The organism is Corynebacterium pseudodiphtheriticum DSM 44287, from assembly GCF_000688415.1.
GTDB classification, from domain to species: domain Bacteria; phylum Actinomycetota; class Actinomycetes; order Mycobacteriales; family Mycobacteriaceae; genus Corynebacterium; species Corynebacterium pseudodiphtheriticum.
In genome coordinates this window covers 230,687-279,745 of the sequence record NZ_JIAH01000007.1, presented here as the reverse complement: position 1 = coordinate 279,745, position 49,059 = coordinate 230,687, and the positions used below count along the sequence as shown (strand labels likewise).

The 49,059-nt window shown below is 53.1% G+C and carries 44 protein-coding genes, 1 tRNA gene and 2 pseudogenes (1 of these 47 running past the window's edge); 23 read left to right on the top strand and 24 right to left on the bottom strand.

Annotated features, from left to right (window positions below; translation table 11 throughout):
* The 4 genes and pseudogenes from O146_RS13225 to O146_RS0106215 all read right to left on the bottom strand — a co-directional run.
* A pseudogene (locus O146_RS13225) lies at positions 1–125 on the bottom strand (IS481 family transposase); the annotation flags it as partial.
* A gap of 288 nt (positions 126–413) precedes the next feature.
* Positions 414–1,181: an ABC transporter ATP-binding protein gene (locus tag O146_RS0106225; protein WP_027017963.1), complete on the bottom strand. Its 768-nt coding sequence runs from the start codon at positions 1,179–1,181 to the stop codon at positions 414–416.
* A gap of 35 nt (positions 1,182–1,216) precedes the next feature.
* Positions 1,217–2,362, bottom strand: a complete 1,146-nt coding sequence (locus tag O146_RS0106220) for a FecCD family ABC transporter permease (protein WP_244266809.1) — start codon at positions 2,360–2,362, stop codon at positions 1,217–1,219.
* Positions 2,362–3,561: an ABC transporter substrate-binding protein gene (locus O146_RS0106215; RefSeq protein WP_024272918.1), complete on the bottom strand. Its 1,200-nt coding sequence runs from the start codon at positions 3,559–3,561 to the stop codon at positions 2,362–2,364. The genes O146_RS0106220 and O146_RS0106215 overlap by 1 nt, the downstream gene beginning before the upstream one ends.
* Positions 3,562–3,930: 369 nt before the next feature.
* On the opposite strand from O146_RS0106215, the gene O146_RS0106210 reads away from it, so the two are divergent.
* Both O146_RS0106210 and O146_RS0106205 read left to right on the top strand, forming a co-directional pair.
* On the top strand, positions 3,931–4,638 hold the full coding sequence (locus tag O146_RS0106210; protein ID WP_081820597.1) for a TVP38/TMEM64 family protein: 708 nt from the start codon (positions 3,931–3,933) through the stop codon (positions 4,636–4,638).
* Positions 4,639–4,740: 102 nt separating this feature from the next.
* Positions 4,741–5,313: a DNA-binding protein gene (locus O146_RS0106205; protein WP_027017960.1), complete on the top strand. Its 573-nt coding sequence runs from the start codon at positions 4,741–4,743 to the stop codon at positions 5,311–5,313.
* On the opposite strand, the gene O146_RS0106200 is transcribed toward O146_RS0106205, so the two are convergent.
* Positions 5,279–6,127, bottom strand: coding sequence for a DUF3097 domain-containing protein (locus O146_RS0106200; RefSeq protein WP_027017959.1), 849 nt, complete (start codon positions 6,125–6,127; stop codon positions 5,279–5,281). The two genes, O146_RS0106205 and O146_RS0106200, sit on opposite strands and share 35 nt — an antisense overlap.
* 33 nt (positions 6,128–6,160) lie before the next feature.
* Here O146_RS0106200 and O146_RS0106195 point away from each other — a divergent pair, with 33 nt between their 5' ends.
* The gene (locus O146_RS0106195) at positions 6,161–6,931 is read left to right on the top strand and encodes a hypothetical protein (protein WP_027017958.1); all 771 of its coding nucleotides are present in this window, start codon (positions 6,161–6,163) and stop codon (positions 6,929–6,931) included.
* A gap of 62 nt (positions 6,932–6,993) precedes the next feature.
* On the opposite strand, the gene O146_RS0106190 is transcribed toward O146_RS0106195, so the two are convergent.
* From O146_RS0106190 to O146_RS11300, 3 genes are all read right to left on the bottom strand, one after another.
* On the bottom strand, positions 6,994–8,067 hold the full coding sequence (locus tag O146_RS0106190) for a ferrochelatase (RefSeq protein WP_021353926.1): 1,074 nt from the start codon (positions 8,065–8,067) through the stop codon (positions 6,994–6,996).
* Between the two features lie 47 nt (positions 8,068–8,114).
* Positions 8,115–9,941, bottom strand: coding sequence for a DIP1281 family NlpC/P60 protein (locus O146_RS0106185; protein WP_027017957.1), 1,827 nt, complete (start codon positions 9,939–9,941; stop codon positions 8,115–8,117).
* Between the two features lie 440 nt (positions 9,942–10,381).
* Positions 10,382–10,912, bottom strand: a complete 531-nt coding sequence (locus O146_RS11300) for an Rv1476 family membrane protein (protein WP_051619287.1) — start codon at positions 10,910–10,912, stop codon at positions 10,382–10,384.
* A gap of 246 nt (positions 10,913–11,158) precedes the next feature.
* Here O146_RS11300 and can point away from each other — a divergent pair, with 246 nt between their 5' ends.
* The 3 genes from can to O146_RS0106165 all read left to right on the top strand — a co-directional run bounded on the left by can (position 11,159) and on the right by O146_RS0106165 (position 15,470).
* Positions 11,159–13,978: an aconitate hydratase gene (gene can, locus O146_RS0106175; RefSeq protein WP_021353929.1), complete on the top strand. Its 2,820-nt coding sequence runs from the start codon at positions 11,159–11,161 to the stop codon at positions 13,976–13,978.
* Between the two features lie 147 nt (positions 13,979–14,125).
* Complete coding sequence (locus tag O146_RS0106170; protein ID WP_023019467.1) at positions 14,126–14,695, top strand: TetR/AcrR family transcriptional regulator; 570 nt, start codon at positions 14,126–14,128, stop codon at positions 14,693–14,695.
* Between the two features lie 25 nt (positions 14,696–14,720).
* Positions 14,721–15,470 (top strand): glutamine amidotransferase-related protein, encoded by a 750-nt coding sequence (locus tag O146_RS0106165; protein ID WP_027017956.1) that lies wholly within the window; start codon positions 14,721–14,723, stop codon positions 15,468–15,470.
* Here O146_RS0106165 and O146_RS0106160 read toward each other — a convergent pair.
* A complete protein-coding gene (locus O146_RS0106160; RefSeq protein WP_021353932.1) occupies positions 15,467–16,171 on the bottom strand; it encodes an NAD(P)H-binding protein in 705 nt (234 codons plus the stop codon). The two genes, O146_RS0106165 and O146_RS0106160, sit on opposite strands and share 4 nt — an antisense overlap.
* Positions 16,172–16,249: 78 nt before the next feature.
* Between O146_RS0106160 and O146_RS0106155 the strand changes: the two genes are divergently transcribed.
* Both O146_RS0106155 and O146_RS0106150 read left to right on the top strand, forming a co-directional pair.
* Entirely contained in the window at positions 16,250–16,519 is a 270-nt protein-coding gene (locus O146_RS0106155) for an ACT domain-containing protein (RefSeq protein WP_027017955.1), read from the top strand.
* 27 nt (positions 16,520–16,546) lie between these two features.
* Positions 16,547–17,911, top strand: a complete 1,365-nt coding sequence (locus tag O146_RS0106150) for a PFL family protein (protein ID WP_023019463.1) — start codon at positions 16,547–16,549, stop codon at positions 17,909–17,911.
* A gap of 60 nt (positions 17,912–17,971) precedes the next feature.
* Here O146_RS0106150 and O146_RS0106145 read toward each other — a convergent pair whose 3' ends face one another.
* Both O146_RS0106145 and O146_RS0106140 read right to left on the bottom strand, forming a co-directional pair.
* Complete coding sequence (locus O146_RS0106145; RefSeq protein WP_021353935.1) at positions 17,972–18,706, bottom strand: DUF7168 domain-containing protein; 735 nt, start codon at positions 18,704–18,706, stop codon at positions 17,972–17,974.
* A 99-nt stretch (positions 18,707–18,805) separates the two neighbouring features.
* The gene (locus O146_RS0106140) at positions 18,806–20,437 is read right to left on the bottom strand and encodes an ABC-F family ATP-binding cassette domain-containing protein (protein WP_027017954.1); all 1,632 of its coding nucleotides are present in this window, start codon (positions 20,435–20,437) and stop codon (positions 18,806–18,808) included.
* Positions 20,438–20,567: 130 nt separating this feature from the next.
* Between O146_RS0106140 and O146_RS0106135 the strand changes: the two genes are divergently transcribed.
* From O146_RS0106135 to O146_RS0106115, 5 genes are all read left to right on the top strand, one after another.
* Positions 20,568–20,641, top strand: a tRNA-Pro gene (locus tag O146_RS0106135).
* Between the two features lie 293 nt (positions 20,642–20,934).
* Entirely contained in the window at positions 20,935–21,852 is a 918-nt protein-coding gene (locus O146_RS0106130) for an ABC transporter ATP-binding protein (RefSeq protein ID WP_027017953.1), read from the top strand.
* Between the two features lie 4 nt (positions 21,853–21,856).
* Positions 21,857–22,618: a hypothetical protein gene (locus O146_RS0106125; protein ID WP_021353937.1), complete on the top strand. Its 762-nt coding sequence runs from the start codon at positions 21,857–21,859 to the stop codon at positions 22,616–22,618.
* A complete protein-coding gene (locus O146_RS0106120; RefSeq protein ID WP_027017952.1) occupies positions 22,619–23,764 on the top strand; it encodes a sensor histidine kinase in 1,146 nt (381 codons plus the stop codon).
* Positions 23,761–24,369, top strand: coding sequence for a response regulator transcription factor (locus O146_RS0106115; RefSeq protein WP_027017951.1), 609 nt, complete (start codon positions 23,761–23,763; stop codon positions 24,367–24,369). Before O146_RS0106120 ends, O146_RS0106115 begins: the two co-directional genes overlap by 4 nt.
* Positions 24,370–24,489: 120 nt before the next feature.
* Here O146_RS0106115 and O146_RS0106110 read toward each other — a convergent pair whose 3' ends face one another.
* The 7 genes from O146_RS0106110 to O146_RS0106080 form a co-directional block, all read right to left on the bottom strand.
* A complete protein-coding gene (locus O146_RS0106110; RefSeq protein ID WP_021353940.1) occupies positions 24,490–24,924 on the bottom strand; it encodes a metal-sulfur cluster assembly factor in 435 nt (144 codons plus the stop codon).
* Positions 24,924–25,376, bottom strand: a complete 453-nt coding sequence (gene sufU, locus O146_RS0106105; protein WP_027017950.1) for a Fe-S cluster assembly sulfur transfer protein SufU — start codon at positions 25,374–25,376, stop codon at positions 24,924–24,926. The genes O146_RS0106110 and sufU overlap by 1 nt, the downstream gene beginning before the upstream one ends.
* A 5-nt stretch (positions 25,377–25,381) precedes the next feature.
* Positions 25,382–26,623, bottom strand: coding sequence for a cysteine desulfurase (locus O146_RS0106100; RefSeq protein ID WP_027017949.1), 1,242 nt, complete (start codon positions 26,621–26,623; stop codon positions 25,382–25,384).
* Between the two features lie 73 nt (positions 26,624–26,696).
* Complete coding sequence (gene sufC, locus O146_RS0106095; RefSeq protein WP_021353942.1) at positions 26,697–27,452, bottom strand: Fe-S cluster assembly ATPase SufC; 756 nt, start codon at positions 27,450–27,452, stop codon at positions 26,697–26,699.
* 77 nt (positions 27,453–27,529) lie between these two features.
* Complete coding sequence (gene sufD / locus O146_RS0106090) at positions 27,530–28,696, bottom strand: Fe-S cluster assembly protein SufD (RefSeq protein WP_021353943.1); 1,167 nt, start codon at positions 28,694–28,696, stop codon at positions 27,530–27,532.
* A 1-nt stretch (position 28,697) separates the two neighbouring features.
* Positions 28,698–30,140, bottom strand: coding sequence for a Fe-S cluster assembly protein SufB (gene sufB / locus O146_RS0106085; protein WP_023019448.1), 1,443 nt, complete (start codon positions 30,138–30,140; stop codon positions 28,698–28,700).
* Positions 30,121–30,894 carry a helix-turn-helix transcriptional regulator gene (locus O146_RS0106080; RefSeq protein WP_051137471.1) on the bottom strand — a complete coding sequence of 258 codons (774 nt, stop codon included), beginning with the start codon at positions 30,892–30,894 and terminating at the stop codon, positions 30,121–30,123. The genes sufB and O146_RS0106080 overlap by 20 nt, the downstream gene beginning before the upstream one ends.
* Positions 30,895–31,134: 240 nt before the next feature.
* Between O146_RS0106080 and mptB the strand changes: the two genes are divergently transcribed.
* From mptB to O146_RS0106055, 5 genes are all read left to right on the top strand, one after another.
* Positions 31,135–32,796 (top strand): polyprenol phosphomannose-dependent alpha 1,6 mannosyltransferase MptB, encoded by a 1,662-nt coding sequence (mptB, locus tag O146_RS0106075; RefSeq protein ID WP_027017947.1) that lies wholly within the window; start codon positions 31,135–31,137, stop codon positions 32,794–32,796.
* Positions 32,793–33,755 carry an ABC transporter ATP-binding protein gene (locus O146_RS0106070; RefSeq protein WP_027017946.1) on the top strand — a complete coding sequence of 321 codons (963 nt, stop codon included), beginning with the start codon at positions 32,793–32,795 and terminating at the stop codon, positions 33,753–33,755. The genes mptB and O146_RS0106070 overlap by 4 nt, the downstream gene beginning before the upstream one ends.
* Positions 33,742–34,509: an ABC transporter permease gene (locus tag O146_RS0106065; protein ID WP_027017945.1), complete on the top strand. Its 768-nt coding sequence runs from the start codon at positions 33,742–33,744 to the stop codon at positions 34,507–34,509. Before O146_RS0106070 ends, O146_RS0106065 begins: the two co-directional genes overlap by 14 nt.
* A 182-nt stretch (positions 34,510–34,691) precedes the next feature.
* Complete coding sequence (locus O146_RS11295) at positions 34,692–35,699, top strand: COX15/CtaA family protein (RefSeq protein WP_081820596.1); 1,008 nt, start codon at positions 34,692–34,694, stop codon at positions 35,697–35,699.
* A gap of 68 nt (positions 35,700–35,767) precedes the next feature.
* Positions 35,768–36,739 (top strand): quinone oxidoreductase family protein, encoded by a 972-nt coding sequence (locus tag O146_RS0106055; RefSeq protein WP_027017944.1) that lies wholly within the window; start codon positions 35,768–35,770, stop codon positions 36,737–36,739.
* Positions 36,740–36,800: 61 nt separating this feature from the next.
* Here O146_RS0106055 and O146_RS0106050 read toward each other — a convergent pair whose 3' ends face one another.
* Positions 36,801–37,736, bottom strand: coding sequence for a heme o synthase (locus tag O146_RS0106050; protein WP_027017943.1), 936 nt, complete (start codon positions 37,734–37,736; stop codon positions 36,801–36,803).
* Between the two features lie 257 nt (positions 37,737–37,993).
* Here O146_RS0106050 and tkt point away from each other — a divergent pair.
* The 5 genes and pseudogenes from tkt to pgl all read left to right on the top strand — a co-directional run.
* Positions 37,994–40,087 (top strand): annotated as a pseudogene (gene tkt, locus O146_RS13005) (transketolase); the annotation flags it as partial.
* 60 nt (positions 40,088–40,147) lie between these two features.
* The gene (gene tal, locus O146_RS13000; protein WP_242760858.1) at positions 40,148–41,305 is read left to right on the top strand and encodes a transaldolase; all 1,158 of its coding nucleotides are present in this window, start codon (positions 40,148–40,150) and stop codon (positions 41,303–41,305) included.
* A gap of 65 nt (positions 41,306–41,370) precedes the next feature.
* Positions 41,371–42,897, top strand: a complete 1,527-nt coding sequence (zwf, locus tag O146_RS0106040; RefSeq protein ID WP_021353955.1) for a glucose-6-phosphate dehydrogenase — start codon at positions 41,371–41,373, stop codon at positions 42,895–42,897.
* A gap of 42 nt (positions 42,898–42,939) precedes the next feature.
* Positions 42,940–43,887, top strand: coding sequence for a glucose-6-phosphate dehydrogenase assembly protein OpcA (locus tag O146_RS0106035; protein WP_021353956.1), 948 nt, complete (start codon positions 42,940–42,942; stop codon positions 43,885–43,887).
* Between the two features lie 4 nt (positions 43,888–43,891).
* Positions 43,892–44,614, top strand: coding sequence for a 6-phosphogluconolactonase (gene pgl, locus O146_RS0106030; protein ID WP_027017942.1), 723 nt, complete (start codon positions 43,892–43,894; stop codon positions 44,612–44,614).
* A gap of 158 nt (positions 44,615–44,772) precedes the next feature.
* On the opposite strand, the gene secG is transcribed toward pgl, so the two are convergent.
* From secG to whiA, 5 genes are all read right to left on the bottom strand, one after another.
* The gene (secG, locus tag O146_RS0106025; protein WP_021353958.1) at positions 44,773–45,009 is read right to left on the bottom strand and encodes a preprotein translocase subunit SecG; all 237 of its coding nucleotides are present in this window, start codon (positions 45,007–45,009) and stop codon (positions 44,773–44,775) included.
* 199 nt (positions 45,010–45,208) lie between these two features.
* On the bottom strand, positions 45,209–45,988 hold the full coding sequence (gene tpiA, locus O146_RS0106020; protein ID WP_021353959.1) for a triose-phosphate isomerase: 780 nt from the start codon (positions 45,986–45,988) through the stop codon (positions 45,209–45,211).
* A gap of 42 nt (positions 45,989–46,030) precedes the next feature.
* Positions 46,031–47,245 carry a phosphoglycerate kinase gene (locus tag O146_RS0106015; RefSeq protein WP_027017941.1) on the bottom strand — a complete coding sequence of 405 codons (1,215 nt, stop codon included), beginning with the start codon at positions 47,243–47,245 and terminating at the stop codon, positions 46,031–46,033.
* A gap of 64 nt (positions 47,246–47,309) precedes the next feature.
* On the bottom strand, positions 47,310–48,356 hold the full coding sequence (gene gap, locus O146_RS0106010; protein WP_027017940.1) for a type I glyceraldehyde-3-phosphate dehydrogenase: 1,047 nt from the start codon (positions 48,354–48,356) through the stop codon (positions 47,310–47,312).
* 39 nt (positions 48,357–48,395) lie between these two features.
* A protein-coding gene (gene whiA / locus O146_RS11285) for a DNA-binding protein WhiA (protein ID WP_051619286.1) crosses the window boundary here: on the bottom strand, positions 48,396–49,059 show its 3' portion. The gene runs 359 nt beyond the window's last position; only the last 664 of its 1,023 coding nucleotides appear in the window; its start codon lies off the right edge, out of view; the stop codon is at positions 48,396–48,398.

The following is a 49,059-nucleotide window of genomic DNA, read 5'->3' as shown; positions in this document are numbered from 1 at the left end:
CGGTGGAGTAGTTCGCGGATCCAGCGGGTGCTGACGTTAAAGAGTGCGGCGGCATCTTTATGACTCATGCCGGTCGCGAGGATGGTTTCGACGATGACTTTGTTGGAAGTGTGTTTCTTGCCCATGCTCTATTTTGGGCGGAAGTATGTCTCGCTACATCCTAAGGTGGTGCGTGTGTCCTCATTGTCCCTGTTGGGGTGGTTGTGTGGGAACAGCGGAACGATGTTGTGGCACATCAGAGCCTTGAGGGGCGGAAGGATGTCGTGAGACAGAGCGGAACGATGTCATGGAATCAGACACCGCTCCGGGCACACTTTTAATCTCGAGGCATCTTTTTCTAGGATGCCTCGAGATTTTTTATCTACTCCACTTTGCTTTTCGGAGAGCCCATCTTGGGCCCTCCTGTGAGGAAGTTAGTAACGCACAGCCTGCAATGGTGCAATCAGTGGAACGTCTCCGTGGAGTAGAATATCCGCCTCGACGTGATATACGGATTCAACTAACTCCCGGTTCAGCACGTCTTTCGGGACTCCCTGTGCACGGATGCACCCGTCTTTGAGCACCATAAGCGTGTCACACATTCGCGCAGCAAGGTTGATGTCATGGATGGCAATCAGGCCTAGACTCCCCTCTTTCTGTGCTTTTGCGCGTACCTGAGAAAGGACAAATAGTTGATGGTGAAGGTCCAAAGCGGAAGTCGGCTCATCTAAAAGCATTAGCCCCGGCCGCCCCGCCAGCATTTGCGCGAGGGCAACTAGCTGGCGTTGGCCCCCCGACAGCTCATTGAGGTACCGGGTGGCGATGTCGTCGAGACCTAGCTCGTGCATCACCTCTCCAGTTCGGAGTACCGGATCTTCGCATGATTCTCGTCGTGCAGCGATAAGCACGGCTTCGAATGCCCGTAAGGCTGCGGTGGTTGGCAGATCCTGTGGCACGTAGCCAGTCAGCTGTCTCTTGGTCTTTCCACGTGGCGCGATTCCGTCGACTAGAAAATCTATGTCGCCCGCATAACTACGGTGAACGTCGGCAAGTGTTTTAATCAGCGTTGTTTTCCCCGAAGCATTTGGTCCTAGCAGCCCAACAACTTGACCTCCAGTCAATGCTTCAACATTGACATTATGCAGTACTCGGTGTGCCCCGTAGGTAGCACTCAGTCCAGTAATTGCGAGTTTCACTTCCATCGGCGCATGATTCGCAGGCGTTGGTGTTGCATTTTTTAGCTCCACAGCGCCCTCCTCTTAGCCATAACGATCGCGATAAAGAAAGGTACACCTAGCAGCGAAGTTACGATGCCAATTGGAATTGCTAGCCCAGGTTTGACGATCAAGCTCAACGCATGTGCGGTACACATCACTGCTGCACCGGCAGCCATGGAGGCAGGTATAAAATACCGTTGGTCTTCTCCAACCAGCATGCGGGCAATGTGTGGCCCCACGAGCCCGATGAAGCCAATGATCCCTGCAAAGGCCACGGTGGTTGCTGCCACCAAAGAGACCACAACCAACACGATCACCCTTAGCGCGGAAGTATTCACGCCCATCGCTGCTGCTCGGGCATCTCCCAACCGAAGCGCCGTCAATTGCCATGACAAAGCCCAAAGAACGGGAAGCGCAATTACCAACACCCCCGCTAACACCGCATTTCCGGTCCAACTGGCGCGGGTCAGCGATCCCATTGACCAAAATACGATCTGTTGCAGAGCTTCTGCTGATGACCGGTATTGAATTAATGCCAGCATGGCTTGGAAGAAAAATACCAGCCCAATGCCTAACAGCACCATTGTTTCTGCTCGTACGCCTCGCAGCACGGCAGCAACGACAATGATGCCAGTAGCGACTACCGACGATAACCAAGCTACTAACGCCAGGTTGAGCTGCGGCTGCGCGACAATCTGCCAGTGCAGAACAATTGCGCTGGCGCCACCGAATGCTGCAGCAGCTGAAATTCCCAGAGTAAAAGGTTCTGCGAGTGGGTTGTTGAGGATTGTCTGCATCTCTGCGCCCGCGAGAGACAAACTAACCCCAATTAACAACGCCATCACTGCCATCGGCAGGCGTAGCCGCCAGAGAACAGTGTGGGTTTGTTCGTCCAAACTCGATGGGTTAACTATTCCAGTGATGACTTCGCCAGGGCTGATATCAATCGCACCTACGAAATTACTCGTAACGAAGGCAGCGATTGCAACTGCGCAAAGACCAGACACAATACCGATGCGTTGCCAGGTCAGCTTTCTATGCTGCCGACCAAGCTCTAATACTGCCTTGTTTGCTACCTCTATTTTGTCGACAGCAGGTGGTTTAGCTAGGGACTTTGGTGCAGAGATGCCTCTTGTCACAATCCGCTGTGTCTCGTTCATCATCATTAATTAGTGCTAAACAAAGTACCCTCGCCAGAGATTGGCGAGTACTTCTTTTGTGAATCCAGCCACTTCTGCTCGACGTCAATGTCTTCGTAGGCTTCTGGGTTAATCCACTGAGCAATCTGTAGCAGAGCGAGGTAGTTGAAAGGAGAGTTGTAGAACTGGTGCCACAATGCGTGCAGCTGGTTATCTTTGACGGCGCGTAGGCTTTCAAAACCAGGCTGTACTTCCGGCAATTTAGCGATGCTAGCTTTTGCTTCGGATTCGTCGATACCGTAGCCGACAGCGGCATAGCCCACTGGGTTACCTTGGTCGTCTTTCTTTTCAGACCAATCTCCCCCGGTAGCGATGATCATGTCTGGGTCGGATTCCAAGACTTTTTCTGGTGTCAGCGCACCGGATTCACCTTCAATCACGTGATCGCCAACATTGTCTCCGCCTGCGGTATTAACCAGTTGCGAAATATTTGAGTCATTCCATGAGCCACAGCAATCCAAGACACCCGCAGCTCGCCACACAAAGGTCTTAGGCTTCTCAGTAACTTTGGCTGCGCGTTCCTGCACCAGGTCCACGATTTCTTGCCAGTCCTTGTTGAATTCGTCCGCGCGCTGTTCTTGACCAAAAATTTGGCCAAACAGCTCCATCGATTTTGTGGTGTTTTGTAATGGTTTCGCACGGAAGTCCGTGACGACGTATTCCACACCGGCTTCGTCCATCTTTGTGGTCAAGCCAGCTTTTTCCGAAGCTTCGTAGGTATCCATTGACAAAACGACCAAATCTGGCGCCATGCTCAAAAGGTTTTCCACGGTGACGTCCCCTTTGGATAGGCCACCGATTTCAGGAATTTCACTGACTTCTGGAAGCTTTTCTTCCAATCGGTTGTAGTAGTCTGGCACATTCTGTTTCAGGTCAGTGCCGATACCGACGATCTTGTCCAAGGGGTTTTCGGTATTCAAAATACCGGTGGCAAATAGCGAGCGTCCTTCGCCGAGGATGATGCGTTCGGGTTCTTCTTCGAGGGTAACCTCCCGGCCGGCAATGTCGGTCAACGTGATAGCGCCAGAGTTATCGCCGTCGTTGTTACCGGTAGAAGAATCGCCATTTGCTTGTTTGGCTTCTTCTGAACTGCACGCAACAAGAACCGTTGCAGACACGACACCAGCTGCCATCGTCGTCAAGATTTTTCTGGTATTGCGAGACATTTTCCTCCTTGAACAAAAATTCCAGCAAATATCATGATAAGGACAGGCTTATGCTACCCATTTAAGTAAGTCTCAACAATATGTTTTTGAATGTTTCCTATCATATGTTGCACATCACAAATATAGCTGTTCGAGAGCTTGTCTCTGCCCCGTCCCTGCCCCTGTCCCCCGTACGCATAATTAGAGGTTTCCTAAACATTCTGAGCACAGTTAACACTCTTAACACCAGCCCCGCATTGCTCCAGAGTTGACGGACAACCACTAGACTGGATACTCATGGATTCAGAAGGAAGCCACACGCACCAGCTCCAGCAACAGTCAGAAAAAGTCGGACGCGCACGACGACGCACTCCGTGGATCAAGAGCTTCATGCATTTTTGCACCACCATTCGTCGTGATGCATGGGCTTCCATTCGACGCTGGTCCCTGGCACGTTTCTTGACCGTTGGTGCGATTGCTGTCAGCTTGCTCGTGTTATTCATCCTGATCGATTTCCCTACGCTGAGCTCGTTACGCGAATCTGCCGATTCTGCAGGAAGTGGATTTATGCTGCTGTTTTGGTTGGGGTACGTGTTTTTCACGCAATTTCCCTTGCCACGGACGGTGTGGACCGTGGCATCGGGAATCTTGTACGGTCCCTGGACAGGCTTGCTTATAGCATTGACCGCACTTACGGCGTCGGCAGCTATTTCGCTGTTGCTTGTTCGTTGGCTACTGGGCGACTGGATGGCTCCTCGCCTCAAACACCCTGCGGTTGCCGGTATCAATTATCGATTGCGCAAACGTGGATGGCTCGCAGTTGCGTCCTTAAGACTCATCGCAGGCGTACCGTTTTCTCTCGTCAACTACACTGCCGCGCTAACATCGATCCCCTTTATCCCTTTCGTAATCGCGACTCTCATCGGATCTGCACCAGGAACCGTCGTCGGGGTGCTGTTTGGGGATACGTTGATTGCTGGTACCAACCCGCTCGTTGTTGTATTGCTGGCAGCTATTGCAGTTGTTGGTATCGGCGGGCTGATTCTAGATGCTCGCATGCCAGTCCAGACTCGTACGGTAATCAAGTCTGAGGTATAGACTAGCTTCCAGATTGATCTCGGAAAGCACGGCGGTTGTTGCCACCAGTCCGCTTCCCGCTAATTGTTTTGTTGCCCGTCTAGCTGTTATCTAGGAGGCGTTATGCTCGCTGTCCACGCCCGATACCGTGGGAGCGCATCCCGTCGTGCCGATTTGGTTCAGCGATCTGCTGCTGCTTTATCGAGTTTGGATGGCGTTGATGGCTTTGACGTCGTGGGCATAGAAGACATCGTCTCTACCATGACTGACCCATCCACCGTGTGCGATATCACTATGGCTTTGCTTGCCGACGGTGAATGGTCAGTGGGGATTGGGATTGCCCGAGAACACGAGGCCGCACGGTCTGCTGCACAGCGCACGCTGCCGCGGAATGCCCGCGCTGGAACTGTACGTGTGGCAGTGGTTTCGGCACCGCCTGCCACTGCCGAAGACGTCGCGGCATGTTTTGCATTGCTCGGGCAGGTACTCAACAAGCGCACCTATGAAGGTAGAGAAGCTACCGCGCTGGTTCGGCGAGGGTTAAGCCAGAATGAAGCAGCCGAAGAATTGGGGATTTCGAAACAGGCAGTTTCACAGCGCTTGCAAGCCGCTGGCTGGGCTGCGGAGACCGCAGGCTGGCGTTTAGCCGTCAACCTATTGTCTAAAGCAGATCAGATTTCTGCAGCTCAGGATTAGTAACGAAATCCACCAAACGCTCGACTGCGCCGATTAGTGAAATGTCTATATCCCGGAAGGAATGCACTGAGTTATAAATCCGATGCCAGGCTTCTTTCGGGTCAGACCAGCCCACAGCCTCACACACACCGGTTTTCCAGTCTTGCCCCTGTGGAACTTTCGGCCAATTTTCTAGTCCGACACGCTCAGGTTTTACTGCTTCCCAAATATCTACATACGGGTGTCCCGTAACTAAAACATGCGGGCCGACCTCCTCTGTTAAGCGAGCCTCCTTGGTACCAGCAATTAAGTGGTCCGCAAGTACTCCGATACGGCGTTGCTCCGTCGGCTGAAATTCCGCAAGGCGTTCTGCCAGGTTGTCTAGCCCTTCTAAGTACTCCACGACTACGCCTTCGACGCGTAAATCATGGCCCCAAATCTTTTCGACGAGTGCTGCATCGTGGATCCCTTCCACCCAGATGCGCGATGGGGCGGCCACCTTGGCGCTAATATTGTGCACGCGACGAGATCCTGACTTCGAATGGGTCGGCATTTGCGGGGTGGGTTTCTGGAGACTTTTCGACAAACTAACCCGCTGACCTTCAAATAGAAAACCCCCGGGAATAATTGGGAAGACCCGGCGGGTACCATGGCGATCTTCTAATCGTGCTAAGTGCCCGGAAAATGTCTTGTCTATATCGATAAGTGCCCCAACAAAATCTTCTCCAACAACTTCCAAGACCATACCTGGTTGTGCTTTTAGGTCGGGGAAACTTGGCGCTTGTTTACGCTTGTGGCCCTGCAAAATATCGCCACTATACCGCTTACTGTTCATAGCCTGTCAGTGTATCGATTAGGATGGCCAACGATGTCTATCCGCGCCGAAGTTTATTCCCCCGTGCAAAATACCGCAGTCTGGCTTGCCGCTTGGCTTTATGGCTACGAATCAAGCGACGCCACGATCGATGCATTACAAGAATTAGGTGGTACTAATACTCTGGAAGGTACCGCAATTATCGAGCTTCTGTCTGGCCTACGTGCAGCCACTTCGGCAATCCTTACAGAGCCAGAGCCTGTACTTAAACTTGTACTAGCAGGCCCTGGTGAACCACCGGCTCTTCCCGTTACTGGAGAGTCTGCCCAAAATCTAGTGCGCGATCCTGCCCCTGGCGCAATTGTGGTTAAAGACAACGATCCAGAGCTACACCACGTTCTTATCCCACGCTATATTAACGGGACCACTGAATGGACTTGGATTCGTGAAGCCTTGCCACTGCCAGCTACCTCTGGCCTGCTTGCTGGTGATGCGGATTATTATCTAAGCCAAGCAACCAATACTGCGGCTGAGCTAATTGAAAAATCTGGGCATGCCCCAGCAGATCTTCCCAATGCCCGTATGACCATTGGTACGCTGGCTGATTTTTATGATATCCCCGGGCTTCCCGGCTCTGTTCCACCCAGGGTTGCAAAATTGTTTGCACGCGCGGATACTGTTGCCGCAACCATCGAAATGCTGACGGATAAACTAGGCGACCACAGCCTTGATCCTTATCTATTCGGGCTGTTTCGTCATCTGCGGCATGCACGCATGGCTGGGGTTGAACGGGCATGCGCAGAATTCGCGCGCAGTTGGCGCTAATCCGCCAAAATCGAGAACGGACAAACCTAGAACCTGGGTCGCCATACTCAGTTTGTTAAGCGCTACGCTTTTGTCCAAATGTCGCAGCAACCGGGAGCACACGGTTCCCCGTTGTCTGTATTTCCTTGGACCGTCACATTTCCAAGCTTTTCAATAATTTCACCAGCAGCGGACTCTGCAGCAATGTCGACCACCATCTCTGCGAATTCTTGAGTTAGCCCTGCAGTCCGCGCACGCTCAACATGGACGTCTTTTTCTTGCGCAGCTTCTACGAGTTCTGTGTCCAGATCCCACAAAACCTCCATGTGATCGGTGATAAATCCGATTGCACAAACAACGACGGCTTTTGTTCCTTGGCTGTCCGCCAAGTGCTCAGTGTGGTCGACGATGTCTGGTTCTAACCACGGCACTCGAGGGTCACCGGAACGTGATTGCCATACGAGATCATAATCCTGGATGCCAGCCTTGTTCGCAGCCAAGCGGGCGGCTTCTGTAACCTGTCGTGAATACAGGTTTTTATCACCGTCAGCACCACCAACGTCATCGTGCCGGTTCGGCACAGAATGCGCAGTAAACAACATCCGAGTGTGATCACGCCGTTCACTTGGGATTTTTTCATAGGCTGCTTCGATTGCAGCAGCGGTCTCTGCTATGAAAGTTGGGTGCGAAAAGAATTGGCGGATCTTGGTGAAATGAATTTCCGGGAGGTTCTTCGCTGCTAGATGTTCGCGGACTCGCTTGATATCTTCGTTGTACTGGCGGCATGCTGAATATCCACCCCAAGCAGAGGTTGCTAACACGAGTACTTTGCGATGCCCATCGTGAGCGATTTTTTCAGCTGCATCTTCCGCGAATGGATGCCAGTTGCGGTTGCCGAAATACACCGGCAAATCAATCTCTCTCCGAGCAAGTGCTTCCTCTAGATTTGCAATCAGCTCGCGGTTTTGCTGGTTGATGGGGCTAATTCCACCAAAATTGAAATAGTGTTCACCGACTTCTTCTAGGCGTTCGCGTGGAATTCCCCGTCCGCGAGTCACGTTCTCTAGAAATGGCACAACCTCGTCTGTTCCCTCGGGGCCGCCAAAGGAAAGGACGAGGAGCGCGTCGTAGTCAGTCAAGGGATGCAAATCAGTCATGCCCTTAGCCTAGCAAGGGAATTTTCCTGATAAATTATTTTGCTTGGTTATCCCAGGAGGCGAACAGCGTGTTCGGTCATTCCAGTGTGTCGCACTGGGACTTCCCGTACGTGCGAGCCGGAATGTGGGGCCTCGATCATCATTCCATTGCCAGAATAGATAGCAACATGCTGTGATCCACCAGGTCCATAGAAAATCAGGTCACCTGGTTGCAGATCAGTTGTTGATACATGAGTGCCGTGCCGGTATTGACCTCCGCTGTAGTGTGGCAAAGAAATTCCCGCACCGGCGAACGCATATTGGACCAAACCAGAGCAGTCAAAACCAACTTTGCCAAAGTCACCGTTGCTATCTGCGTGGCCGCCGTCACGGATGCCAGCTGTCGGACCTTGCGCGTTGCCACCGCCCCAAGCGTAATCCACACCGAGTTGAGACCGTGCGCGAGATAAGACGGCTTGCGCTTGCTGTGACGGAGCTACGTTAGCAAAACCCGCTGAAGCATCTTCTGTCACAGATTCATTGGTATCGAGTTCTTCCAGTACGCCACCGAGCTCCTCAACAACGTCGCTTTGCGTGCTATCGGTTGCTGAGACACCGTCTGCGTTCGAAGAATCGCTATCAGGAGACACTGAATCTGCGGTGTCTGTCGCGGTCTCTGCCACGGTAGTACTGTTCTGTGGGGCACTATCCTCTGATTCCAATGCTGAAGCAGCTTCCCCTTCCGCTTCAGCATTGGTGCCAGTTATTGACTCCGCTGTGGTTTCTTCTCTAGTTGTATTTCTTTGTAGTGCTGGGATTTGACCAGGTGGATCCTGAGATTCCTGTTCCGATGTGGGAGTGTCCCGCGGCGTAGCTTCTAAGGCTGTGTGGTCAGGTAAGTGTTCAGCAACAGCGTCGGCAGCTTGGTCAATTAACTCACGGAGTTCAGCTGAAATTGCGTCAGGGTCCTGAGAAGCTTCTGTTGAGTTGGAGGCGCGGTTTCCGGTCGTCCCGGATGGTTTTTGTTCGTCTAATTCGACTGCGGAATCCGCAGTTTCTGAACCGCTGTTGTTTTCTGGTGCGTGACTTGCAGTATCTGGAGCAGAATTGTGGTTTGGAACGGACAAGTCGTCTTGCCGTAATTCTGTACTCACGGAGCCCGAGCTAGAGGCGGTTTCCCCGCTTCGTACTGCGGCAAGTTCCTGCTGCGCTTCATCTCGGTCTTGTGCGACTGCGGCACGTTCTTGTTCAACTTGGGCCACTTTAGCAGTGGTTGCTTCCAATAATTTGCGGGCTTGTTCCTCGGCAGTGGCAGCCTGCTCAGCCCGTTGTTCGGCGAGTTCGTGAGTTTTGCGTAACTGTGATTCTTTGTTGGCCTTTTCAGTACGCACCCGGTCGAGCTCGTCAATAGTAGACAGCTTTTCTTCCGCCTGCGTTCGCAGAATCGATTTCCGGAATAGCTCGTCATCACGGTGATCCCCACCGCTTATCTCCCTCAAACCGGAGGACCCAGCAGCACGACGATACTTGGAACGCGAGAGCTCATCTAGTTCGGACTGCGCTGTTGCGATATCCGATTGTGCAACAGCAAGTTCTTCTTTTGCGGTGCTAACGCCACGTTGTGCTTGTGAAGCCTCCGTGCGAGAATCCTGCAGAATAAGCAAAGCTTCGTTAACGGATTCACGGAGTTCACCGATCTTTAAATCCAAGTTGTTGAGCTCTGATTCCGCATCAGTAATCGTCGAAATTAGCTCGGAAACTGCAGGCTGTAGTGAGCCATTCGGCGACGCTTGCGCGATGGATGAGGACCCAAATAACGATAGCGATGCGGTACAGGCAATCGCTGCGCTAAAACTGCGTACGCGAAAGGTACGCCGGTGAGACGATGAAGGCACGACACACTCCTGACAGGCGCAGTCAAGCCGAATGGCTTGACTGCATATTAGAATCTACGACAGTGGGTACCGACACGCAGGACACACAGAAAATCAACGGCCGCAATACGTGCAGCGCCCAAAATGACCCATTCTCCGTACCTGCAAATCTCATGGCGTGCTTCCCCACATGCCCGTGTTTGCAGTTGTCCAAAGATTAAAAGTCATAGTTTTCGACTCTCGGCGATGTTCCACCACCATGTCTGGATTTTCTGTTATGACCCGCGGGCCAATAGCCAAACCATATGCCACTAAGGGCAACATGAACACACCGATTCACAATATTCCCGACTGTAACGTCAAGTGTTTAGCGTGGACTAACGCCATGGCCTGGGGAAAGGTGGAAGTAAATCCTTAGTGTGCTTTTTGTCACAGTTTGTAACGACACGCCGGAAATAGACTCAATTATGTAACGATTTAGCTACTGCGTTCCAGGTTAAAATCAAGGCTGTACCAATGACTGCGGCGATCACCACTGCAAACACAAGCCACGAGGGGTTGGGTGACGAAAGCGCCTCTATGTAATTACGCAAACCAACATCGGTCGATACTCCTGCAAACGCCGATTCTGCTGCCTCTAGATCTGCCCTCGAATAACTATCGCTGACGGCAGCTCCACCTTGTGGAGTCCGCACAATGACTGTCTCAACTCCCGTGCGCAACTGTAATTCCTGGGCCACATCACGCAAGTCTGCAGCCTTGTCATAAGGCGTATCTATGAGCGCTATCCCAAATTTTCCATCGCCCGTAAGAGTATCTGTGTTTTCAGTGTCTTGGTTCGCCAGTTCCGCGCTGTTGCTATTAATTTCTGCGATGGCTTGCCGCAATTGTGACTGTTGCGCACGTGCGAATTCAGCATGTTCCCCTATAGCCACATTGCCTTGCGATAACTGTGCACTGAGATCACTTAGGTCGACGCCAGCTGGAATCATGATAGCTACTTTCTGTTTAATCTTTCCGGGGGTAACAAAGTGGGCGGAACGTGAGTGGCTTGGGCATGTTTTGCCCAGCTTACAGTTATATAGCCACGCGAATAGGTTACCGACTAATAACAGAACAGTTGTACTGTTATACTTTTGGCAGGACGAGGGGTCGTCAACCTACACTGGGGCAGTGAACCCCGTGTTCTAGGACTTTTTGGTCTTACAATTTTGCACAACAAGGAAATGGAGCTCCCTGTGACTGAAAGCTTGAACTCCTTCAACGCTAAGAAGAAACTCGAGGTCGGTGATAAGTCATACGACTATTTCGCGCTCGATGCAGTTGACGGACTGAAGAAGCTGCCTTATTCCCTTAAGGTTCTGGCAGAAAACCTTCTTCGCACAGAAGACGGAAAAAACGTCAACAAAGACCACATCAAGGCCATCGCTAACTGGGATCCGAAATCGGAACCTGATACCGAAATCCAGTTCACGCCTGCACGCGTGTTGATGCAAGACTTTACTGGTGTTCCCTGCGTCGTCGACTTGGCTACTATGCGCGAAGCTGTATCCAACCTGGGCGGCAGCGCGGACCAGGTTAACCCACTGAATCCTGCCGAGATGGTTATTGACCACTCGGTCATTACAGAAGCATTCGGTGACGCAGACGCTTTGACCAAGAACGTTGCTATCGAATACGAGCGCAACGAAGAGCGCTACCAGTTCTTACGCTGGGGTGCGGAAAATTTCTCCAACTTCCGGGTAGTTCCTCCAGGAACCGGTATCGTTCACCAGGTAAATATCGAATACCTGGGTCGCGTTGTTTTCGACAACGATGGTCTGGCATACCCGGATACCTGTATCGGTACCGATTCCCACACCACTATGGAGAACGGCCTAGGAATCCTAGGCTGGGGTGTCGGTGGTATCGAGGCCGAGGCTGCCATGTTGGGGCAGCCGGTATCGATGTTGATTCCGAAGGTGGTCGGTTTCAAGTTGACTGGAGAAATTCCAGTTGGCGTTACTGCCACCGACGTTGTGTTGACTATCACCGACATGCTGCGTGAGCACGGCGTCGTCCAGAAGTTTGTCGAATTCTACGGCAACGGTGTCAAGTCAATTCCACTGGCGAATCGTGCAACTATCGGCAACATGTCGCCGGAGTTTGGCTCAACCGCCGCGATCTTCCCTATCGACGAAGAAACCACCAAGTACCTTGAGCTCACCGGTCGCCCACAGGAGCAGATTGACCGCGTCGAAGCTTATGCCAAAGCTCAAGGCATGTGGTTGGAAGAAGATGACGAAGAAGCCGAGTACTCCGAGTACATCGAGCTTGACCTGTCTACTGTTAAGCCTTCCATCGCCGGACCAAAGCGTCCACAGGACCGCATTGAGCTGGACAAAGCCAAGGAACAGTTCCGTAAGGACCTGGTTAACTACACAGACGACAAAGTTTCAGAAGACGGCAAGAAGCCTGAGGTCCGTCGCATGAACGCCGAAGGCGGCGTTCAACGCTATGCCGATGCTGATATCACCGACGGTCACAACGTTTCCCGTAAGGGGCAGGGCGAAGATGCCTCTGAAGGTGCCGAAGGTCGTCCATCCCACCCAACCTTGGTGCAGTCACCAGCCGGCGGCGAGTACACCCTAGACCACGGCATGGTCGCAATCGCTTCCATCACCTCGTGTACCAACACCTCCAACCCTTCGGTCATGATCGGTGCAGGTCTGATCGCCCGCAAGGCAAACGAACTGGGACTGACCTCCAAGCCTTGGGTGAAGACCATTTGCGCGCCTGGTTCTCAGGTTGTCGACGGTTACTACAAACGCGCTGACCTGTGGAAAGACTTGGAGGCTCTGGGCTTCTACCTCTCCGGATTCGGATGTACCTCGTGTATCGGTAACTCTGGCCCGCTGCCAGAAGAAATCTCCGATGCTATCAACACCGAAGACCTAGCGGCGACCGCGGTTCTGTCCGGTAACCGTAACTTTGAGGGCCGTATTTCGCCGGACGTCAAAATGAACTACCTGGCATCGCCAATGATGGTAATCGCCTACGCCATTGCTGGCACCATGGACTTCGACTTCAATGAACAGCCATTGGGTCAGGACAAAGATGGCAATGATGTCTTCTTGAAGGACATCTGGCCTTCCCCAGAAGAGATTGAAGAGACCATCCAGTCTTCCATCTCGCGCGAAATGTACGAAGCTGACTACGCCGATGTTTTCAAGGGCGATGAACAGTGGCAGAACCTGGATATCCCGCAGGGTAAGACCTTCGAATGGGATGATGCCTCCACCTATATCCGCAAGGCTCCATACTTCGACGACATGCCGAATGAGCCAGCAGACGTTGAGGACATCAAGGGTGCACGTGTACTGGTTAAGTTGGGTGACTCAGTCACAACCGACCACATCTCCCCTGCTTCTGCCATCAAACCTGGTACCCCAGCGGCTCAATACCTGGAAGAAAATGGCGTCGAACGCCAGGACTTTAACTCGCTCGGTTCCCGTCGTGGTAACCACGAGGTAATGGTTCGCGGTACCTTCGCGAACATCCGTATGCGCAACCAGCTCGTAGAAGAATCCGGTGGCTATACCCTGGACTTCACCAAGGACGACAAGCCACAAGCATTCATCTACGATGCTGCACAGAACTACAAGGAAGCAGAAACTCCTTTGGTAGTGCTAGGTGGTAAAGAATACGGCACCGGATCTTCGCGTGACTGGGCTGCGAAGGGAACCTTGTTGCTGGGTGTCCGCGCCGTAATTACTGAGTCCTTCGAGCGTATCCACCGTTCGAACTTGATCGGTATGGGCGTTGCGCCATTGCAGTTCCCCGAGGGTGAGTCACACGAATCCCTTGGATTGACTGGTCATGAGTCCTTCGATATTGAGGGGCTGACTGAGTTCAACAACGGTTCGATTCCGAAAACTGTTAAGGTGACCGCACACAAAGAAGACGGCGAAACCATCGAGTTCGATGCCAAAGTACGCATCGATACCCCTGGTGAGGCCGAGTATTACCGCCACGGCGGTATTCTGCAGTACGTTCTCCGTCAGATGGTTAAATCCTAGCTAGTACTAGCTAGCCCTAACCATTAGGATTCGCGGGGCTGCATAACCTCTCGCTACGACTATTGATCCCAGTTACGGAGAAATCGATCGTGGCAGGGGCTTAGCAGCCCCGTTTTCGTATTTCCGGACTGAAAGGTCGCTTCCTCTATGCCAGTAGTAAGTGAAAATGAACTCAACCGTCGTCGCCAAGAAATTTTGGTCGGCGCGCGAAAGTGCTTCGCTGAATATGGTTACGAAGGGGCGACTGTTCGCCGTCTCGAACAAGCAACAGGAAAGTCTCGGGGTGCGATTTTTCATCACTTTTCTGATAAAGAAAACTTGTTTCTCGCTCTAGCGCGGGAGGATGCCGCACGGCAAGCGGAAGTAGTTGCCCGTGAAGGGCTGGTCGAGGTAATGCGTGATATTATTCGGAATCCTGAGAAATACGATTGGCTGGCTACTCGCTTAGAGATTTCCAAGATGCTGCGTACTGATGCCTCTTTTCGTGCACGCTGGGAAGAACATCAAGCAGTCCTTGATCAAGCAGTGCACGATCGTTTAGCAAAAAATGCTGCGGAAGGCCGCATGCGGGTCGACGTACCAATCGATACCTTGCAATATTTTTTGGAAATGGTGATGGACGGTTTGATCACGCGTAATGCCATGGGAATGGCCACCGATGAAGCCGTCCTTGATATTGCAGAACAAGCTATCCGACGCGATGGCAATGATGTTTAAGGCATAAGGTATAACAGTAGCCACTATGGTTAATCTTCTATTGGTCTCATTGCGCTATGGAGAGACCGCACCGGCAGTTGCTGCCGCTGAGTATCGTGACATCTGTGAAGCCACAGGGCTGAGCCAGGAGCAGACTACGCACCTAGTCATTGATTCCACAGATGTTGTGCTTCCTGATCTAAGCAATTTTGATGGCGTCATCGTGGGCGGCAGCTCATTGAACATCACGAACCAAAATTGGAACAGCTGGCAACTTCATATTCATCGTCAGCTGGAAATTCTCACGGCTTCAGAGATACCAGTCTTTTTAATTTGCTTCGGAGCTTCCTGGCTTGCGCATCATGTAGGTGGAATTGTTGGTCACACGCACGCAGAAACCTCTGGACAAACCGTGGTTCGGCTGACCTCAGATGCCTCCGAGGATGTGCTCGCCCGTCATCTCCCACAGGAATTCACGTCTCTGACTGGACACACTGAAGCCGTCGAAGATTTAGCTGCGTCCGACAGCAGGGAGGTGACGATTCTTGCCGACGGGCCAACCTGCCCTGTGCAGCTAATTCGAGTAGGTAATTCGACATGGGCGAGCCAGTTTCATGCAGAGATGGATGCCGTGGCCATGAAAAAACGCATGGATTTTTTCTATGACTACGGCTATTTCTCCCCCGAAGATTACCTGGATATCGTCAACAGCTTGCCATCAATTGACACGAAATGGAGCAATGAGTTGCTCGCTATCTTCGTGCGGTACTGCGCAACACGCGCAGCTACCAGCTAAATGGTGCTCACTGGATCGTTGCCATCATGGAAGGCAATGAAATCCTGGTTTGGCAGCTCCGCCCGCCCAGCCAGCTCGAAGATGACCTGACCGACGAGCTCACGGGACGTTTTTTCCCCGGCTTTTTCAGGTGTGTTTTCGGTGACGGCAATGCCCTGCGCCGGATCCAGGGTCAGCAACGTGGGGGCCAGGATGATGTAGTTTAAATCAGAATCAAGCAGGCGCTTGTCGACGGTCTTTTTCGACTCTACGTATGCCAGCCATGCGCCTTGATCGTCGGTTTCGTTGTCCAACGACCCCATATAGGACACCATGATGAGCCGAGGCGCGCGATCTTTACCAACCTCATCCTGGACTTTTTCCAAGCCCTTGATGCATTCCAAGGCAGCATCGCGGTCCACGGCATAGGTGACGTCGGCACCGGCACGCCCGCCGTTACCTGCGGTCCACACCACAACATCAAAATCACGGACCAGCGCTGCCCACTGATCCGCAGACACAGTAGTTACGTCTTGGACCAACGGCGTTGCGCCGTTCTCCCGCGCCTCCTCTGCTTTTTCTTCACGACGCAGCATCGCGGTGATCTCGTAATCGTTCGCGTATTGGGGAATGGCAATGCTGGCAACTTTGCCAGATCCGCCGATAACCAATACTCGTGTGTTTGTGGCAGTTACGTTCTCTTGCGACTGAGTTGCTGTCATGTACACAATTCTACGCTTCGTTGAAAGCTTTTTGCCCCGGCTAATAAGAATGCTGGATAGGCAGTTAAGATGAGTAATATGTATGCCATCATGACCGTGACCGGCGCGGACAACACCGGAATTATCGCCTCTGTTAGTACTGCTCTCGCGGAGTTAAACGTTAATATTGTCGACGTTTCACAAACCCTTATGTCTGGTTATTTCACGATGATTCTGCGCGTGGAATTCGATGATGAAGCCTTGTCGATACCGCAGATTCAAAAGCGTATGGAAGCCGTAGAAAAAGAAACCCACCAAGTTATTCGCATTCAGGCTGAATCGCTGTTTACCGCGATCAACGAAATTTAGCACCACCTAGCGCAGGAAAACTACACTATGCCATTTTCTTTTAAGAATGCTCAGATCGTCGATACGATCGAGATGATCGAAAAATATCGTCTTGATATTCGTACTGTGACCATGGGTATTTCATTACTCGGTTGCACACGTCCGACGATGTCTGCCACCTGTGATGCGGTGTATGACCGAATCGTTACCCGTGCGTCACGGCTAGTTGAAGTATGCGAAGGAATCGAAGCTGAACTCGGAATTCCGATCGTAAACAAGCGGATTTCAGTTACGCCAATTTCTTTGATTGCAGCCGGTGTTGAAGGCAACCCCGCCGATTTAGCGCAGGCACTTAACAAAGCAGCCAATGAAGTCGGGGTTAACTTTATAGGTGGATACTCTGCACTCGTTGAAAAAGGTACCACCGAAGCAGACCGTCGACTCATCGAGTCCATCCCGGAAGCTCTGTCGCAATCGGAAGTGGTATGCGGCTCAGTGAACATTGCATCCTCCCGCGCGGGCATCAATATGGATGCTGCCCGACACATGGGCGAGGTTATTAAAACCGCCGCCGAATTAAGCAAGGACGATTCTGCGATCGCCTGCGCCAAATTAGTGGTGTTCGCCAACGCTGTTGGCGATAACCCGTTTATGGCAGGTGCTTTCCATGGCGTGGAAGAACCTGATTGTGTGGTTTCCGTCGGTGTATCTGGCCCTGGTGTCGTCGATCGGGCATTGGGCAGCCTGGAGGGGGCAAGCCTGGATCAAGTTGCGGAAGAAATCAAGAAAGCAGCTTTCAAGATCACCCGCGCTGGTCAACTAGTTGGCAATTTGGCTTCACAACGGTTGGGTGTTCCGTTTGGCATCGTCGATCTTTCGCTTGCACCGACTGCCGAACTCGGTGACAGCGTCGCTCATATCCTCGAACACATGGGATTAGAACAAGTCGGAACCCACGGCACAACTGCTGCTCTGGCATTGCTGAACGACGCGGTGAAAAAAGGCGGCATGATGGCATGCTCGCGTGTCGGCGGCTTATCAGGGTCGTTCATTCCTGTCTCTGAGGACAAAGGAATGATCGATGCTGTGCGTGCTGGCAGCATCAGCATGGACAAATTGGAAGCAATGACCGCAATTTGTTCGGTCGGTTTCGATATGATTGCACTTCCTGGTGCCACATCTGCAGAAACTATCGCAGGGATGATCGCAGATGAGGCCGCAATTGGTGTGATGAACCATAAGACCACGGCGGTGCGTGTTATTCCTGTACCTGGTGCTGCGGTAGGCGACGAAGTTGATTTTGGTGGTCTTCTCGGCTACGCACCGATCATTCCGGTCAACACCGTCGGCAACCGCGAGTTCATCCACCGTGGTGGGTTCATCCCGGCCCCGGTACACGGATTCCGCAACTAGTAGTTGGTTTATCGGGCCTGTCAGATTGGCAGGCCCTTACGCCACTACAGAACTAGCCAACTATGCAGACAGTTCCTTGCGTTGTGGAAGCCGGGAGTTGCCTAGGTCGACGCGGCGACCTTCTTCACTGCCCGCGTGCATCGCTTCTGGATCGACCGCCCGCGAATTCTGTCGGCCGTTTCGCAGTACCAAACCTGCCTCGTGAACATAGTCGTGCATGAGTTTTTCTGCAGCGCTGGCGTCATCAAGCAATGCGACCTCTGCTCCCTGGCCAACTTGGGACGCGGTGTCCTGGTCCGCCTGCTCAAGCAAATCAAAGACGCTATTTGAAAACCCCATCATCCAGGAAGTTTTCAAGCGTTTCGTATGCGCGGCATCACGCGCGCCGTGATTCGCAGCGTATTTTGTTGATCCCGCCGACATGTGCAAGTTAAGCATGGGAAAGAGCATTTTCACCCTCTCGAGATGCCGGGGCACACCAAAAACCAATCCGAAAGAGTTGTGCCGACCGGTGCCGCTACGCTCATAAAGGACCCGACAATGCAGAGCACTAGCGATATGTGCAAGCAGCTCTCGCTGCTGCGGCTTGTAGCTACCAGTTAATTCCCATTCCCACGCGGTCTGTCCTGCCGAGTCCGCATCTGCTTGCTTGCGTACATCATCGGGATCTAAGGCGTATTTTGCTGCCAACTCAAAAGCTTTAACCCGGCACAAATCGCCTTCCGGTGTGCCTTCACAGGCAGCAGCACGGTCCAGCAAGTTCTTAATACGGTTCCGATATTTATCGAGGCTCAATGGATAGTCCTTTCTCGTGTCCTATCCCAATAGACTGTGCGCACCAGGCTGTGGTTCCACGAACACAAAATCACACAAATCCCGCGTGGTTGTGCCAGCTTAGGCCAATTCCACGATCTCCATATATTCGTCGCTCCACATATCTTCATCACCGTCTGGCATGATGATGACCCGCTCCGGTTCCAGGGCTTTGACCGCGCCGGGGTCGTGGGTAACCAAGACGACGGCACCAGTATAAGTGGCCAATGCATCCAATACCTGTTCCCGCGATATTGGATCCAGGTTGTTGGTGGGCTCATCCAACAACAAAACATTCGCCCGGGAAGAAACTAAGGTAGCAAGCGATAAACGCGTCTTCTCACCGCCGGAAAGTGTACCTGCGGGTTGTTCCAGCTTGTCACCAGAGAACATGAAAGCACCGAGCAGACTGCGAAGCTCCTGCTCATGGGCGTCAGGGCAGGCAGAAATTGTGTTTTCCCAGACTGTCCGATCAGGATCGATGGTGTCGTGTTCTTGGGCGAAATAGCCAATGCGTAAGCCATGGCCGGTGACGATGCCGCCTTCGCCATCGGTGCGTTCCTCGCCAGCAAGCAATTTCAACAATGTAGTTTTACCGGCGCCGTTGTACCCAAGAACGACGACGCGGGAGCCTTTATCAATCGCCAGATCGACACCAGCGAAAACTTCCAACGAACCATACATTTTGGTCAGTCCCGTCGCATGCATTGGGGTCTTGCCGCACGGAGCTGGCTCTGGGAACTTAATGGATGCGACCTTATCGTCTTGGCGGACCTCATCCAGATTGCCCATCATTCGCTCTGCACGAGCAAGCATTTGTTTTGCAGCGGCCGCTTTCGTAGCTTTGGCACCCAATTTCGCTGCTTGCTTTTGCAGCGCCGACGCTTTCTTTTCGGCATTCGCCCGCTCGCGTCGACGGCGTGCTTCATCGGTGGCACGCGCGTCAAGATATTTCTCATAGCCCATGTTGTACACATCGGCTTCCGAGCGCACGGCATCCAAAAACCACACTTTGTTGCAGACGTCGCGAAGCAGCTCAACGTCGTGACTAATCATGACCAAGCCGCCCTCGTGCTTCGACAAAAAAGAACGCAACCAAGAAATGGAGTCGGCATCCAAGTGGTTGGTTGGCTCATCGAGCAACAACGTGGTTTGTGACTTTCCTGCCCCGCTGGTGGCAGCAAACAGAATCTGCGCCAGCTCTACACGACGACGCTGCCCACCCGACAACGTCTTGAGTGGCTGGTCCAAAATTCGTTGTTCGAGCCCTAAGTTGTCGCAGATCGTGGCTGCTTCCGAGTCCGCTTCATAACCACCAAGGCTGTGGTATCGCTCTTCCAATTTGGAGAACTTGGTGATGGCTTTGTCTCGCTTGTCATCATCCAAGGTGGTTTCCATAATCTGCTGTTGTTCATCCAAGGACTTGCGCAGCTCATCAAGCCCGCGTGCTGACAGGACGCGGTCGCGAGCAGTTTGCTCGATGTTTCCCTCACGAGAATCTTGCGGAAGGTAGCCGATATCTCCCGAAATGCGTACTTCACCAGCATAAGGTTGGGTCTCGCCAGAAAGAATGCGCATGGTGGTGGTTTTTCCCGCACCATTGCGGCCGATCAATCCGATGCGATCCCCCGGCTGCACCCGAAGGTGCTGGCCAGGAGCATGCAATAAGGTACGGGCACCGGCGCGGACTTCGAGGTCTTGGCTAACAATCACGACCAGCCAGTTTAGCAGTCGCCACGGTTTATTAATAACCGTAGTGAGCTGGAAGTTTGGCGCGATATATTGAGCAAACGCTATAGTGAAAACGTTGCCGCAGAGTCCTGATCGGATTTCTGGGCAACAACGGGCTGTAGCGCAGTTTGGTAGCGCACCACACTGGGGGTGTGGGGGTCGCAGGTTCAAATCCTGTCAGTCCGACAATAGCCCTGGCAGGGCAATGTTTCAGGTTAGCCTTATCTGCTTCTTCCCTGTTCTGGGTAAGACGTACTCACTATCCGAATCCCGGCAATCCTTCCGGAATCCGCCAAAGCTCTCTGCCGATAGGTGTGATTCTGGTTTGATAAGGCACGCTAGTATCCAGCTACTCATTGGTTCGTAATAAATAGAGACTTGGAAGTGCGGACGTTTTGTACCCCCATGACAAATATCATGGGTGATTTCATGACGATTTCCATACGGCCACGAATCCCCAGATCATTAGCGTTGTCCGTATGAAAGCAATGCAGCAAACACAAGCCATTGAAGTTTCGGGAGCGAGTAAAACCTTCAACGCACACTCTCGTTCACCGGTACACGCATTAAAGAACGTGGACCTTTCCGTTCAACGTGGTGAGATCGTCGCGTTGCTCGGAACCAACGGAGCAGGCAAGACTACCTTAGTGGACCTCATCTTAGGGCTTAGCAGACCGACGGCTGGAACCGTCGAAGTCTTGAACAACTCCCCCAAACTCGCAATTTATAGGCAGAACATCGGTGCGCTAATGCAAACCGGTGGGCTACTGCACGAAATGACGGTGCAGGACACTGTAAAGATGATCGCCGCTACCTTCCCCCGCCACCTACCGCTGGACGACGTTGTCAAGCAAGCCAACCTGGAGCCAATCTACACCCGCCGCGTCGGCAAATGCTCCGGCGGTGAGCAACAACGTATACGCTTCGCATTGGCCATTCTGGGTAACCCGGACATCCTCATCCTGGACGAGCCCACCACGGGAATGGACGCAGGCGCGCGCAGCCAGTTTTGGCAATCGATGAGGTGCCAGTCTGAACAGGGCCGCACGATCATCTTCACCACCCATTACCTGAAAGAAGCTGAGGAGTTCGCCGAGCGCATCGTACTGATGCACAAAGGCGAAATCATCGCCGACGGCACCACCTATGAGCTGCAGAATATGAGCTCTGAGCGCATCGTCACCGCTGAGTTCCCAGGCGAAATCCCGGAACTCGCGGACATACCGGGCGTGACTGCTAATGAAATTCACGGCCATCATCTGCGTCTGGTGAGTCAGGACTCTGATGCTCTGGCCCGCTACCTGTTATCGGAAACTGATGCCCGCAATCTCAGCATCACCAATCCCAGCCTAGAAAACATGTTCCTTGAGCTGACAAACCAAAACCAGGAAATCTAACCCCATGAGCACTACACTAAAGTTTACCGGCCAGGAATTGCTGCGACTGCGCCGGGACATGACCACCTTGTTTTTCAGCGTTGTTTTGCCGGTCTTCTTTTATCTCGTTTTTGGCGCATCTCAGTCCTACGGCGCTCAGGAAATGAATGGCGGAAACGTCTCCGCCTTTGTCATGCTGGCCATGGCTTTGTACGCGGGCGTCGTCGGAGCGGTCGGTGCGGCTGGTTCGGCGCTCACTGATGATCGCAGTGGCTGGGGGCGGCAATTGGCTCTTACTCCACTGCGTAGTTGGCAACTCGCTTTCGCTAATACACTCAGCATCACGGTGCGTGCGGTGCTTCCTATCGCAGCGGTATTCATCGCCGGCGCTCTCACCAACGCACACTTGCAAGCAATTCAGTGGGCAATAAGTTTCTTCGCTTGTGTTATCTGTGCAATTCCCTTCGGATTTTACGGCTTAGCTTGGGTCTTGGTGGTTCCGAAAGAAAACACAGTGGCGATCGCCACGGCCTCCATCGTGATCCTTGCCTTCGCGGGAAACGTGTTCATCGGCCTCAGCGGCACCCTGCTGCAAATCGCTCGATTTACCCCAATGTACGGTGCAGTCACACTGGTGCGCTGGCCACTGGCCGAAGGTGCGCAGCTGCAGCCGACAGGAATGATCTTTGATCCTATGTGGTACTCCTGGGCTAACATCACGATATGGACGGCCGTATTTGTGACTTTCTGCCTGTTGATGCGCAACCGCGACAAGGAGCGCAACTAAATGAACCGTAGTGACAGTTTTCGACGAACTGACTTCATCTCTGCTTCGGTATCGCTCCTATTTTTGTCACCACTCATGGTGCAGGTGTACACCGCTCCACAGCTCAGTACCGGGGACAAGGCATGGGTCACCGTCTGCGTGGGGTCTTTTGCTGCCTTCTATAGCTTCGCCTTTGGCTCGCTGGATTATTTTCCGCGAGGTTGGGATCGGCAGCCGCGAGCGCTTCTCCGATGGAGCGTTCTGCTTGCAATTTCCCTGGCCACCGCACCGGTGATCAGCATAGGAGTAGCGAATTTCGCCCCATTTCTGGCCGCGATGTTGGGTTTCACCTTGCCGCTGAAGAAATCCCTGCCCATCGTAGTCGCGACCGGAGTAATCGGTGTCGCGGCAGTGTGGCTCTGGGCACCGCAAAACCCGATCTGGCCCGCCGTACTCCTTTTCGGTATACCGTTGGGGCTGGTGGTACCGTTGGGGCTGGTGGTGTTGGGCGCATTTATCCAATATGAAGAATCTCGCGACGAACTTCGACATAAGCTAGATCTAGCGCAGCAACGCGAAGATATCGCCACCGACGTCCACGACCTGTTAGGGCACTCCCTGACGGTTATCAACTTGAAATCCGAGGTCGCACGACGAGCCATCGATTCTAATCCTGAGCAGGCACGGCAGGAACTGAACGAGATCAGCGAGCTATCGCGCACGGGGCTAGCCGAAGTTCGCTCCACCGTGACCCGCATGCGCACCCCCACCTTCGCTGGCGAACTGCAAGCAGCACGCCGGGCTTTGGAAACTAAAGAAATTACTGCGCACCTACCCGAGCCGTTAACGACACCGGGCGCTCACGATTTGGTGTTTTCCTGGGCTCTACGAGAGCTCACGACGAACGTGCTACGACATTCGGGAGCGACTGAGTGCTGGATAAGTATCACAAACACTAAGCTGCAGGTAAAAGATAACGGCTGTGGTTTTCAATGCCAGTGGACGCATACGAAGGGCGGGCTGTCAGGCTTGCGCGACAGAATTGAAGCCGCCGGCGGACGGCTGATCATACAACGCAAAGAGGGACTTAGCACCGTGCTAGTTTCCATGAGCGATGACAACACACTGATCGATAACGGCGCTGTGACAGAGGAATCTACCCCATGACCCCACCGGTCCGAGTACTAATCGCCGAAGACCAATCGCTGGTACGCGGCGCGCTGGTCGCGCTGGTAAACGCGGAATCAGATATCGAAGTTGTGGCCGAATGCTCCACTGGCACAGAGGCTGTGCGCCTCGTGCGGGAAAAATCGATTGATGTAGCCCTGTTAGATATCGAAATGCCTGGGCTCAACGGGTTGGATGCAGCAGCGGAGCTTTCTTATGAGGCGTGCCGTTGCATAATCGTCACAACTTTCGGCAGAGCCGGGTACGTCAAACGTGCAATGGAAGTCGGGGTGGATGGGTTCGTCGTCAAGGACACCCCACCAGAACAGCTTGCCGACGCTATCCGCCGGGTCCAGGCCGGCATGCGCGTGATAGACCCAACGCTTGCACAAGAAAGTTTATTGACGCCCGATAATCCCCTGAGCAAGCGCGAAATTGAGGTATGCCAACAGCTATTCGAGGGTAAAAACTCGACTGCCATAGCCAGAGCGTTGTTTCTGTCACCGGGAACGGTGCGTAACCATATTTCCAGCATCATGGCGAAAACGGGAGCGGGTAACCGTTACGAAGCGGCATACCTGGCGAAGAAGAACGGCTGGATCTAAAAATTGGATTGATCAGTGCCCGACATAATGGGGTATACAGTTCGACGCCCCGCCGCTAGTAGAACTAGCAACGGGGCGTCGAATGCTTCTGCTGATCAGACCAGCAGCTGAGCGCGGCGGCTATACTGCGAAGCCAAGAGCACGCAATTGTTCACGACCTTCGTCCGTGATCATCTGTGGGCCCCATGGCGGCATCCATACCCAGTTAAGCTCGAGCTCATCGCACTTGGTGTTAGCAACTACGGCTTGCTCAGCCTGTTCAGCGATGACATCGGTCAATGGGCAGGCCGGCGACGTGAGCGTCATGTTAATGACACAACGTGTCTTTCCGTCCTTTTCTTCAATCCAAAGGTCATATACCAAGCCCAGATCAACAACGTTGATCCCCAACTCCGGGTCGATGACGTCGCGAAGAAATTCTTCGCAGTCATACGCCAAGCTCAGTTGTTCTTCTGTCTGCTCCGGTTTTTCGCGTGCACCATCAAATGAGGAATTCTCATTCTGGTACGGATCAACCGGCTGGTCAGAAGATTGTGTTTGAGTATTCTCAGACATTATTTCTCCAATTCATTCAGCGCATCCGCGGTCGCGGATTGGAACGCTTTCCAACCCAACAGAGCGCACTTCACGCGGGCTGGATACTTCGAGACACCAGAAAACGCGACTCCATCTCCAATGATGTCTTCGTCTCCTTCAGCTTTGCCTCGTGAGGTGATCATCCGCTCAAACTCAGCGAGCTTTTCCATCGCGCGGTCACGAGACATACCAATGATCTCTTCTGCCATTACCGAGGTCGACGCCTGCGAGATTGAGCATCCAACAGCGTCGTACGAGACGTCCTCGACGGTCTGCCCGTCATCGGACAACTGCACCCGCAGCGTGAGCTCATCGCCACACGATGGGTTCACGTGGTGGACTTCTGCCTGATACGGCTCACGTAATCCCCGGTGTTGCGGGTTTTTATAGTGATCTAGAATCACTTCCTGATATATCGATTCGAGATTCATCTAGATCAGACTCCAAAAAATTCTTGAGCATGCACGATGCCGTCGGCAAGCGCATCGATTTCTTCGGTGGTGTTATACAAGTAAAAACTTGCACGCGCAGTGGACTGCATTCCCAGGCTGCGGTGTGCCGGCCAGGCGCAATGGTGACCGACTCGCACGCACACCCCGCGATCATCCAGTACCTGACCTAAATCATGCGGGTGTACCCCATCCACTACAAACGATACTGCCCCGCCCCGGTTTTCTGTATCCAGCGGACCTGCAATCTGAACTCCAGGAATGGCAGAGAGTTTCTCCAAACAGTATTTGGTTAGTTCTTGCTCATGCGCGTGGATTTCGTCCATCCCGATTTCTTGTAAGAACTTGACGGCTGCCCCCAAACCAACAACTTGGCTGGTCATCTGGGTTCCCGCCTCAAACCGCTGCGGTGGTTCGGTGAAAGTCGTCTTTTCCATTTTCACGACTTCAATCATGGAGCCGCCGGTCAAAAATGGGGGTAACTTTGCCAGTAGATCTGGTTTGCCGTACAAGACGCCAACCCCAGAAGGACCGCACATCTTGTGGCCCGAAAACGCGGCAAAGTCCACATCCAATTCCCGGAAATCAACGGGCATATGCGGCACCGACTGGCAGGCATCCAAGACCACCAATGCGTCAACCGCGCGAGCACGCCGGACAACTTCGTGAACGTCGACCACCGCACCAGTGACGTTGGACTGGTGGGTGACCGCAACGACTTTCACGGATTCATCGAGCTCAAGTGAATCCAAGTCAATGCGGCCGTCGTCCGTCGTCCGGTACCACTTGAGAGTGGCACCAGTTTTCTCACACAACTCCTGCCAAGGGACCAAGTTAGCGTGATGTTCCAGCTCGCTAACCACCACGGTATCGCCTTCGCCGACGCACAGGTCCTCGGAGCGGGGGTCAGCGAAGGTGAATGCAACCAGGTTCAATGCCTCTGTCGCGTTCTTTGTGAACGCAATTTCAGCACCGTCTACACCGACGAAGTTGGCGATGGCCTCACGAGCATCCTCGTAGGCGTCGGTAGCTTCCTCAGCCAATTGGTAGGCGCCGCGGTGCACGGGCGCGAAAGAATTCAGGACGAATTCCTTTTCCGCTTCCCACACCACCTCGGGGCGTTGCGAGGTCGCGCCAGAATCCAGATAGACCAAAGGATTATCGCCGCGAACCGTACGCGACAGGATCGGAAAGTGTTTCCGAATTGCGTCGGTATCCAAAGTAGACATCGAGATGTTAAACCTAGTTTCTTCGTTTCTTCGTATCAGCGCAAACGTGGCCAGAGGAAGTTACTGGCTGCGTTTACATGAACTGATCGTAACCGCTGGACTCAAGGGTGTCGGCCAATTCAGCACCGCCAGTTTCGACGATACGTCCTTTAGCAAACACGTGAACGAAATCAGGGTTGACGTAGTTCAAGATGCGCTTGTAGTGGGTGATCATCATGATTCCGCCATTGGTTTCGTCCTGGTAACGGTTGATTCCGTCAGAGACGATACGCAACGCGTCAACGTCAAGGCCGGAGTCAGTTTCGTCCATGATGGCGAATTTTGGCTTCAGCAGACCCAGCTGCAGTACTTCGTGGCGCTTCTTCTCACCACCGGAGAAGCCTTCGTTGACCGAGCGCTCACCGAAGGACTTATCGATGGACAGCGCCTCACGGGCTTCGTTGACTTCCTTGACCCATTCACGCAGCTTTGGTGCTTCGCCGCGAACGGCAGATACTGCCGAACGCATAAAGTTCGACGAGGAAACGCCAGGAACTTCGGTTGGGTACTGCATGGCAAGGAACAGGCCGGCCTGCGCGCGCTCGTCGACTTCCATCTCTAGGATGTTTTCACCGTCGAGAAGTACTTCGCCCTCAGTGATTTCGTAACGAGGGTGACCCGACAAGGCGTAAGCCAAGGTCGACTTGCCGGAGCCGTTTGGCCCCATGATGGCATGAGTTTCGCCCGACTTGATGGTCAGGTTGACGCCTTTCAGAATTGGCTTTGGCTCTGCGGTCTCATCCGACGGCAGCACCTGAGCGTGCAGATTCTTAATTTCCAAGGTAGACATAGCTCACTCTTTCCGTGGTTATAGGTCGTGCGTGTAGGGGCGACTGGAGCCGCTGCCCTAGCGATTTCGATTTCGTGTTATGCCGAGATGCTTGCGAGTTCGTCGTCGACTCGCTTTGCCAAGTCTTCGCGCAAGTTCTGCACTGGAATGCGGTTGATGATCTCCAAGAAGAAGCCACGGATAATCAAACGACGTGCCTCTCCTTCTGGGATACCGCGCGACATCAAGTAATAAACCTGCTCGTCGTCGAACCTGCCGACGGTTGCGGCGTGACCAGCTCCAGCGATCTCGCCGGTTTCGATTTCCAAGTTCGGGATCGCATCTGCGCGGGCACCATCGGTCAGCAAGAGGTTGCGGTTAACCTCGTAGGTGTCGGTGTTTTCTGCGTTTGAGCGAATCAGAATATCGCCAACCCAGCACGAGCGGGCGTCTGGCTTGGAGGAGCCCGGTGCTCCCTGAATCGCGCCCTTGTACATGACGTTGGAACGGCACGATGGCTGCGAGTGATCCATCAGCAGGCGGTTTTCGAAGTACTGCCCTTCGGAAGCGTAGTACACGCCCAGCAATTCCGCATCGCCACCTGGCGCACGGAAACCGACGCGAGGAACCATGCGAACGATCTCGCCGCCGAAGATGGCTGCGTTGTGGCGCAGGGTTGCGTCGCGTCCCAGAGAAGCAACCTGGTGTGACAGGTGCACTGCATCATCATCCCAATCGGCATCAACCACGACGTTGACGTGGGCGCCGTCGCCGATGACAAATTCCACGTTGTCTGCGTGCGTGCCAGAGCCCTGGTAGTTCAATACGACGGTGACCTCAGCATGGTTGCCGATCTCTACCGAAGTAGCACCGAAGGACGTCACATCGTCGCCTGCACCGGTGATCGTAATGACCACGGCATCGTCGTACTGCTTGTCGCCGTCAATGGTGATGACCTGACCAGCGGGCATCGAAGTCCAAGCTTGCGCTGCGACACGGTCTGCCGGTGCGCCCGCACGTCCCAGACGGGAATCGTCCGGAGCAACTTTTTCGCTCTTGACGCCGCCTTGTTCGCTTACGCTGATGTTTTGTTCCACGGCCTCAGAAAAAGTGCCATCGTGTAATCCCCGCAAGCTACGCAATGAGATATAGCGCCACACTTCGTCACGACCACTTGGCACCTGGAAATCATCGACGTTAAATGACGTGAACTGGTCGCCCTTCGTGGCCGCTTTCGTGGTGTTGAATTCGTTAGAGTTAACCAATTTAGCCCACGGATCCTTCCATTTGTAGTTCGATCAGACGGTTCAATTCGAGTGCATATTCCATTGGCAACTCTTTCGCGATTGGCTCGACAAATCCGCGCACAATCATTGCCATTGCTTCTTCTTCGGCGATACCGCGCGACATCAAGTAGAACAATTGTTCTTCAGAAACCTGCGAAACCGTAGCCTCATGCCCCAAAGTGACATATTCGTTACGAATGTCATTGTATGGGTAGGTGTCGGTACGCGAGATTGAATCAACCAGTAGCGCGTCACACTCAATGTTCGACGTCGAGTGCTTCGCGTTCTTGTTGATCTGCACGAGACCTCGGTACGAAGCACGGCCGCCTGCACGGGCAACAGACTTGGACACGACGTTGGAGGAAGTGCGTGGTGCCATATGTACCATCTTGGCGCCCGTGTCCTGGAACTGATTTTCGCCAGCAAACGCTACGGACAAAACTTCACCCTTGGCACCTTCACCGGTCATCCATACGGCCGGATATTTCATGGTGACCTTCGAACCGATGTTGCCGTCAACCCATTCCATGGTTGCGCCTTCTTCAGCCTTAGCGCGCTTAGTAACCAGGTTATAAACGTTTTGAGACCAGTTTTGGATGGTCGTGTAACGGCAACGAGCGTTCTTCTTGACGACGATTTCTACGACCGCAGAGTGCAACGAATCCGATTTGTAGATCGGTGCGGTGCAACCTTCGACGTAATGGACATAGGCATCTTCATCAACGATGATCAAGGTGCGCTCAAACTGGCCCATGTTTTCGGTATTGATACGGAAATACGCCTGCAACGGAATATCGACATGCACGCCCTTCGGTACATAAATGAAAGAGCCGCCAGACCAGACAGAAGTATTCAACGCAGAGAACTTGTTGTCACCGGCTGGGATGACAGAGCCGAAGTATTCTTTAAAGAGATCTTCGTATTCCCGCAGGCCAGTATCAGTGTCTACGAAAATGACACCTTTCTCCTCCAGGTCCTCGCGGATCTGGTGGTAAACAACCTCAGATTCATACTGCGCTGCAACGCCCGCAACCAACCGCTGCTTTTCTGCTTCTGGGATGCCGAGTTTGTCATAAGTAGCCTTAATGTCTTCTGGGAGGTCTTCCCAGGAAGCAGCTTGGCCCTCAGTCGAAGAGACGTAGTATTTAATCTGATCGAAGTCGATATCCGACAGATCAGCGCCCCACGTAGGCATTGGTTTCTTTTCAAAGATGCGGTAAGCCTTCAGACGAGCTTCGAGCATCCACTCTGGCTCATTCTTACGGCGTGAGATGTCGCGGACTACTTCTTCGCTAATGCCACGTTCAGCGGATGCGCCCGCGGCGTCGGAGTCGTGCCAGCCGTACTCGTAGGCACCGATCGAATCGATAATCTCATCATCGGTCATCTGCGGAGTCTCTGGCTTAGGTTGTGCCTGAGTCATGACCAGCTCCTTTCATGATGGTTTGTGATTGCGTCAAGGGAATATTCGTGGTGCAAATACCGTGGCCTTCCGCGATGGTAGCCAAGGGCTGCACGTGTTGGCTCAGAAGCGAAGTGATGACCTCATGCTCGGCTTCACACAATTCTGGGTGTTCTGCCGCAACGTGAGCGATGGGGCAATGATGCTGGCACATCTGGATGCCTGATTCCGACGGGCGCACCGTCGATATGTAACCATGTGCGCTCAACGTTTCCGCTAACTGTTTGGCGGTGTGCTCCACCGCATGTTCATCAACTTGCTCCTCAGCGTCATCTGGGGATGTCGCTGGTGTTATTTTATCGAGGATTTTCCGGACACGCTGCCGTGCGAAAGCACGGACCGCATCTGCCCCTCCAGCTTCACGCAGAGCTTCCAGAGCATCCGATGCCAATAGGTCGTAGGAGTGCCCGAAATATGCACGTCCTCGATCAGTTAAGCGGAAGTGTTTTGCGGGCCGACCCCGCGTCTGCCCTCGCGGGCGACGGTGCACGGTTTCCGTCAATCCATCCTCCACCAAAATGTCCAGGTGTCTGCGCACACCCGCGGCCGAAAGGCCGAGATGATCACCAAGCATTCCAGCCGTAATCGGCCCTTGCTTGAGCAGCAAGTGCATTACTTGGCGACGGGTATCGCCATCAGTAGTACGTGTTTCTTTTCCAGTCAGCCCAGTAGCTTCGCCGGAACCTTTGTCACTATCGACACTTCTGTCGGGCATAGTCGCCATCATGCACCTCCTTAGCCCTTAACGGTGATTCACCTTTTGACAACACTAGTGTTCCTTAAATATCGCGCAGTGTCCAGCTGGAGTGGGTTATACCTAGCACCAACCAGCTGGCCATATTCATCAAAAACTATGACTTTCCACGCCGAGATGAAATCGCTATCGCCCATACCCTGCCAAAGCAGAACCGACAGGGTTACAGCTACCCGAGGAATATGACTAAAATAGGCTTCCGTGAATTTGCGCACGCTGAACCCTTGGCCCTCCATCCGCGCGGTTTTACCGCGAGTGGGCACAGCTGGATCACGCTCTGCGCAGCTCTCCGACGCCACGCAAAAACCTCCGGTACACCAGGAGCCCACGCCCCGGGAGGCTCGGTTATTTCGTCTTTGGCAATGGATGGGCACGGTTGCGACTCTTCTGATCGGCTTGGGCGGACTCGGTGCAGGTGCTCTTCCCGTAGTTAACAACCCATATTCGGATTTTCCGTTGGGTTCGTTAATGGCCCGTATGCTGCAGACCTCCTCTGCATTAGTCATGCTGGGGATCGGAATTTTAGTATTCTCGTGGGTTGCTATGGCTCGATTTGTCGGAATTAGTTTCCGTTTCGACTCTGCGCAGCGTCTCACGATTGGCACCGGCGAGTTAAAACTAACTTTGGTCGCCTGGTCGGTGCCATTGGTGTTTACAGCTCCTCTATTTACACAAGACATTTATTCTTACCTGGCGAATGGCTCAATCGTTGCGCAGGGCTTGAGCCCGTATGAAGCAGGACCGGTGGAACTTCTCGGGACTGAAAACGCGTTGGCACGCTCAGTGCCTTTTATCTGGGCGCAATCCCCTTCCCCATATGGCCCCGTAGCTTTGGGCATCGCTGCTGCGATCAGCCAGCTAACTAGCGACGGAATCGTATTCGGTGTTCTCGCGCACCGCCTAATTTCCCTAGTGGGTATCATCGCGATGGCTTGGGCGCTTGCCAAGCTTGCGAGACGTTGTGGAATCGCCCCAGAAACTGCCTTATGGCTTGGAGTGCTCAACCCCGTGGTCATGCTTCACTTGCTGGGTGGTATTCACAACGAAGCAATTTTATTGGGCTTCCTCTTGGTTGGCATAGAACTAGCCCTTCGCGGTATTGACAATCCGAGTTCGGCACGGCGATGGAACTTATTATTCGCCGGTGGATTTCTACTTGCGTGCGCCGGGATGGTCAAGGTTACCGGCTTTATCGCTTTGGGTTTCGTCGGCATGGCACTGGCACGTTGGCTGGCGAACAACGGCATGCGCCGCTGGCTAGCGGTCGTCTTGGCAGCTGGTTTCTACCTTGTAACGCTTGTGGTCAGCATCGCTGTGATCACACTAATTACTGGTATCGACCTCGGTTGGATCAGTGCGCAAGGCGGGGCTGCGACCATCCGCAGTTGGCTGTCTTTAACAACAGCATTGGGAGTGATCAGCGGTTTTATTGGCACAGTGCTGGGGTTGGGAGACCACACAGAGTCCATTTTGGTAATCACCCGCACTCTTGGTGTGGTGGTGTCAGGAATTTTCCTGCTCCGCATGCTCTTCGCCACTTTTCGGGGAGCTATCCATCCGGTCGGGGGGCTTGGTATGGCAACTCTCGTGTTAGTCATATTTTTTCCGGTTGTACACCCGTGGTACCTACTGTGGGCAATCGTTCCACTAGCCGCATGGGCCAACCGTGCCGTATTCCGGGTTCTGGTCACAATCTATTGCGTCATAGTGAGCTTCTTAACTTTGCCCCGCGGAATGGCACTGCCGCCGGAAGTTGTTGCTGGTATTTACGCACAAGCACTGCTCACTGCCCTGGTCATAACCAGTATCGTTACCGTTGTTTCCTACCTGCTTCGGCATCGCAAAACTTCTCCCCTACAATGAGTGACGTGCATAAAACTTTCGATGGCTTCGAGGACTCCACGGTCAACAGCTCGCCCGCCGTGGTGCTCGACAACGTCAGCAAACGTTTTGCTGATACCTCTGCAGTCGATGCACTCCACCTCACGGTTCCGCGCGGGCGCATCGTTTCCCTGCTTGGCCCAAACGGTGCAGGTAAAACTACCACCATCGAAATGTGCGAGGGCTTCACGCAACCATCTTCTGGACGCATTGAAGTCCTTGGCATGAACCCAGCTACGGAACCAGATAAAGTCCGTCAGCGCATCGGCATGATGCTGCAAGGCGGAGGTGGTTATTCCGGCGCTACCGTTTCTGAACAACTCAATTTGGCTGCGAAGTATTACGCCAACCCCCATGACCCCGAATGGCTGATCGACCTGGTTGGTTTACGCCCGCACAGTACAACCACTTACCGCAGACTTTCCGGTGGTCAACAGCAACGTCTTTCTCTAGCTTTGGCTCTTCTGCCCAGGCCAGAACTCATTTTTCTCGATGAACCAACCGCTGGCATGGATGCCCAAGCACGACGCTTAACCTGGGAACTCATCGAAGCCCTTCGTAGAGATGGCGTCACGGTCGTTTTAACCACCCATTTGCTTGACGAAGCTGAACGGCTCTCTGATTACATCTACATTATGGACCACGGCCAATTGCAAATTTCAGGCACACCTCAAGAGCTGCTCGCCCAATCGACGGGAGAAAGTCTAACGTTTACCACGGACACTGCGCTTGCCGACGACATGTTGCCTTCCGACTGGTCACTCAGCTCCATTGGTCACAACCGTTACCTCTTACATTCAACACCTACCCCGGAGTTAATCGAACAACTTGGTACAACCATGGCCGCGCACAAGATCTTGCTGCGCGAATTAAATGTCACTGCCCGCAGCCTGGAAGATGTCTTTCTAGCCGTTACTGAGGACGTTGATGACCGCACATAGTTTTCCTGCTGGAACTTTTAGCCCTGCACCGCTCCCGGCTTCGTTCCTCCGTATCGTCGGTGCACAGACCCGAATGGAAACCTCGCTGATTCTGCGTCACGGCGAACAATTGCTACTAAATATCGTTGTTCCTTTAGCAATTTTGGTTGGAGCAGCGTTTGTCCCGTTTTTGGGGGAAGAACGCGGCCTCGACGAAATCTTTCCTATGGTTTTAGCGGTTGCTGCTATGGGATCCGGTTTTACTGGGCAAGCCATTGCCGTGGCCTTCGACAGACGCTACGGTGCTTTGAAAAGAGCAGGAGCTTCCGGGGTGCCGCGCACCGCGATCATTGTCGGCAAAATCACCGCGATTGTTATCGTGACGCTGATACAAGCAATTGTGCTTGCAATTACAGCTGGAATTCTCGGGTTTCGCGCTAGCTTCGCAGAGATCCTTTTGACGCTCGTCGTATTGCTACTCTCTACTGCCAGCTTTACTGCTTTCGGGCTATTGCTCGGCGGGACATTGGCAGCTGAAAAAGTCCTTGGCTTGGGCAACTTTTTGTGGCTGGTTTTACTAGGAGTCGTTGGCTGGGTTCTGTACGCACAAGGTTTGGGCAGCAACGGGTTATGGACATTGGTTCCCTCTGTTGCAGTAGCTTCCGGGCTCGCTGAAGGCTTACGCGGAATCATCCCTATCACCGAGCTGCTGATCATCATCGCCTGGGGGTTAGCAGCTGCGGGATTGGCGATCAAGAAATTTCGATTCTCCTAACCCAGAATTGACTTAACTTCCGAAACATTGTTCTGTGGCAACAAAGGACTGCCAGCATCGTGTGAAATGTGGGCAACGACTCAACATATCCACCGTCCGCACGTTCGGAACCTGTGTATTCACCGAGTAGGATAATCGTTGTGAACACCGTAAATCAGCAGGCAGATAGTACCGGAGTAGCTATGTCAACGAGCCCAGAAACGAGCCAGACAGCTAACAGTCCGCATTTCAGCCCCAGCCTGAAATGGCAGAGGCGTCTTGCGCTAATACTGTTGCTCTCCCAGGCGGGAATTACGGTTTCTGGATCTATCGTACGTGTGACTGGATCAGGATTAGGCTGCGATACTTGGCCGAATTGTCAGGAAGGTTCTTTGGTCCCGGTCGCTGGCGCACAGCCTTGGGTCCATCAAATTATCGAATTTGGTAACCGTCTGCTGACTTTCGTGGTCGTAGCTGCAGCAATCGCGGTGTTGGTTGCGCTAAAGACAGCTGGCAGGCGCCGTGAGCTTAAAGCCTATGGTGCTGCATCAATTCTAGGTATCGTCCTGCAAGCGGTAATCGGCGGAATCTCCGTGCATATGGAGTTGCATTGGTGGACTGTTGCATTGCACTTTCTGCCCTCTATGGTCTTGGTCTGGATAGCTGCGCTACTCTACTCCCGGATCGCGGAAGATGATTCACAATCCCCACAACGAATTTTCGCGGCGCACACCCGGCAATTTGCAGCTCTTGCCGCCGGCGCACTATCAATTGTGCTGATCACGGGCACAATGGTGACCGGTTCCGGACCGCATTCCGGTGATGCGGATGCCGGTATGAAAGGTCGCCTAGAACTAGATACTGAAGTATTAGCGGTAGTCCATGCCGTGTGCATGTATGCCTATCTTTTGTTGACACTACTCGTCGTGTGGCAGCTGTATAAGCAAAAAGCGCCGCAGCGTGCGAAATATACTGCGTGGGTCCTAGTCACGGTAATTATTATTCAATGGGGCATCGGTGTAGCACAGTTCTATCTTGGAGTCCCACGTTGGACCGTACCTTTTCATATCGCGATGAGTTCGGTGGTCGTAGCCTTTACCGCTGCTTTGTGGGCTCGGGGTTACACACGTCCACGGTTCCAGTTGGACTATTCCGCCCGTGAAACATGCAGCTCGTCTGGCTTAGTCTCACAGAGAAAAGGCTCCAATTAACCCGGGCACGCACCAACCACCGGACTAACTAACCCACGCAACGCCCACAGACTGTAACCTCGATAACTATGAAGGCAATACAGATTACTCACACCGGCGGTCCGGAAGTGCTCCAGATCGCTGAGGTCGAAAGCCCAACACCGTCCGACGATCAAGTCCTCGTAGACGTGCTCGTTGCCGGAGTTAACTACATCGACACCTACTACCGTGAAGGCATTTACTCAGCCACGACGCCGTTTATTCCTGGATTCGAAGGCGTTGGCCGTGTTCTCCACGACCCTATTGGGAAGATCGCTAGCGGCACTATGGTCGCGTGGAATACCGCGTTCGGCTCCTATGCCGAACAGGTATGTGTCGCCAGAGACAAGCTGGTTGCGGTACCAAACGATTTCGATTTATCCACCGCCGCTTCCATGCTGCTACAAGGCATTACCGCGCATTATCTCACACACGGTGTCTATGAGCTTGCCTACGGCGACAACTGCGTGATCACCGCCGGTGCCGGTGGTGTCGGCCTGTTGGCTACGCAATTTGCTGCAGCAGCCGGCGCAAATGTTTACACCGTAGTCTCTTCCGATGAAAAAGAAGAATTGTCCTACCAAGCAGGAGCTACTCATGTATTACGTTATGGCCCGGAGTTAGCCAACCAGGTACGAGAATTAACTGCGGGAAAGGGCGTCGACGTAGTCTACGACGGCGTAGGCAAGGACACCTTTGAACAATCATTAAATATGGTTCGTAATCGCGGGACTGTCTGCTTGTTTGGTGCAGCTTCCGGCCCGGTTGCCCCTATTGATCCACAGATTTTAAATGAGAAAGGCTCTATATTTCTCACACGACCATCTGTGGCCGGGTGGACTAGTCGAGAGGGCGAATTCCAGATGCGGGCACAAGCAGTCGTACAAGCCGTCGTCGATGGGGATCTAAAGTTCCGGGTGAGCGATTCTTATCCATTGGAAGAAGCTGCACAAGCGCACCGTGATTTACAAGACCGGAAGACCACTGGTTCTATTGTTCTGCGGGTCCAAGAAGTGATCTAAAAAAGAGAATTGAATCGCCCAAATTCGGTGAGACACCGCTCAAATGCAAGCCTACAGGCAACTAAGCTAGAAACGGTGTCCACCCAATAATGGCGTCAACGGACAAGCTCAAGAACAAAATCGCTAGATAATTATTCGACCAGATGAACAGCGCCATGGGTTGTACCTTGGCGCCTTTTTTCACCCCTTGGTGTAGACGACTGGCCATGTAGAGAAACACGGCTGCCGTACTGACCGAGCCAACGAGATAGATCCAGGATGCGGCTGGGATCAGCGCGAAAGAAGTAATCACCATTGCCACTGAATAAAGCAGAATTTGACGGGTAACTTCAGATTCCTTGGCAACGACCGGCAGCATTGGAATGCCAGCACGCTTGTAATCCTCTTTGTATTTCATGGCCAAGGCCCAGGTGTGCGGTGGGGTCCAGAAGAAGATGATCAAGAAAAGCGCGATCGCTTGCCACCATCGCGCTGGTTCTCCTGCCGGAGCGTTATCGGTAATGACTGCCCAACCGACCATGACAGGCATGCACCCCGCAAGCCCGCCCCACACAATATTTTGCGAGGTTCGCCGTTTCAGGAACTTGGTATACACCACGATGTAGTGCACATTCGTCAAAATAACGAATAAGGCCGCCAACCAAGAATTCGCTAATATCCCCAGCCACAGCACAGAAATGACTAGTAGCAGGGAACCGAAAACAGCAGCTTCCCGTTTAGAAACGACATCATTAACTAACGGTCGTCCGCGAGTGCGTTTCATCTGCTGGTCTAGCTCATAGTCGGCAACCATGTTGAAGGTATGTGCCGCTGAGGCCCCCATCCAGCCGCCCAACAAAGTAAGTATGATCAGGCCAAAGTTATTGGATATCGCTTCTGTACCGCGCTCCGCTTGCAGCATGGCAGGAAGCGCAGCCACCAAGAGCAGTTCAATAATCCGCGGCTTGGTTAACGCGAAATATGCCTTGATCTTTCCCAAGGAAAAATCCTCCAACAACGTGCCAAATAAGTCCCTCTATGTTTGCCACCAGTCGGACTCCAGTGGCACTAGAGAGAGTCGTTTACAAAGGGCGGAAAGTTCCCACCAACTTTAGGCGGATAGAAACTGACTGTCCCGAACCACCATAGCCTACATGCCACCCACCGTGCGGCTCATAATCGCGTGCAAGTACACAAAACTCTGAATCTACCTTTAGACTAAGGGGCACACCATTGTTTTCACCGTTGCAAACAGATTGATGCGAGGAACCAGCTGTGTCACTGTCCCCCAAGCTTAAAGCTAAAACCATTCGTCGCTACCCGAGTGACTGGAGCGAGACGGATACCCGCGCTGTAGATACGGTGCGGTTATTAGCCGCCGACGCGGTGCAAAATTGCGGTTCTGGACACCCGGGCACCGCAATGTCACTCGCCCCGTTGGCTTACACGCTTTATCAGCGTGTGCTGAAACACAACCCGGCCGACCCGCAGTGGGCCGGGCGTGACCGTTTCGTGCTGTCTGTCGGCCATTCATCTCTGACACAATACATTCAGCTTTTCCTGGGTGGCTTTGGCTTAGAGCTGGATGATCTGAAGCAACTGCGTACCTGGGGCTCGTTGACACCAGGGCACCCCGAATACGGACACACCAACGGTGTAGAGATCACGACTGGACCTCTCGGACAAGGCCTAGCTTCGTCCGTCGGTATGGCGATGGCCGCTCGCAAAGAGCGCGGCCTATTCGACCCTGATGCACCTGCCGGACAATCTCCATTCGACCATTATGTTTACACCATTTGTTCCGACGGTGATGTGCAAGAAGGCGTCACGGCCGAAGCATGTTCCCTGGCGGGTACGCAACAGCTGGGTAACTTGATCGTCTTTTGGGATGACAACAACATCTCCATCGAGGATGACACCGACATCGCTTTCTCTGAGTCTGTGGCCAAACGCTACGAAGCCTACGGTTGGCAGGTGCTTGAGGTGGGTTCTGGAGAAGACGTTGCTGCACTAGAACAGGCGGTCAAGCTCGCGAAGCAAGATACTTTGCGCCCGACTTTTATCCGGGTGCAAACGGTTATCGCCTACCCTGCGCCAAATGCTATGAATACCGGTGCCTCACATGGTGCAGCACTTGGTGAAGAAGAAATCCAGGCGACCAAAAAATTCCTTGGCTTTGACCCTGATGAGCACTTTCACGTCGACGAAAAAGTGCTTGCACACACCCGCGAGCTAGTTAGCCGCGGCACCAAAGCGCAACAAGAATGGCAGCAGCGTTTCGACGCCTGGGCCAAGAAAAACCCAGAACGCAAAGAACTTTTCGACCGCATGGCGGCATACGAGTTACCAGAAAACTTCGGCGAAGATATGCCCGTTTGGGAAGCCGATTCTAAAGGCATTGCTACGCGTAAGGCCTCCGCAGAGGTAATTCAAGTCCTCGCAGCACAGTTGCCAGAGCTTTGGGGCGGCTCGGCGGACTTGGCTGGTTCCAACAACACTGTCATCAAGGGGGCACCTTCGTTCGGCCCGCAATCAATCTCTACGGATATGTGGCAAGCTGACCCGTTACACGGTCGCAATCTACACTTCGGCATCCGTGAGCATGGCATGGCAGCGATCATGAATGGTATTGCCTTACACGGCCACACCCGTGTTTACGGGGGAACATTCTTGATTTTCTCGGAATACATGTACCCGGCGGTTCGCCTGGGAGCCCTGATGGGCACCGACACCTACTACGTATGGACCCACGACTCCATCGGCTTGGGCGAAGATGGCCCAACTCACCAGCCGGTTGAGACCTTGGCCGCGCTACGCGCTATTCCAAATCTCGCGGTCATCCGCCCGGCGGACGCCAATGAAACTACACAGGCATGGGTATCCGCGATGCGCAAGGAGAAAGGCCCGAAGGGGCTAGCATTAACCCGGCAAAACGTCCCAGTGCTGGAGGGAACCGCCGAAAAGGCCTCCGTAGGCGTCGCAAAGGGTGCTTATGTTTTGGTGGAAGCTTCGGCTTCGCCAGAGCTCATTCTGATTGCTACGGGCTCCGAGGTACACCTCGCTGTGGCCGCTGCCGAACGCTTAGAAGCTGAAGGCACACCAACACGTGTCGTTTCTGCGCCTTGTTTGGAATGGTTCGAACAGCAAGACGAAAACTACCGGGAATCAGTTCTCCCACGTGAAGTTACTGCGCGAGTATCCATTGAAGCTGGTCTCGCCATGCCATGGCACAAATACACTGCACCGTTTGGTCGGCAGATTTCTCTGGAACATTACGGTGCCTCTGCCCCAGCAGAAGAACTCTTTGCAAAGTTTGGCTTTACCGTCGACAATGTAGTGGCCGAAGCCAAGAAGGCACTGGAACAAGCCCCCGCAGCTAACAAAGTTCCTGGTTGGGGCAACACTGCAGACAATAACGATGACACTTCGGTGAGCGCAGACGCAGCCTCTATTACCGCTTCTGCTAGCTCGGTAACACCGGCACAGGCCATCGATTCTGCCGACGCCGACACTGCCTTGGCAGAGCTGGCAGCTGTTGGTACCGCAACTTGGTTGGATGATCTTTCTCGTGAGCGCATAGTGTCCGGAAATTTAAAAGAGCTCATCGAAACCAAGTCGGTATTGGGCGTAACTACTAATCCCTCGATTTTCTCTGCTGCAATGAGCAAGGGGGATTCCTATGACGCGGATATTGCACGTCTGGCCACACGTGACATCTCTGCCGACCAAGCTGTCTATGAGCTTGCTATTTCCGACGTGCAAAATGCTTGCGACATCTTGTCTTCGGTCTATCAGCGTACTGGCGGAGCCGATGGACGCGTATCGATCGAGGTGGACCCGCGAATTTCTGCGGACACGGACAAAACTTTGCAGCAAGCACGCGACCTATGGAAGCGCGTCGACCGCAACAACGCGATGATCAAGATTCCAGCAACACCAGAAGGGCTGCCAGCCATCACTGCTGCGCTCGCGGAAGGCATCTCGGTCAACGTGACCTTGATTTTCTCTGTAGAACGGTACCGAGAAGTTATCCAGGCGTACAAGGAAGGCATTGCGCAAGCCAGGGAAAACGGTCTTGATCTTTCCAAGATCCATTCGGTTGCGTCTTTCTTCGTTTCCCGTATCGATACCGAAGTGGATAAGCGCCTCGAGCAGATTGGCACGGAAGAAGCACGCAACTTGCGCGGGCAGGCAGGCATTGCCAATGCACGGCGCGCGTACGCACTATTTATCGAGGAATTCCAAAACTTCGATATTCCAGGTGCGCACAAGCAACGTCCATTATGGGCATCTACCGGAGTAAAAAATTCCGACTACCCTGCTGACATGTACGTCACGGAACTGGCAGGCCCAGACACTGTCAACACTATGCCGGAAGCAACACTCGAAGCGGTTCTAAATGGCGGTACTATCAATGGCGATACTTTGACTGGCGCGGGTGATAAGGCTGAAGCTATTTTCCGCAAATTAGAATCTGCAGGCATTGATTTCGCAGATGTCTATGCGAAGCTCGAACTCGAAGGCATCGATAAGTTCGTGAACGCATGGGAAGAACTGCTGGAATCCATGTCTCAACGGCTGCGTTAACCAAACCACGCCAGTTAAACAGCACGACAACCGCCCAAATCCGGGCTAAGAAAGGACATTCGCCTGTGACGTCGAATCCTTGGCATAACCCCCTGCGCAACCCGCACGATTCCCGACTGCCGAGGATCGCCGGCCCTTCGGGCATGGTGATTTTTGGAGTCACAGGCGATCTGGCCTACAAAAAGCTTCTGCCTGCTATCTACGACCTAGCAAACCGCGGGTTATTGTCGTCGGCATTCATCTTGGTTGGTTTCGGCCGCCGAGATTGGTCTAACCAAGATTTTGTGGACTACGTGAAGAAGGCAGTCCAAGATGGCGCACGCACACCATTCCGTGAAAATGTGTGGCGCCAGCTTGCTTCCGGAATGGAATTTGTAATCGGTGGTTTCGATGATGACGGTTTTGACTGCTTAGCTGAACGTATTTCCGAAGTTGACGAGCAGCGCGGTACTGCTGGTAACTGGGCTTATTATTTATCCATTCCACCGAGTTTTTTCTCCGAGGTATGTCACCAGCTCGAGCGCACAAACATGGTGAATGCGCAACCAGGGGCATGGCGCCGTGTCATCATTGAAAAGCCTTTCGGGCACAACGAACAATCCGCGCGCGAGCTCAACGAAATCGTCAACCAGGTTTTCCCGGAAGAATCGGTCTACCGTATCGACCATTATCTGGGTAAAGAAACAGTACAGAACATCCTCGCCCTGCGTTTTGCTAACTCAATATTTGAGCCAATCTGGAATGCTCGACACATCGATCATGTGCAGATAACCATGGCTGAAGACATTGGGCTCGGTGGGCGTGCCGGATACTATGACGGCATCGGAGCAGCACGCGATGTAATGCAAAACCACTTACTGCAATTGTTGGCGTTGGTGGCGATGGAAGAACCTATTTCATTTACGCCGGATGCACTGCGCGCGGAAAAGGTCAAGATTTTGCAAGCTACCTCGCTAGCTACGCCACTCGAGCACAGCACAGCCCGGGGACAATATTCTGCAGGTTGGCAGGGCTCGCAAAAGGTACAAGGTTTGCGAGAAGAAGACGGTTTTGACCCAGAGTCAACAACTGAGACCTACGCAGCTTGCACCTTGGAGATTAACTCGCGTCGTTGGGCTGGTGTGCCGTTTTATTTGCGCACCGGCAAGCGTTTAGGGCGTCGCGTCACAGAAATTGCTTTAGTATTTAAGCACGCTCCACATCAACCGTTTGCGAAAAATGGTGCACAGCACGGACAAAACACCGTAGTCATCCGCGTCCAGCCTGACGAGGGTGTGTTGATGCGATTTGGCTCCAAAGTCCCAGGTTCGGGCATGGAAGTTCGAGACGTCAACATGGACTTTTCTTACGCTGAAGCTTTTACCGAAGAATCTCCAGCTGCCTACGAACGTCTTATCCTCGATGCGCTCTTGGACGAATCCAGCTTGTTCCCTACCAACAAGGAAGTGGAGTTGAGCTGGTCGATCCTTGATCCGATGCTGGAATATTGGCAGCACGCTGAACAGCCAGAAAGCTACCCGGCAGGCAGCTGGGGGCCGGCAAGCGGTGATGCCATGCTGGCACGCCGTGGCCATGCTTGGCGCCGACCATAATCTGTGTCCGTGATTGACCTGTACAAGGAGTAATTAACAACCATGATTCATTTCCTCACGGATACCACCACCACAGACATTGCCCGCGAACTAAATCTCGCCCAAGAACACTACACGCTAACTACTGGACGGGTGCTAACTCTGATCATCGTGGCCTCTGCCAGTGATGACGTAGAAGCAATCCTGCGTGCCAGCCGTGATGCTTCGCACGAGCACCCAGCACGTGTACTGATCTTGTTGACGGGCGACTCCATGGATGAGACCTACCTTGATGCAGAGCTTCGCGTTGGCGGTGAGGCCGGCGCTTCTGAGATCGTCGTCATGACGCTTAACGGCGCGATGGCTCACCACCCTTCGTCCATCGTGACCCCATTATTGCTCCCAGATACTCCGATCGTGGCCTGGTGGCCCAACGTTCATCCGGAGAGCCCAGCAGAAGATCCAATCGGCAAGATTGCGCAACGCCGCATTACCAGTGCACAGGATTTCTCGCAGTTATCTCGCAACTATTCCCCCGGTGACTCAGATACGGCATGGTCTGCGATTACCGCTTGGCGTGGCATCGTTGCATCTGCTTTGGACCGTTACCCACATCACGAGGTACGGTCTATCAACATCAGCGGCAACCAAGGTCCAGAACACGCGATTGCTGCAGGTTGGTTGGCCGATGCCCTAGGCGTTCCGGTCACTAGAACCACTGCCATGCCCGATAGCAGTTCAGCCGACGACGCTAACCACCAAGGCGAAGAACAGTTTGCTGTCGAAAGCCTGACACTGGTGATGGACGATGGAGAAGCAATTAGCATCACCCGCGCCGATAGCCACACCGTTGGTGTCCAGGTGCCCGGAGCCGCGCGTAATCTCGTTGCCCTCAACGTTCGCAGTTGGGCAGAACGTCTATCTGAAGAGCTACGGCATTTGGAACCAGACGAAACCTATGCGCGGGCGTTACGGGCCATCTACTTCGATAACTCACACGCCGAAGGATAAAACTATGACCACGATTTTCCCTGCTAGAGATAAACACGACCTAGTTTCCAAGGTTGCGCACCGCTTCGTAGAATTGGTTTCTGAAATCCAAAATACTGGGGGTGGCTCGCATGATGACGGCATCGTTCGCGTAGTTCTCACAGGAGGAACTTCCGGGATTGCAGTGTTAGAGGCGTTGGCTACGACGGATTCCGATATCGAATGGTCTGGTGTCCACTTTTTCTTTGGCGATGAACGAAACCTAGCTATTTCCGACAAAGAATCAAACGAAGGACAAGCGCGGCGAGCGTTCCTCGATCAACTGGATATACCCGAAACCAATATCCACGGCTATGGATTAACCGGTGCAGATGATCTGGCAGAACGTGCACAGGAATACACCGCGATGCTCGAAAAATTCGCGCCCGCTGGTTTTGACATCCACCTGGCAGGCGTCGGCGATGATGGGCATATCAATTCCTTGTTCCCGCACCATGCAGGGTTAAAAGACAATTCCGCTGTCATTATCGTGACTGATTCCCCGAAACCTCCCGCGCAGCGTTTGAGCTTAGGTTTAAAGAAGGTTGCCCAATCTGACCGAATTTGGCTGTTGGCAGCAGGTCAAAATAAATCTGAGGCGATCGCTCGCTTAGTTTCCACCACTTCTCCAGATGCTTCATGCCCTGCCACACTCGTACACGGCCGCATTGAATCGCTTCTCTTTAGCGATGTAATCCCGGCGCACTAACTGCTCTGCTTGCGCGCATTCTAAAGCGCGCAACAAATCAAAACATTAGGCGTGTGGGTTGCTCGCGATCACGAGCCCCACACAAAAGAATATCCACCGGTGGGAGTTAACCTCCACCGGTGGATATTTTATGCAGGAATTTGCTCGGAAGCCTCCACCTATAAATTATAAGCCTGCAACAAGTTCAAGGCGACGATCGCGGCAATCCAAATTAACGCCAAAACAATCGTATAACGCGTCAGGTTTTTCTCGACGACAGTAGAACCTGACAAATTCGACTGCACCCCGCCACCAAACAAACTCGACAGACCGCCGCCTTTGCCCTTATGGAGCAGAACGAAAATGGTCATCAAAATAGCTGTCACCAGCAGGATGATCTGCAGCGTTAATTGCATTCAGGTGTTCCTTCACGAAAGTGCGAGTTGTATGGGCTTGCCGTGCGTTAAGTATACCCATTTTAGCCACGCAATGCGTGACTGTTCTAGAGGATTGTGCACAACCTTACAGCATCGTAACTTGCAACGCTGTAAAGCTCAGCCAGACGAGCATGATTACAGGAAATAATTCAATCTACGTACAAGCTTCGCTTACAAGCTAGAGTTGCGCGACGGACGCAGCGGCCAATTTGGCAAATTCTTCTCCATCTAGCGACGCTCCGCCGACCAAGCCACCATCGATATCAGGCTGTGCGACGATATCAGCGATCGAATCAGTCTGCACGGAACCGCCGTACAGGATCCTAATAGCATCAGCTGTTTCGTCGTCTGAAAGTCTCCGAACTAAGGTTCGCAATGCTTGGCAAACTTCTTGTGCATCTTTCGGCGACGCTGCCTTACCGGTACCAATTGCCCAAACCGGCTCGTATGCCAGGACTGTGTTTTTCAGCTGCTGAGCTTCCAAACCATCCAGCGAATTGCGGGCTTGCTCGACGATATAATCGAGATAGCTGCCAGATTCACGGATATCCAAGGACTCTCCTACGCACACTATCGGTTTAATTCCGTGCTTGTGTGCGACTTGTGCCTTTTGCGACACCAAATCTGAAGTTTCATGATGGTGTTGACGGCGTTCGGAGTGCCCCAGGATAACCCATTCGCAGCCGAGTTTTGCCAACATCGGGGCAGAAATATCTCCTGTATATGCTCCTTTTTCTTGTGGAGCTAGGTTTTGGGCGCCGTAACTGATCTTCATTTTCTCCCCGTTCACTACGGTTTGAATTGAGCGCAGATCAGTGAATGGTGCTAATACCGCGATATCTACCTGCTCGTAATATTCTTTCGGCAAAGCGAAAGTCAGCTTCTGGATGTTTTTAATCGCTTCAAGGTGATCAAGATTCATCTTCCAGTTGCCGGCGATCAATGGAGTTCGTGGCATGTGCTTCTCCTTCTTGTGATTTACGCGGATTTCCAGAAATTATTAACCAGCCAGGACGGCAACGCCCGGTAGTGCTTTCCCTTCTAAGAACTCCAGAGATGCTCCACCACCTGTCGAAATGTGGCTAAATCCGCTCTCATCAAGCCCCAAAGCCCGCACGGCTGATGCAGAGTCCCCACCGCCAACGACAGTGAATGCACCGTTGCTGGTAGCTGCAATGATGGCCTTTGCCACGCCTTCTGTGCCTCGCGCAAATGGTTCTTTTTCGAAAACCCCCATTGGACCATTCCAGAAAACAGTCTTCGACGAAGTAATTAGTTCTGCGAATTTTTGTACGGATTTTGGCCCGATATCTGGCGAGAGCCATCCCTCTGGAATCGCAGCCAATTCTACGATTTTTGTGTTTGCGTCGGCTGAAAATTCATCCGCAGCGAGCAAATCGACTGGCAAGCAGATTTTATCGCCAAAGCGGTCTAACAGCTGCTTGCAGGTATCGATCATGTCTTCCTGCAGCAAGGAATTCTGCACGTTATAGCCTTGTGCCGCGAGGAAAGTATAGCACATTCCACCACCGATAATGATGTTTTGGGCTTTTCCAGCCAATGCTTCAATAACGCCCAGCTTGTCGGATACTTTCGATCCACCCAACACCACGGTGTAATCTTGCTCTGGATTATCGGCTACAGCGGACAACTTTTCCAACTCGGCTTCCACCAAGTATCCGGCGTAGGCATCAAGTTTGTTCGCGACGTCGTAAACCGATGCCTGTGCACGGTGGACGACACCGAATCCATCCGAGACAAACACACCGTCATCAGCTGCCAAGGCAGCCAGTTCCGCGGCGAATTCTGCGCGTTCCGAAGCGTCTTTGGAAGTTTCACGTGCGTCGAACCTCACATTTTCCAACAACAAAACGTCGCCGTCGTTCAGCCCATTGGCGCGTTCGTGTGCGTCTTCTCCAGTAACATCCTGAGCCAATGCCACCCACTGACCTAGTTCATCTGAAAGCGCTTCTGCAACCGGGGCCAGCGAATATTTCTGGTTAAACTGCCCCTTTGGACGTCCCAGGTGAGCAGCAATAACGACTTTGGCGCCGGCAGCAACAAGTGCCTGGATCGTTGGCAAAGCTGCGGTAATGCGACCCGGATCAGCGATTTCTCCCTCATCTGTCAGCGGTACATTTAAATCTGCCCGCAACAAAACATGCCGGGACTCGAGGTCCTGCTCCAACAATTGCGCTAGCTTTCGAAATGCCAATGTATTTTCCTTTACGCGATCAGGTTTTCGTGTGCGAGTGTACAAGCAAAAGCTTGTAACAAGGCTAGAGTTGGGCCCCGACGTGTTTGCACAGTCGCAGCAATTGGCTGCTGTATCCCCACTCGTTGTCGTACCACGCCACTACCTTAACTAGATTGTCACCAATCACTTTGGTTAAGGGGGCATCAAAAATCGCCCCGTGTCCGTTGCCCACGACATCGCTAGACACCAACGGATCGTCTGAGTATTGGACGATTCCAGATAAGTAACCGTCCGCCGCTTTCTGCACGGCGGCGTTAATCTCCTCCACTGAGACAGTTCGCTCAGCTTGGAACGTCAATTCCATCGCAGATCCGGTCAGAGTTGGGACTCGTAGCGCATACCCATCGAGTTTTCCGGCAAGCTCCGGGATCACCAAACCAACTGCTTTCGCTGCACCGGTAGAGGTAGGAACGATATTCTGTGCAGCAGCGCGAGCCCGGCGTAGATCTTTATGCGGCCCATCGACAAGCTGCTGATCACCGGTGTAAGCGTGGATAGTCGTCATTAAACCATTTGCGATCCCAAATTCTTGGTTTAGGATTTGCGCAATTGGCGCCAAGCAATTTGTAGTACACGAGGCCGCGGAAATGACATTCTGCTGCGCAGGGTCATAATTATCGGAATTGATGCCGTAAACGAATGTGCCGTCGACGTCTTTGCCCGGTGCGGACAAGATGACCTTTTTCGCACCTGAGTCCAGATGTGGATGAGCCTGTTCATTAGAACGGAACTTACCAGTGGCTTCAACGACAATATCTACATTGAAGGTTTTCCAAAGTAATTGTGAGGGATCTTTGATGTTAGTTAACGCGATACGGTGTCCATCAACCAGCAATTCTGCTGCCAAGTGGGCGTCATTAGCAGCCGAGCCTTCTTTGCTAGGAGCCTCGATCGAGACATCTGCCGCTAGAATCCCGAGCCCGGTGTCGAATTTCAACAAATGAGCTAAGGTTTCTGGTTCTGCCACGTCATTAATGGCAACGATCTCAATATCGCCCGGTGATTCTAGGACGGCGCGCAGAAAGCTGCGCCCAATGCGGCCAAAGCCGTTAATTGCTACGCGAGTCATGCTTATATTTTACCCGGTATTTTAGGACTTCGTCGGCTCTTAACTATCTCCCTCGCCGGTGAAGTGCTCAGCGCCTCCCAAATCATCGTCGAAGAGGTCTTCATCAATGCCTTCTGAGGTATCCGGAATCCCAAGTTCTTCTGCGCGTTTATCAGCCATTGACAGCAATCTGCGGATACGTCCGGCTACCGCATCTTTCGTCATTTGCGGATCCCCGAGGCGACCGAGTTCTTCTAAGGAAGCCTGCCTGTATTTCACTCGCAGATTACCTGCCTCAGCCAAGTGCTCGGGCACGTCATCTCCCAAAATTTCCATTGCGCGGTGTACCCGGGCAGCTGCAGTAACTGCCGCACGTGCAGAGCGACGCAAATTAGCATCATCGAAATTGGCCAAACGGTTTTGTGAGGCACGCGCTTCCCGACGCAGGCGCTTTTCGTCCCACTCTAAACGCGTCATTTGCGCCCCCATGCGTGTCAACAATGCGCCAATTGCTTCCCCGTCGCGGATAACCACGCGATCAGTCCCACGTGATTCCTTCGTCTTTGCGGATATGCCAAGCCTGCGCGCACAACCTACCAACGCCAACGCGGCCTCTTGGCACGGACAAGCAACTTCCAGCGAAGAAGAACGACCAGGTTCGGTCAACAATCCTTGCGCCAAAAAAGCCCCACGCCAAGCTGCTTCATTATCAGCGATAGTCCCG

Bases quoted from the DNA above. Each gene is read 5' to 3' on its own strand.
- O146_RS0106225 (WP_027017963.1), bottom strand. From the start codon at position 1,181: ATGGAAGTGAAACTCGCAATTACTGGACTGAGTGCTACCTACGGGGCA.
- O146_RS0106220 (WP_244266809.1), bottom strand. From the start codon at position 2,362: ATGATGATGAACGAGACACAGCGGATTGTGACAAGAGGCATCTCTGCA.
- O146_RS0106215 (WP_024272918.1), bottom strand. From the start codon at position 3,561: ATGTCTCGCAATACCAGAAAAATCTTGACGACGATGGCAGCTGGTGTC.
- O146_RS0106210 (WP_081820597.1), top strand. From the start codon at position 3,931: ATGCATTTTTGCACCACCATTCGTCGTGATGCATGGGCTTCCATTCGA.
- O146_RS0106205 (WP_027017960.1), top strand. From the start codon at position 4,741: ATGCTCGCTGTCCACGCCCGATACCGTGGGAGCGCATCCCGTCGTGCC.
- O146_RS0106200 (WP_027017959.1), bottom strand. From the start codon at position 6,127: ATGAACAGTAAGCGGTATAGTGGCGATATTTTGCAGGGCCACAAGCGT.
- O146_RS0106195 (WP_027017958.1), top strand. From the start codon at position 6,161: ATGTCTATCCGCGCCGAAGTTTATTCCCCCGTGCAAAATACCGCAGTC.
- O146_RS0106190 (WP_021353926.1), bottom strand. From the start codon at position 8,067: ATGACTGATTTGCATCCCTTGACTGACTACGACGCGCTCCTCGTCCTT.
- O146_RS11300 (WP_051619287.1), bottom strand. From the start codon at position 10,912: ATGATTCCAGCTGGCGTCGACCTAAGTGATCTCAGTGCACAGTTATCG.
- O146_RS0106170 (WP_023019467.1), top strand. From the start codon at position 14,126: ATGCCAGTAGTAAGTGAAAATGAACTCAACCGTCGTCGCCAAGAAATT.
- O146_RS0106165 (WP_027017956.1), top strand. From the start codon at position 14,721: ATGGTTAATCTTCTATTGGTCTCATTGCGCTATGGAGAGACCGCACCG.
- O146_RS0106160 (WP_021353932.1), bottom strand. From the start codon at position 16,171: ATGACAGCAACTCAGTCGCAAGAGAACGTAACTGCCACAAACACACGA.
- O146_RS0106155 (WP_027017955.1), top strand. From the start codon at position 16,250: ATGTATGCCATCATGACCGTGACCGGCGCGGACAACACCGGAATTATC.
- O146_RS0106150 (WP_023019463.1), top strand. From the start codon at position 16,547: ATGCCATTTTCTTTTAAGAATGCTCAGATCGTCGATACGATCGAGATG.
- O146_RS0106130 (WP_027017953.1), top strand. From the start codon at position 20,935: ATGAAAGCAATGCAGCAAACACAAGCCATTGAAGTTTCGGGAGCGAGT.
- O146_RS0106125 (WP_021353937.1), top strand. From the start codon at position 21,857: ATGAGCACTACACTAAAGTTTACCGGCCAGGAATTGCTGCGACTGCGC.
- O146_RS0106120 (WP_027017952.1), top strand. From the start codon at position 22,619: ATGAACCGTAGTGACAGTTTTCGACGAACTGACTTCATCTCTGCTTCG.
- O146_RS0106115 (WP_027017951.1), top strand. From the start codon at position 23,761: ATGACCCCACCGGTCCGAGTACTAATCGCCGAAGACCAATCGCTGGTA.
- O146_RS0106110 (WP_021353940.1), bottom strand. From the start codon at position 24,924: ATGTCTGAGAATACTCAAACACAATCTTCTGACCAGCCGGTTGATCCG.
- sufU (WP_027017950.1), bottom strand. From the start codon at position 25,376: ATGAATCTCGAATCGATATATCAGGAAGTGATTCTAGATCACTATAAA.
- O146_RS0106100 (WP_027017949.1), bottom strand. From the start codon at position 26,623: ATGTCTACTTTGGATACCGACGCAATTCGGAAACACTTTCCGATCCTG.
- sufC (WP_021353942.1), bottom strand. From the start codon at position 27,452: ATGTCTACCTTGGAAATTAAGAATCTGCACGCTCAGGTGCTGCCGTCG.
- sufB (WP_023019448.1), bottom strand. From the start codon at position 30,140: ATGACTCAGGCACAACCTAAGCCAGAGACTCCGCAGATGACCGATGAT.
- O146_RS0106080 (WP_051137471.1), bottom strand. From the start codon at position 30,894: ATGCCCGACAGAAGTGTCGATAGTGACAAAGGTTCCGGCGAAGCTACT.
- O146_RS0106070 (WP_027017946.1), top strand. From the start codon at position 32,793: ATGAGTGACGTGCATAAAACTTTCGATGGCTTCGAGGACTCCACGGTC.
- O146_RS0106065 (WP_027017945.1), top strand. From the start codon at position 33,742: ATGACCGCACATAGTTTTCCTGCTGGAACTTTTAGCCCTGCACCGCTC.
- O146_RS11295 (WP_081820596.1), top strand. From the start codon at position 34,692: ATGTCAACGAGCCCAGAAACGAGCCAGACAGCTAACAGTCCGCATTTC.
- O146_RS0106055 (WP_027017944.1), top strand. From the start codon at position 35,768: ATGAAGGCAATACAGATTACTCACACCGGCGGTCCGGAAGTGCTCCAG.
- O146_RS0106035 (WP_021353956.1), top strand. From the start codon at position 42,940: ATGATTCATTTCCTCACGGATACCACCACCACAGACATTGCCCGCGAA.
- pgl (WP_027017942.1), top strand. From the start codon at position 43,892: ATGACCACGATTTTCCCTGCTAGAGATAAACACGACCTAGTTTCCAAG.
- secG (WP_021353958.1), bottom strand. From the start codon at position 45,009: ATGCAATTAACGCTGCAGATCATCCTGCTGGTGACAGCTATTTTGATG.
- tpiA (WP_021353959.1), bottom strand. From the start codon at position 45,988: ATGCCACGAACTCCATTGATCGCCGGCAACTGGAAGATGAATCTTGAT.
- gap (WP_027017940.1), bottom strand. From the start codon at position 48,356: ATGACTCGCGTAGCAATTAACGGCTTTGGCCGCATTGGGCGCAGCTTT.